Annotated in this window: 44 protein-coding genes, 13 tRNA genes, 5 rRNA genes, 2 pseudogenes and 1 CRISPR repeat array (2 of these 65 running past the window's edge); of the genes and pseudogenes, 56 read left to right on the top strand and 8 right to left on the bottom strand. The window is 41.4% G+C overall.

Annotated features, from left to right (window positions below):
- From comGB to gap, 22 genes and pseudogenes are all read left to right on the top strand, one after another.
- Nucleotides 1–865, top strand: partial view of a competence type IV pilus assembly protein ComGB gene (gene comGB, locus D7D53_RS08340; protein WP_120770673.1) — the 3' portion only. Its footprint begins 152 nt before the window's first position; the window shows 865 of its 1017 coding nt (coding positions 153–1017); the start codon falls outside the window, past its left edge; the stop codon is at nt 863–865.
- 1 nt (nt 866) lies between these two features.
- A complete protein-coding gene (gene comGC, locus D7D53_RS08335) occupies nt 867–1193 on the top strand; it encodes a competence type IV pilus major pilin ComGC (protein ID WP_045606658.1) in 327 nt (108 codons plus the stop codon).
- Nucleotides 1186–1590 carry a competence type IV pilus minor pilin ComGD gene (gene comGD / locus D7D53_RS08330; protein WP_245941793.1) on the top strand — a complete coding sequence of 135 codons (405 nt, stop codon included), beginning with the start codon at nt 1186–1188 and terminating at the stop codon, nt 1588–1590. The genes comGC and comGD overlap by 8 nt, the downstream gene beginning before the upstream one ends.
- Nucleotides 1553–1855 carry a competence type IV pilus minor pilin ComGE gene (gene comGE / locus D7D53_RS08325; RefSeq protein ID WP_281268606.1) on the top strand — a complete coding sequence of 101 codons (303 nt, stop codon included), beginning with the start codon at nt 1553–1555 and terminating at the stop codon, nt 1853–1855. Before comGD ends, comGE begins: the two co-directional genes overlap by 38 nt.
- Entirely contained in the window at nt 1818–2279 is a 462-nt protein-coding gene (comGF, locus tag D7D53_RS08320) for a competence type IV pilus minor pilin ComGF (protein ID WP_000250521.1), read from the top strand. The genes comGE and comGF overlap by 38 nt, the downstream gene beginning before the upstream one ends.
- On the top strand, nt 2257–2658 hold the full coding sequence (gene comGG, locus D7D53_RS08315; RefSeq protein ID WP_120770671.1) for a competence type IV pilus minor pilin ComGG: 402 nt from the start codon (nt 2257–2259) through the stop codon (nt 2656–2658). The genes comGF and comGG overlap by 23 nt, the downstream gene beginning before the upstream one ends.
- Before the next feature lie 32 nt (nt 2659–2690).
- Nucleotides 2691–3278, top strand: a complete 588-nt coding sequence (locus D7D53_RS08310; RefSeq protein WP_162927893.1) for a class I SAM-dependent methyltransferase — start codon at nt 2691–2693, stop codon at nt 3276–3278.
- Between the two features lie 60 nt (nt 3279–3338).
- Complete coding sequence (locus D7D53_RS08305) at nt 3339–4292, top strand: class I SAM-dependent methyltransferase (protein ID WP_120770670.1); 954 nt, start codon at nt 3339–3341, stop codon at nt 4290–4292.
- Nucleotides 4293–4342: 50 nt separating this feature from the next.
- A complete protein-coding gene (locus D7D53_RS08300; RefSeq protein ID WP_120770669.1) occupies nt 4343–5533 on the top strand; it encodes an acetate kinase in 1191 nt (396 codons plus the stop codon).
- Nucleotides 5534–5681: 148 nt separating this feature from the next.
- Nucleotides 5682–6053, top strand: a complete 372-nt coding sequence (rnpA, locus tag D7D53_RS08295) for a ribonuclease P protein component (protein ID WP_000739243.1) — start codon at nt 5682–5684, stop codon at nt 6051–6053.
- Nucleotides 6028–6852, top strand: a complete 825-nt coding sequence (locus tag D7D53_RS08290) for a membrane protein insertase YidC (RefSeq protein WP_218961675.1) — start codon at nt 6028–6030, stop codon at nt 6850–6852. Before rnpA ends, D7D53_RS08290 begins: the two co-directional genes overlap by 26 nt.
- Before the next feature lie 17 nt (nt 6853–6869).
- Nucleotides 6870–7859, top strand: coding sequence for an RNA-binding cell elongation regulator Jag/EloR (gene jag, locus D7D53_RS08285; protein WP_049492474.1), 990 nt, complete (start codon nt 6870–6872; stop codon nt 7857–7859).
- 50 nt (nt 7860–7909) lie between these two features.
- Nucleotides 7910–8533, top strand: a pseudogene (locus tag D7D53_RS08280) (HI_0552 family protein).
- A gap of 116 nt (nt 8534–8649) precedes the next feature.
- Entirely contained in the window at nt 8650–10626 is a 1977-nt protein-coding gene (tkt, locus tag D7D53_RS08275; protein WP_120770667.1) for a transketolase, read from the top strand.
- Nucleotides 10627–10742: 116 nt separating this feature from the next.
- Nucleotides 10743–11042: a preprotein translocase subunit YajC gene (yajC, locus tag D7D53_RS08270; RefSeq protein WP_004257425.1), complete on the top strand. Its 300-nt coding sequence runs from the start codon at nt 10743–10745 to the stop codon at nt 11040–11042.
- 46 nt (nt 11043–11088) lie between these two features.
- Nucleotides 11089–11532 (top strand): low molecular weight protein-tyrosine-phosphatase, encoded by a 444-nt coding sequence (locus D7D53_RS08265; RefSeq protein WP_120770666.1) that lies wholly within the window; start codon nt 11089–11091, stop codon nt 11530–11532.
- Nucleotides 11519–11929 carry an MORN repeat-containing protein gene (locus D7D53_RS08260; protein WP_120770665.1) on the top strand — a complete coding sequence of 137 codons (411 nt, stop codon included), beginning with the start codon at nt 11519–11521 and terminating at the stop codon, nt 11927–11929. Before D7D53_RS08265 ends, D7D53_RS08260 begins: the two co-directional genes overlap by 14 nt.
- Before the next feature lie 300 nt (nt 11930–12229).
- Nucleotides 12230–14881: a bifunctional acetaldehyde-CoA/alcohol dehydrogenase gene (gene adhE / locus D7D53_RS08255; RefSeq protein ID WP_049486627.1), complete on the top strand. Its 2652-nt coding sequence runs from the start codon at nt 12230–12232 to the stop codon at nt 14879–14881.
- Between the two features lie 130 nt (nt 14882–15011).
- Nucleotides 15012–15923 carry a helix-turn-helix domain-containing protein gene (locus D7D53_RS08250; protein ID WP_120770664.1) on the top strand — a complete coding sequence of 304 codons (912 nt, stop codon included), beginning with the start codon at nt 15012–15014 and terminating at the stop codon, nt 15921–15923.
- 210 nt (nt 15924–16133) lie between these two features.
- Nucleotides 16134–16817: an ABC transporter ATP-binding protein gene (locus tag D7D53_RS08245; protein ID WP_120770663.1), complete on the top strand. Its 684-nt coding sequence runs from the start codon at nt 16134–16136 to the stop codon at nt 16815–16817.
- A complete protein-coding gene (locus tag D7D53_RS08240; RefSeq protein WP_245941792.1) occupies nt 16786–18087 on the top strand; it encodes an ABC transporter permease in 1302 nt (433 codons plus the stop codon). The genes D7D53_RS08245 and D7D53_RS08240 overlap by 32 nt, the downstream gene beginning before the upstream one ends.
- A gap of 176 nt (nt 18088–18263) precedes the next feature.
- Nucleotides 18264–19271 (top strand): type I glyceraldehyde-3-phosphate dehydrogenase, encoded by a 1008-nt coding sequence (gap, locus tag D7D53_RS08235; protein WP_000260685.1) that lies wholly within the window; start codon nt 18264–18266, stop codon nt 19269–19271.
- Nucleotides 19272–19342: 71 nt separating this feature from the next.
- On the opposite strand, the gene D7D53_RS08230 is transcribed toward gap, so the two are convergent.
- Nucleotides 19343–20218 carry an RluA family pseudouridine synthase gene (locus D7D53_RS08230; protein ID WP_120770662.1) on the bottom strand — a complete coding sequence of 292 codons (876 nt, stop codon included), beginning with the start codon at nt 20216–20218 and terminating at the stop codon, nt 19343–19345.
- A gap of 86 nt (nt 20219–20304) precedes the next feature.
- Here D7D53_RS08230 and pbp2a point away from each other — a divergent pair, with 86 nt between their 5' ends.
- The 19 genes from pbp2a (at nt 20305) to D7D53_RS08135 (ending at nt 30165) form a co-directional block, all read left to right on the top strand.
- Nucleotides 20305–22500: a penicillin-binding protein PBP2A gene (gene pbp2a, locus D7D53_RS08225; protein ID WP_120770661.1), complete on the top strand. Its 2196-nt coding sequence runs from the start codon at nt 20305–20307 to the stop codon at nt 22498–22500.
- 52 nt (nt 22501–22552) lie between these two features.
- Complete coding sequence (gene rpmG, locus D7D53_RS08220; protein ID WP_001809375.1) at nt 22553–22705, top strand: 50S ribosomal protein L33; 153 nt, start codon at nt 22553–22555, stop codon at nt 22703–22705.
- Nucleotides 22706–22714: 9 nt separating this feature from the next.
- Nucleotides 22715–22891, top strand: a complete 177-nt coding sequence (gene secE, locus D7D53_RS08215; RefSeq protein WP_001210990.1) for a preprotein translocase subunit SecE — start codon at nt 22715–22717, stop codon at nt 22889–22891.
- Between the two features lie 53 nt (nt 22892–22944).
- Nucleotides 22945–23481, top strand: coding sequence for a transcription termination/antitermination protein NusG (nusG, locus tag D7D53_RS08210; RefSeq protein WP_000376740.1), 537 nt, complete (start codon nt 22945–22947; stop codon nt 23479–23481).
- 120 nt (nt 23482–23601) lie between these two features.
- The gene (locus tag D7D53_RS08205; protein WP_120770660.1) at nt 23602–24081 is read left to right on the top strand and encodes a sigma-70 family RNA polymerase sigma factor; all 480 of its coding nucleotides are present in this window, start codon (nt 23602–23604) and stop codon (nt 24079–24081) included.
- A 93-nt stretch (nt 24082–24174) separates the two neighbouring features.
- Nucleotides 24175–24246, top strand: a tRNA-Glu gene (locus D7D53_RS08200).
- A gap of 241 nt (nt 24247–24487) precedes the next feature.
- Nucleotides 24488–26033, top strand: a 16S ribosomal RNA gene (locus D7D53_RS08195).
- A 51-nt stretch (nt 26034–26084) separates the two neighbouring features.
- A tRNA-Ala gene (locus D7D53_RS08190) sits at nt 26085–26157 on the top strand.
- 126 nt (nt 26158–26283) lie between these two features.
- Nucleotides 26284–29185: ribosomal RNA gene (locus D7D53_RS08185) — 23S ribosomal RNA — on the top strand.
- 76 nt (nt 29186–29261) lie between these two features.
- Nucleotides 29262–29377, top strand: a 5S ribosomal RNA gene (gene rrf / locus D7D53_RS08180).
- The 16S, 23S and 5S rRNA genes sit together here with 11 tRNA genes alongside, the layout of an rRNA operon.
- A gap of 4 nt (nt 29378–29381) precedes the next feature.
- Nucleotides 29382–29454: transfer RNA gene (locus tag D7D53_RS08175), tRNA-Val, on the top strand.
- Between the two features lie 2 nt (nt 29455–29456).
- Nucleotides 29457–29529, top strand: a tRNA-Asp gene (locus D7D53_RS08170).
- Between the two features lie 24 nt (nt 29530–29553).
- Nucleotides 29554–29626, top strand: a tRNA-Lys gene (locus D7D53_RS08165).
- 5 nt (nt 29627–29631) lie between these two features.
- Nucleotides 29632–29713: transfer RNA gene (locus D7D53_RS08160), tRNA-Leu, on the top strand.
- Nucleotides 29714–29731: 18 nt separating this feature from the next.
- Nucleotides 29732–29804 (top strand) — tRNA-Thr (locus D7D53_RS08155).
- A gap of 22 nt (nt 29805–29826) precedes the next feature.
- Nucleotides 29827–29898: transfer RNA gene (locus tag D7D53_RS08150), tRNA-Gly, on the top strand.
- A 7-nt stretch (nt 29899–29905) separates the two neighbouring features.
- Nucleotides 29906–29991: transfer RNA gene (locus tag D7D53_RS08145), tRNA-Leu, on the top strand.
- Nucleotides 29992–30002: 11 nt separating this feature from the next.
- A tRNA-Arg gene (locus D7D53_RS08140) sits at nt 30003–30076 on the top strand.
- Between the two features lie 15 nt (nt 30077–30091).
- Nucleotides 30092–30165 (top strand) — tRNA-Pro (locus D7D53_RS08135).
- A gap of 127 nt (nt 30166–30292) precedes the next feature.
- Here D7D53_RS08135 and D7D53_RS08130 read toward each other — a convergent pair.
- Nucleotides 30293–31615, bottom strand: a pseudogene (locus D7D53_RS08130) (ISL3 family transposase).
- A 103-nt stretch (nt 31616–31718) separates the two neighbouring features.
- Between D7D53_RS08130 and D7D53_RS08125 the strand changes: the two are divergent.
- The 5 genes from D7D53_RS08125 to D7D53_RS08105 all read left to right on the top strand — a co-directional run bounded on the left by D7D53_RS08125 (nt 31719) and on the right by D7D53_RS08105 (nt 35967).
- Complete coding sequence (locus D7D53_RS08125) at nt 31719–32630, top strand: DMT family transporter (RefSeq protein ID WP_120770659.1); 912 nt, start codon at nt 31719–31721, stop codon at nt 32628–32630.
- 228 nt (nt 32631–32858) lie between these two features.
- Nucleotides 32859–33557 (top strand): 2,3,4,5-tetrahydropyridine-2,6-dicarboxylate N-acetyltransferase, encoded by a 699-nt coding sequence (dapD, locus tag D7D53_RS08120; protein ID WP_000127460.1) that lies wholly within the window; start codon nt 32859–32861, stop codon nt 33555–33557.
- Nucleotides 33558–33624: 67 nt separating this feature from the next.
- Entirely contained in the window at nt 33625–34755 is a 1131-nt protein-coding gene (locus D7D53_RS08115; RefSeq protein ID WP_049552475.1) for an N-acetyldiaminopimelate deacetylase, read from the top strand.
- An 11-nt stretch (nt 34756–34766) separates the two neighbouring features.
- A complete protein-coding gene (locus D7D53_RS08110; RefSeq protein WP_120770658.1) occupies nt 34767–35306 on the top strand; it encodes a 5-formyltetrahydrofolate cyclo-ligase in 540 nt (179 codons plus the stop codon).
- Entirely contained in the window at nt 35290–35967 is a 678-nt protein-coding gene (locus D7D53_RS08105; protein WP_120770657.1) for a rhomboid family intramembrane serine protease, read from the top strand. The genes D7D53_RS08110 and D7D53_RS08105 overlap by 17 nt, the downstream gene beginning before the upstream one ends.
- A 212-nt stretch (nt 35968–36179) precedes the next feature.
- A CRISPR array of direct repeats spans nt 36180–38262; the repeat unit is 36 nt; unit sequence GTTTTGGAACCATTCGAAATAACACAGCTCTAAAAC.
- Nucleotides 38263–38352: 90 nt separating this feature from the next.
- On the opposite strand, the gene csn2 is transcribed toward D7D53_RS08105, so the two are convergent.
- The 6 genes from csn2 to D7D53_RS08075 form a co-directional block, all read right to left on the bottom strand.
- Nucleotides 38353–39015, bottom strand: a complete 663-nt coding sequence (csn2, locus tag D7D53_RS08100) for a type II-A CRISPR-associated protein Csn2 (protein ID WP_120770656.1) — start codon at nt 39013–39015, stop codon at nt 38353–38355.
- Entirely contained in the window at nt 39005–39349 is a 345-nt protein-coding gene (gene cas2, locus D7D53_RS08095; RefSeq protein WP_120770655.1) for a CRISPR-associated endonuclease Cas2, read from the bottom strand. Before cas2 ends, csn2 begins: the two co-directional genes overlap by 11 nt.
- Nucleotides 39346–40215 carry a type II CRISPR-associated endonuclease Cas1 gene (gene cas1 / locus D7D53_RS08090; RefSeq protein ID WP_174705276.1) on the bottom strand — a complete coding sequence of 290 codons (870 nt, stop codon included), beginning with the start codon at nt 40213–40215 and terminating at the stop codon, nt 39346–39348. The genes cas2 and cas1 overlap by 4 nt, the downstream gene beginning before the upstream one ends.
- Nucleotides 40212–44339 (bottom strand): type II CRISPR RNA-guided endonuclease Cas9, encoded by a 4128-nt coding sequence (cas9, locus tag D7D53_RS08085; protein ID WP_120770653.1) that lies wholly within the window; start codon nt 44337–44339, stop codon nt 40212–40214. Before cas9 ends, cas1 begins: the two co-directional genes overlap by 4 nt.
- Before the next feature lie 422 nt (nt 44340–44761).
- Nucleotides 44762–45661 carry a UTP--glucose-1-phosphate uridylyltransferase GalU gene (gene galU / locus D7D53_RS08080; RefSeq protein ID WP_120770652.1) on the bottom strand — a complete coding sequence of 300 codons (900 nt, stop codon included), beginning with the start codon at nt 45659–45661 and terminating at the stop codon, nt 44762–44764.
- Nucleotides 45662–45682: 21 nt separating this feature from the next.
- The gene (locus D7D53_RS08075) at nt 45683–46699 is read right to left on the bottom strand and encodes an NAD(P)H-dependent glycerol-3-phosphate dehydrogenase (RefSeq protein WP_120770651.1); all 1017 of its coding nucleotides are present in this window, start codon (nt 46697–46699) and stop codon (nt 45683–45685) included.
- 203 nt (nt 46700–46902) lie between these two features.
- On the opposite strand from D7D53_RS08075, the gene patA reads away from it, so the two are divergent.
- From patA to D7D53_RS08015, 10 genes are all read left to right on the top strand, one after another.
- Nucleotides 46903–48609 (top strand): multidrug efflux ABC transporter subunit PatA, encoded by a 1707-nt coding sequence (patA, locus tag D7D53_RS08070; protein ID WP_120770650.1) that lies wholly within the window; start codon nt 46903–46905, stop codon nt 48607–48609.
- A gap of 1 nt (nt 48610) precedes the next feature.
- Nucleotides 48611–50377: a multidrug efflux ABC transporter subunit PatB gene (gene patB / locus D7D53_RS08065; RefSeq protein ID WP_120770649.1), complete on the top strand. Its 1767-nt coding sequence runs from the start codon at nt 48611–48613 to the stop codon at nt 50375–50377.
- A 244-nt stretch (nt 50378–50621) separates the two neighbouring features.
- The gene (locus D7D53_RS08055) at nt 50622–51311 is read left to right on the top strand and encodes a gamma-glutamyl-gamma-aminobutyrate hydrolase family protein (RefSeq protein ID WP_000124770.1); all 690 of its coding nucleotides are present in this window, start codon (nt 50622–50624) and stop codon (nt 51309–51311) included.
- A 170-nt stretch (nt 51312–51481) separates the two neighbouring features.
- The gene (locus D7D53_RS08045) at nt 51482–52831 is read left to right on the top strand and encodes a glucose-6-phosphate isomerase (RefSeq protein ID WP_049551029.1); all 1350 of its coding nucleotides are present in this window, start codon (nt 51482–51484) and stop codon (nt 52829–52831) included.
- A gap of 127 nt (nt 52832–52958) precedes the next feature.
- Entirely contained in the window at nt 52959–54419 is a 1461-nt protein-coding gene (gene gltX, locus D7D53_RS08040) for a glutamate--tRNA ligase (protein ID WP_120770648.1), read from the top strand.
- A gap of 13 nt (nt 54420–54432) precedes the next feature.
- A complete protein-coding gene (locus tag D7D53_RS08035) occupies nt 54433–54864 on the top strand; it encodes a cytidine deaminase family protein (protein WP_120770647.1) in 432 nt (143 codons plus the stop codon).
- 110 nt (nt 54865–54974) lie between these two features.
- A tRNA-Glu gene (locus D7D53_RS08030) sits at nt 54975–55046 on the top strand.
- A 241-nt stretch (nt 55047–55287) separates the two neighbouring features.
- A 16S ribosomal RNA gene (locus tag D7D53_RS08025) occupies nt 55288–56833 on the top strand.
- A 51-nt stretch (nt 56834–56884) separates the two neighbouring features.
- Nucleotides 56885–56957 (top strand) — tRNA-Ala (locus D7D53_RS08020).
- A 126-nt stretch (nt 56958–57083) separates the two neighbouring features.
- Nucleotides 57084–57671 (top strand): 23S ribosomal RNA (locus D7D53_RS08015) (it continues 2313 nt past the right edge of the window).

Here is a 57671-nt window from a genome sequence, read left to right as displayed (position 1 = left end):
GCAGTGCGTGGCCAAGATGCGCACGGGCTTGTCTCAGGGGAAATCATTCTCAGAAATGATGGAAGGTTTGGGATTTTCAAGTGCCATTGTCACTCAGTTATCCCTAGCGGAAGTCCATGGAAATCTCCACCTGAGTTTGGGAAAGATAGAAGAATATCTAGACAATCTGGCCAAAGTCAAGAAAAAATTAATTGAAGTAGCGACCTATCCCTTGATTTTGCTGGGTTTTCTTCTCTTAATTATGCTGGGGCTACGTAATTACCTACTACCACAACTGGATAGTAGCAATATTGCCACTCAAATTATCGGTAATCTGCCACAAATCTTTCTGGGTATGGTAGGGTTTGTTTCCGTGCTTGCCCTTTTAGCATTAACTTTCTATAAAAGAAGTTCTAAGATGCGCGTCTTTTCTATCTTAGCACGCCTTCCCTTTCTTGGAATTTTTGTGCAGACCTATTTGACAGCCTATTATGCGCGTGAATGGGGGAATATGATTTCGCAGGGAATGGAATTGACGCAGATTTTTCAAATCATGCAAGAACAAGGTTCCCAGCTCTTTAAAGAAATCGGTCAAGACTTAGCTCAATCCCTACAAAATGGTCAGGAATTTTCTCAAACGATAGGAACCTATCCTTTCTTTAAAAAGGAGTTGAGTCTCATTATCGAGTATGGGGAAGTTAAGTCCAAGCTGGGGAGTGAGTTGGAAATCTATGCTGAAAAAACTTGGGAAGCCTTTTTTACCCGAGTTAACCGCACCATGAATTTGGTGCAGCCACTGGTTTTTATCTTTGTGGCACTGATTATCGTTTTACTTTATGCGGCAATGCTCATGCCCATGTATCAAAATATGGAGGTAAATTTTTAACATGAAAAAAATGATGACATTCTTGAAAAAAGCTAAGGTTAAAGCTTTTACACTTGTGGAGATGTTGGTGGTCTTGCTCATCATCAGCGTGCTTCTATTACTTTTTGTACCTAATCTGACCAAGCAAAAAGAAGCAGTTAATGACAAAGGAAAAGCTGCTGTTGTTAAGGTGGTGGAAAGCCAGGCAGAACTTTATAGCTTGGATAAAAATGAAGATGCTAGCCTAAGCAAGTTACAAGCAGACGGGCGTATTACTCCTGAACAGGCTAAAGCCTATAATGAATACTATACTAAAAACGGAGGAGCAAATCGTAAAGTCAATGATTAAGGCCTTTACCATGTTTGAAAGTCTCTTGGTTTTGGGACTTGTGAGTATCCTTGCCTTAGGCTTGTCCGGTTCTGTCCAGTCCACTTTTGCGGCGGTAGAGGAGCAGATTTTCTTTATGGAGTTTGAAGAACTTTATCGGGAAACTCAAAAACGCAGTGTAGCTAGTCAGCAAAAGACAAGTTTGAGCATAGACGGACAGACCATTAGTAATGGCAGTCAAAAGTTGACAGTTCCTAAAGGAATTCAGGCACCATCGGGCCAAAGTATTACATTTGACCGAGTTGGAGGCAATTCGTCCCTGGCTAAGGTTGAATTTCAGACCAGTAAAGGAGCGATTCGTTATCAATTATATCTAGGAAATGGAAAAATTAAACGCATTAAGGAAACAAAAAATTAGGGCAGTGATTTTACTGGAAGCAGTGGTTGCTTTAGCTATCTTTGCTAGTATTACGACCCTACTTTTGGGACAAATTCAGAAAAATAGGCAAGAAGAAGCAAAAATCTTGCAAAAGGAAGAAGTCTTGAGGGTAGCTAAGATGGCCTTGCAGACAGGTCAAAATCAGGTAAAGATAAACGGAGCTGAGATTCAGGTGTTTTCTAGTGAAAAGGGATTGGAGGTCTACCATGGTTCAGAACAGTTGTTGGCAATCAAAGAGCCATAAGGTTAAGGCTTTCACCTTGTTGGAATCTCTGATTGCTCTCATTGTCATCAGTGGGAGTTTACTTCTCTTTCAAGCCATGAGTCAGCTCCTTATTTCAGAAGTTCGCTACCAGCAGCAAAGCGAGCAAAAGGAGTGGCTCTTGTTTGTGGACCAGCTGGAGGCAGAATTAGATCGTTCGCAGTTCGAAAAAGTGGAGGGCAATCGCCTCTATATGAAGCAGGATGGCAAGGATATCGCTATAGGTAAGTCTAAATCGGATGATTTTCGGAAAACCGATGCCAGTGGACGGGGTTATCAGCCTATGGTTTATGGACTCAAATCTGCGCAGATTACAGAGGACAATCAACTGGTTCGTTTTCGTTTCCAGTTCCAAAAAGGCTTAGAAAGGGAGTTCATCTATCGTGTGGAAAAAGAAAAAAGTTAAGGCTGGTGTTCTCCTCTATGCAGTCACCATGGCAGCTATCTTTAGTCTTTTGTTACAATTTTACTTGAACCGACAAGTCGCCCACCATCGAGACTATGCTTTAAATAAAGAAAAATTGGTCGCTTTTGCTATGGCTAAGCGAACCAAAGATAAGGTTGAGCAAGAAAGTGGGGAACAGGCCTTTAATCTGGGTCAGGTGAGCTATCAAAATAAGAAAACAAGCTTAGTGACGACGGTTCGTTCGTCTAAGAGTCAATATGAATTCATCTTTCCTTCCGTCAAAATAAAAGAAGAGAAAAGAGATAAAAAGGAAGAGGTAGCGACCGATTCAAGCGAAAAAGTGGAGAAGAAAAAATCAGAAAAGAAAGAGAACTCCTAGCCAACCAAGCTACTTTGTGCTAAACTAAAAATATGAAACATGATTTTAACCACAAAGCAGAAACTTTTGATTCCCCTAAAAATATCTTCCTTGCAAACTTGGTTTGTCAAGCAGTCGAGAAACAGATTGATCTTCTATCAGACAAAGAAATTTTGGATTTCGGTGGAGGGACGGTTCTATTAGCCTTGCCCCTAGCCAAGCAGGCTAAATCAGTCACTCTTATAGACATTTCTGAGAAAATGCTGGAGCAAGCTCGCTTGAAAGCGGAGCAGCAAGAAATTAAGAATATCCAGTTTTTGGAGCAAGATTTACTGGCAAATCCCTTGGAGCAAGAATTTGAACTCATTGTTGTTTGTCGGGTTCTTCACCATATGCCTGATTTGGATGCGGCTCTCTCACTGTTTCATCAACATTTGAAGGAAGATGGACAACTCCTACTTGCTGATTTTACCAAGACAGAGGCTAACCATCATGGATTTGAATTGGTTGAACTGGAAAACAAGCTAATTCAGCACGGTTTTTCATCTGTGCATAGTCAGATTCTCTATAGCGCTGAAGACCTGTTTCAAGGAAATTACTCAGAGCTCTTTTTAACAGTATCCCAAAAATCATTCGCCTAGTCAGGGAGTGATTTTTCTATAAGGATGGAAAAAAGAAGGGAATTTTGATAAGATAGGAATATGGATTTTGAAAAAATTGAACAAGCTTATACGTATTTACTAGAGAATGTCCAAGTCATCCAAAGTGATTTGGCGACCAACTTTTATGACGCCCTGGTGGAGCAAAACAGCATTTATCTGGATGGTGAAACTGAGTTAGAGCAGGTCAAGGAGAACAATCAGGCCCTTAAACGTTTAGCGCTTCGCAAAGAAGAATGGCTCAAGACCTACCAGTTTCTCTTGATGAAGGCTGGGCAGACAGAGCCCCTACAGGCCAATCACCAGTTTACGCCAGATGCCATTGCTTTACTTTTGGTGTTTATTGTGGAAGAGTTGTTTAAAGAGGAGGAAATTACTATCCTCGAAATGGGTTCCGGGATGGGGATTCTGGGCGCTACTTTCTTGACCTCGCTTGATAAAAAGGTGGATTATTTGGGAATGGAAGTGGATGATTTGCTGATTGATTTGGCAGCAAGCATGGCAGATGTGATTGGTTTGCAGGCTGGCTTTGTCCAAGGAGATGCCGTTCGTCCACAAATGCTCAAAGAAAGCGATGTGGTCATCAGCGACTTGCCTGTCGGCTATTATCCTGATGATGACGTTGCGTCGCGCCATCAAGTTGCTTCTAGTCAAGAACATACTTACGCCCATCACTTGCTCATAGAACAAGGACTTAAGTACCTCAAGTCAGATGGATACGCTATTTTTCTCGCTCCGAGTGATTTGTTGACCAGTCCTCAGAGTGATTTGTTGAAAGGGTGGTTGAAAGAGGAAGCGAGTCTGGTTACCATGATCAGTCTGCCTGAAAATCTCTTTGCTAATGCTAAACAATCTAAGACTATTTTTATCCTACAGAAGAAAAATGAGATAGCAGTAGAACCTTTTGTTTATCCACTTGCTAGCTTGCAAGATGCAAGTGTTTTAATGAAATTTAAAGAAAATTTTCAAAAATGGACTCAAGGTACTGAAATATAAAATAGATTTTGTTATAATAGATGAAAACGCTTAAAAAGGGGTATCATGTTATGACAAAAACAATTGCAATCAATGCGGGAAGTTCAAGTTTGAAATGGCAATTATACTTAATGCCAGAAGAAAAAGTATTAGCGAAAGGTTTGATTGAACGTATCGGTTTGAAAGATTCAATTTCAACTGTAAAATTTGATGGCCGTTCTGAACAACAAATTTTGGATATCGAAAATCATACACAAGCTGTTAAAATTTTATTGGATGACTTGATTCGTTTCGATATTATCAAGGCTTATGACGAGATTACAGGTGTTGGACACCGTGTTGTCGCCGGTGGAGAATATTTCAAAGAATCAACAGTCGTTGAGGGAGATGTTTTAGAAAAAGTTGAAGAATTGAGATTGTTGGCTCCTCTCCACAATCCAGCCAATGCAGCCGGTGTTCGTGCCTTCAAGGAATTGTTGCCAGACATTACGAGTGTAGTTGTTTTTGATACTTCATTCCACACAAGTATGCCAGAGAAAGCTTATCGTTACCCTCTACCAACAAAATATTACACAGAAAACAAGGTTCGTAAATATGGTGCCCACGGTACAAGTCACCAGTTTGTAGCAGGAGAAGCTGCAAAACTCTTGGGACGTCCATTAGAAGACTTGAAATTGATTACTTGCCATATCGGTAATGGTGCTTCTATTACAGCAGTTAAGGGCGGTCAATCTGTTGATACTTCAATGGGATTCACTCCACTTGGTGGTGTGATGATGGGAACACGTACAGGAGATATTGACCCAGCTATCATTCCTTACTTAATGCAATATACAGAGGACTTTAATACTCCTGAAGACATTAGTCACGTTCTTAATCGTGAATCAGGACTAATGGGGGTTTCAGGTAAATCTAGTGATATGCGTGATGTGATTGCTGCTATGGAAGAAGGGGATCACGATGCCACTTTAGCCTATGAGATGTATGTTGATCGCATTCAAAAACATATCGGTCAATACCTTGCAGTCTTAAATGGAGCAGATGCTATTATCTTTACTGCAGGTATCGGTGAAAATGCTGCAAACGTACGTGAAGATGTTATTTCAGGTATCTCTTGGTTTGGCTGTGATGTTGACCCAGAGAAGAATGTCTTTGGTGTGACAGGAGATATCTCAACAGAGGCAGCGAAAATCCGTGTTTTGGTTATTCCAACTGATGAAGAATTAGTCATTGCCCGTGACGTTGAACGCTTGAAAAAATAAGTAAAACTAGAAAAATATTCAGTACAAGGAGTTGGGAAAGAGATTTTTCCAGCTTCTTTTTCTGATGGAAATGTCCAAAACCTTGCTATGATTGGCTTTTTTGAAAAATATGGTATAATAGTAGTAATTTAATAGATGGAGTTGAGTTTTGAAGAAAAACTTTCGTGTAAAAAGAGAGAAAGATTTTAAGGCGATTTTCAAGGAGGGGACAAGTTTTGCCAATCGCAAATTTGTTGTCTACCAACTAGAAAACCAGAAAAACCATTTTCGAGTAGGTCTATCAGTTAGCAAAAAACTGGGGAATGCCGTCACTAGAAATCAAATTAAGCGACGGATTCGGCATATTATCCAGAATGCAAAAGGGAGTCTGGTAGAAGATGTCGACTTTGTTGTCATTGCTCGAAAAGGAGTCGAAACCTTGGAATACGCAGAGATGGAGAAAAATCTACTCCACGTATTAAAATTATCAAAGATTTATCAGGAAGGAAATGGGAGTGAAAAAGAAACTACAGTTGACTAGTTTGCTAGGACTGTCTCTATTGATCATGACAGCTTGTGCGACAAATGGGACAACTAGCGATATTACAGCCGAATCGGCTGATTTTTGGAGTAAATTTGTTTACTTCTTTGCGGAAATCATTCGCTTTTTATCGTTTGATATCAGTATCGGAGTAGGGATTATTCTCTTTACGATCTTGATTCGTACAGTCCTCTTGCCAGTTTTCCAAGTGCAAATGGTGGCATCCAGAAAAATGCAGGAAGCTCAACCTCGCATTAAGGCGCTTCGAGAACAATATCCAGGTCGAGATATGGAAAGCAGAACCAAGCTAGAGCAAGAAATGCGTAAAGTCTTTAAAGAAATGGGTGTCAGACAGTCAGATTCTCTTTGGCCGATTTTGATTCAGATGCCGGTTATCTTGGCTTTGTTCCAAGCTCTATCAAGAGTTGACTTTTTAAAGACAGGTCATTTCTTATGGATTAACCTTGGTGGTGTGGATACAACCCTTGTTCTTCCTGTTTTAGCAGCTGTATTCACCTTTTTAAGTACTTGGCTGTCTAATAAAGCCTTGTCTGAGCGTAATGGCGCTACGACTGCGATGATGTATGGTATTCCGGTCTTGATCTTTATCTTTGCAGTTTATGCGCCAGGTGGAGTCGCCCTCTACTGGACAGTGTCCAATGCTTATCAAGTCTTGCAAACCTATTTCTTGAACAATCCATTCAAGATTATTGCAGAGCGCGAGGCGGTAGCTCAGGCACAGAAAGATTTGGAAAATAGAAAAAGAAAAGCCAAGAAAAAGGCTCAGAAAACGAAATAATAAGGAGGAATCTGGTAATGGGAGTATTTACAGGTTCAACTGTTGAAGAAGCAATCCAGAAAGGATTGAAAGAATTAGATATTCCAAGAATGAAGGCTCATATCAAAGTCATTTCTCGCGAGAAAAAAGGATTTCTTGGTTTATTTGGTAAAAAACCAGCTCAAGTTGACATTGAAGCTATTAGTGAGACAACTGTCATTAAAGCAAATCAACAAGCTATTAAGGGTGTTCCTAAAGAAATCAATGAACAAAATGAACCGGTCAAAACGGTCAGTGAAGCAACCGTTGATTTGGGTCATGTTGTAGAAGCAATTAAAAAGATTGAAGAAGAAGGCCAAGGGGTTTCTGATGAAGTCAAGGCTGAAATCTTGAAAAATGAAAAACATGCTAGCACCATCTTAGAAGAAACTGGGCACATTGAGATTTTAAATGAATTACAGCTTGAAGAAGCTGGTTTCGGAGAAGAAGTAGAAACTCCTATTGTCGAGACTCAAGCTGAACGAACTGAAAGTCAAGAATTAGAAGATTTGGGCTTAAAGGTGGAACCGAGCTTTGATATTGAACAAGTAGCTACGGAAGTAACGACTTATGTTCAAACTATTATTGATGATATGGACGTTGAGGCGACGATTTCGAATGATTATAATCGTCGTAGCATCAATCTGCAAATTGATACCAACGAACCAGGTCGTATTATCGGTTACCATGGCAAAGTTTTAAAGGCCTTGCAACTATTGGCTCAAAATTATCTTTATAACCGCTATTCAAGAACCTTCTATATCACAATCAATGTTAATGATTATGTTGAACACCGTGCAGAAGTCTTGCAGACCTATGCGCAAAAATTGGCGGCTCGTGTTTTAGAAGAAGGCCGTAGTCATCAGACAGATCCCATGTCAAATAGTGAACGCAAGATTATCCATCGTATTATTTCACGCATGGATGGCGTGACTAGTTACTCTGAGGGTGATGAGCCAAATCGCTATGTCGTTGTAGATACAGAATAAACAAAATCAGGGTTATCCTGATTTTTTGCTAGCTGGAGGAGATTAAATTAATGTTGAATAAGATAAGAGACTATCTAGACTTTGCTGGTTTGCAGTACCGTAATCCTGATAAAGCGGGAGTAGAGCGAGAGAAAATGTTGGCATTTCGCCACAAAGGTCAAGAGGCCAGAAAGGCTTTTACAGAACTGGCTAAAGCCTTTCAAGCGAGCCATCCAGAATGGTAACTTCAACAGACTAGCCAGTGGATGAACCAAGCGCAGCGCTTGCGACCGCACTTCTGGGCTTATCTACAGCGTGAGGGGAGAGTGACAGAACCTATGTTGGCTCTTCGTTTGTATGGAGTACCCTCTGATTTTGGTGTTTCCTTAGAAGTCAGTTTCATCGAGCGCAAGAAAGATGAGCAAACTCTAGGCAAGCAGGCCAAAGTTTTAGAAATTCCAACCGTTGAAGGGATTTATTATCTAGCCTACTCTGATGGCCAAAGTCAACGGTGGGAGGCGAACGAAGAAAATCGTCAAGTCTTAGTCGAGAAGGTAGGCAGTCAAGAAATCCGAAAAGTGTTAGTTAAATCAGATGTTTCTATCATAGAAAATCAATCATTAGAAGTGATTTTAGAAAAATTAGAAGATGCTTATGAACGCTTACTTCCCTACTATCAGGCGACAAGAGAGTAGAAAATAGGAGACTTATCTAGCGTCGAATTGTTTAATTGCTATTCTATGTATTTTTTCATATAATAGTAAAATAGAATGTGTGATTCAGTAATCACCTCAAATAGAAAGGAAATTCTATGTCAAATCTATCTGTTAATGCAATTCGTTTCCTAGGTATTGACGCCATTAATAAAGCCAACTCAGGTCACCCAGGTGTGGTTATGGGAGCGGCTCCAATGGCTTACAGCCTCTTTACAAAACAACTTCGTATCAATCCAGCTCAACCAAACTGGATTAACCGCGACCGCTTTATTCTTTCAGCTGGTCATGGTTCAATGCTTCTTTATGCCCTTCTTCACCTTTCTGGTTTTGAAGATGTCAGCATGGATGAAATCAAGAACTTCCGTCAATGGGGTTCAAAAACACCAGGTCACCCAGAATTTGGCCATACAGCAGGGATTGATGCTACGACAGGTCCTCTAGGACAAGGAATCTCAACTGCCACTGGTTTTGCCCAAGCAGAGCGTTTCTTGGCAGCCAAATATAATCGTGAAGGCTACAATATCTTTGACCACTATACTTACGTTATCTGTGGAGACGGAGACTTGATGGAAGGTGTCTCAAGTGAGGCGGCTTCATACGCAGGTTTGCAAAAACTAGATAAGTTGGTTGTCCTTTATGATTCAAATGACATCAACTTGGATGGTGAGACAAAGGATTCCTTTACAGAAAGTGTTCGTGACCGTTACAATGCTTACGGTTGGCATACAGCCTTGGTTGAAGATGGAACAGACTTGGAAGCTATCCATGCTGCTATCGAAACAGCTAAAGCTTCAGGTAAACCATCTTTGATTGAAGTGAAGACTGTCATTGGATATGGTTCTCCAAACAAACAAGGAACTAATGCTGTACACGGTGCCCCTCTTGGAGCAGATGAAACTGCAGCAACTCGTCAGGCTCTTGGTTGGGACTATGAACCATTTGAAATTCCAGAACAAGTTTACGCTGATTTCAAAGAAAATGTTGCAGACCGTGGTGCATCAGCTTATCAAGCTTGGGCAAAATTAGTTGCTGATTATAAAGAAGCTCACCCAGAACTAGCTGCAGAAGTAGAGGCCATCATCGATGGACGTGATCCAGTTGAAGTGACTCCAGCAGACTTCCCAGCTTTAGAAAATGGTTTCTCTCAAGCAACTCGTAATTCAAGCCAAGATGCCTTGAATGTTGTGGCGGCTAAGTTACCAACCTTCCTAGGTGGATCAGCTGACCTTGCTCACTCAAACATGACTTATATCAAGACTGACGGACTTCAAGACGATTCCAACCGCTTGAACCGCAACATTCAGTTTGGTGTTCGTGAATTTGCCATGGGAACAATCTTGAACGGGATGGCCCTTCACGGTGGACTTCGAGTATACGGTGGAACTTTCTTCGTCTTCTCTGACTATGTGAAGGCGGCTGTCCGCTTGTCAGCTTTGCAAGGTCTTCCTGTGACTTATGTTTTTACCCACGATTCAATCGCGGTTGGGGAAGACGGTCCAACGCACGAACCAGTTGAGCATTTAGCAGGTCTTCGTGCTATGCCAAATCTAAATGTTTTCCGTCCAGCAGATGCGCGTGAAACGCAAGCAGCTTGGTACCTTGCAGTGACAAGTGAGAAAACACCAACTGCCCTTGTCTTGACCCGTCAAAACTTGACTGTCGAAGAGGGAACAGACTTCGACAAGGTTGCAAAAGGTGCCTATGTTGTCTATGAAAATGCAGCAGACTTTGATACCATCTTGATTGCGACAGGTTCAGAGGTCAATCTTGCTGTCTCAGCTGCTAAAGAATTGGCTAGTCAAGGTGCAAAAGTCCGCGTAGTCAGCATGCCATCTACAGATGTCTTTGATAAACAAGATGCAGCTTACAAGGAAGAAATCCTTCCAAATGCAGTTCGCCGTCGTGTTGCAGTCGAAATGGGTGCAAGTCAAAACTGGTACAAATATGTTGGACTAGATGGTGCTGTTCTTGGTATTGATACCTTCGGAGCCTCTGCCCCAGCACCAAAAGTATTGGCAGAATATGGCTTTACTGTAGAAAATCTAGTAAAAGTCGTTCAAAACTTGAAATAATCCTAAAAATCAGGGCGCAAGCTCTGATTTTTCTTACTAGAAAAGCAAGGTACAATCTTGTAAAAGTAGCTGAAATTTGATATAGTAGTCCTATGTAAAAGACAAAGGAGAATACAATGAATCCAAATTATACATTTTTAATTATGCTTGTAGCGATGTTTGCCTTGATGTTCTTTATGCAACGCTCTCAAAAGAAACAAGCACAAAAACGTATGGAAAGCTTAAATAAACTGCAAAAAGGCTATGAAGTGATTACAATCGGTGGACTTTACGGAACAGTCGATGAAGTAGATACTGAGAAGAGAACGATTGTTCTTGATGTAGATGGAGTTTACTTGACTTTTGAACTAGCTGCTATCAAGACCGTATTACCGCTGAAAGAAACAGCTTCACTAGAAGGCGCAATTGAAAAATAAGACGGGATTACTAACTCCCGTTTTTCTATAAAAGAAAGGAAATGGGATGAAAAAACTAGTCTTTGTCTGTTTGGGGAATATTTGTCGCAGCCCTATGGCCGAGTTTGTTATGAAATCAATGACAGATAATTATGAAATCCAAAGTCGAGCGACTTCCTCTTGGGAACATGGTAATCCGATTCATAAGGGAACTCAAGGGATTTTTCAACAGTATGAGATTCCTTATGAAAAAGGCAAGACATCGCTTCAGATTAGTAAGGAAGATTTTGAAGCCTTTGATTATATTATCGGTATGGATGCTTCAAATGTTTCTGACTTACGTCAGATGTGTCCAGCAGACTGTAAAGATAAGATTTACTCATTCGCATCTGAAAGTGTTCCAGATCCTTGGTATACAGGAGATTTTGAGGAAACCTATCGACGTGTTCAAGAGGGTTGCAGGGCTTGGTTAGAATGTTTAGAAAAGGAGAGTGAAGATGGAAAATCTTGAGAATTTTTACGAGAAGTATCGTGTCTATCTGACTCGTCCACGTTTAGAGCTTTTAGCAGTAGTTGCCATTGTTTTTTGTGCTGTACTCGTCTTTTTTCTAAATATTCCCGGAAAAGGAGTTCTAAAGCTTGATAATGGAACGATTATTTACGACGGCAGTCTTGTCCGTGGTAAAATGAATGGGCAAGGTACCATTACCTTCCAAAACGGGGACCATTATACAGGTGGTTTCAGCAATGGAGCCTTCAATGGAAAAGGTACCTTTCAATCTAAAGAAGGCTGGACCTACGAAGGTGATTTTGTAAATGGTCAGGCTGAAGGAAAAGGGAAACTAACAACAGAACAAGAAGTCGTTTATGAAGGAACTTTTAAACAAGGCGTTTTTCAACAAAAATAGGGCCTCCTTATCAAAGGAGGTATTGTTAGTACCTAAAAGTAAGCGCTTACTAGAAAATCTATCTCTTTCCAAGCTCCTCTTCCAATCAAGCTTGTGAAATAAAAAAATATTTAAAATTAATTTCACAAACTCTAAAGAAAAAACTCGATAAGTAAAGAAAATGGGAAAAAATTCACAAACAATAAAAAATTCTTTGTGAAATGTTTATGAAACTGTTTACAAAGTTGAAATAATGCGTTATAATAAACTTGTGAAAAAATTAACAAAGGATATCGATCCTTGAAAGCTATGGAGGAAAATATGGCTGATAAAAAAACTGTGACACCAGAAGAAAAGAAACTCGCTGCTGAAAAGCATGTCGACGGCTTGGTGCAAAAAGCTTTAGTTGCTCTTGAGGAAATGCGTAAACTCGACCAAGAACAGGTCGACTACATCGTAGCTAAAGCGTCAGTGGCAGCTTTGGATGCCCACGGAGAATTGGCTCTACATGCCTATGAAGAAACAGGACGTGGTGTATTTGAAGACAAAGCAACTAAGAACTTGTTTGCTTGTGAACACGTAGTAAACAACATGCGCCACACTAAAACAGTTGGTGTTATCGAAGAAGACGATGTAACAGGTTTGACTCTTATCGCTGAACCAGTTGGCGTTGTTTGTGGTATCACTCCTACAACAAACCCAACATCAACAGCAATCTTTAAGGCATTGATTTCATTGAAGACACGTAATCCAATTGTCTTTGCCTTCCATCCATCCGCTCAAGAATCATCAGCTCACGCAGCTCAAATAGTTCGTGATGCTGCGATTAAAGCAGGAGCTCCTGAAAACTGTGTACAGTGGATCACTGAACCATCTATGGAAGCAACTAGTGCCCTTATGAACCACGAAGGTGTTGCCACAATCCTTGCAACAGGTGGTAATGCCATGGTTAAAGCGGCATACTCATGTGGTAAACCAGCTCTTGGGGTAGGTGCCGGAAACGTTCCAGCTTATGTTGAAAAATCAGCTAACATCCGCCAAGCTGCACACGATATCGTTATGTCTAAATCATTTGATAATGGTATGGTCTGTGCATCTGAACAAGCGGTTATCATTGATAAAGAAATTTACGATGAATTTGTAGCAGAGTTCAAATCTTACCACACTTACTTTGTAAACAAAAAAGAAAAAGCTCTTCTTGAAGAATTCTGCTTCGGCGTGAAAGCAAACAGCAAAAACTGTGCTGGTGCAAAATTGAACGCTGATATCGTTGGTAAACCAGCAACTTGGATTGCAGAGCAAGCAGGATTTACAGTTCCAGAAGGAACAAACATTCTTGCAGCAGAATGTAAAGAAGTTGGTGAAAACGAGCCATTGACTCGTGAAAAATTGTCACCAGTTATCGCAGTTTTAAAATCTGAAAGCCGTGAAGATGGTATTACTAAGGCTCGTCAAATGGTTGAATTTAACGGTCTTGGGCACTCAGCAGCTATCCACACAGCTGACGAAGAATTAACTAAAGAATTTGGTAAAGCTGTTAAAGCTATTCGTGTTATCTGTAACTCACCTTCTACTTTCGGTGGCATCGGGGATGTTTATAATGCCTTCTTGCCATCATTGACACTTGGATGTGGTTCTTACGGACGCAACTCAGTTGGGGATAACGTTAGTGCCATTAACCTCTTGAATATCAAAAAAGTCGGAAGACGGAGAAATAACATGCAATGGATGAAACTTCCTTCAAAAACATACTTTGAACGTGATTCAATTCAATACCTTCAAAAATGTCGTGACGTTGAACGTGTCATGATCGTTACTGACCATGCCATGGTAGAGCTTGGTTTCCTTGATCGTATCATCGAACAACTTGACCTTCGTCGCAATAAGGTTGTTTACCAAATCTTTGCTGATGTAGAACCAGATCCAGATATCACTACAGTTGAACGTGGTACTGAGATTATGCGTGCCTTCAAACCAGATACAATCATCGCTCTCGGTGGTGGATCTCCAATGGATGCCGCTAAAGTAATGTGGCTCTTCTATGAGCAACCAGAAGTGGACTTCCGTGACCTTGTCCAAAAATTCATGGATATCCGTAAACGTGCCTTCAAATTCCCATTGCTTGGTAAGAAGACTAAATTCATCGCGATTCCAACTACATCTGGTACAGGATCTGAAGTAACACCATTTGCCGTTATCTCTGATAAAGCAAATAACCGTAAATACCCAATCGCTGACTACTCATTGACACCAACCGTGGCAATCGTAGACCCTGCTTTGGTATTGACAGTTCCTGGATTTGTTGCTGCGGACACTGGTATGGACGTATTGACTCACGCGACTGAAGCTTACGTATCACAAATGGCTAGCGACTACACTGACGGTCTTGCACTTCAAGCAATTAAACTTGTATTCGAAAACCTTGAAAGCTCAGTTAAGAATGCAGACTTCCACTCACGTGAGAAAATGCATAACGCTTCAACAATCGCTGGTATGGCCTTTGCCAATGCCTTCCTAGGTATTTCTCACTCAATGGCCCATAAGATTGGTGCGCAATTCCACACAATCCACGGTCGTACTAATGCTATCTTGCTTCCATACGTCATCCGCTACAACGGTACACGTCCAGCTAAGACAGCAACATGGCCTAAGTACAACTACTACCGTGCAGATGAAAAATACCAAGATATCGCACGCATGCTTGGACTTCCAGCTTCTACTCCAGAAGAAGGGGTGGAATCTTACGCAAAAGCTGTCTACGAACTTGGTGAGCGCGTAGGTATCCAAATGAACTTCAAAGCACAAGGAATCGATGAAAAAGAATGGAAAGAACATTCACGCGAATTGGCCTTCCTTGCTTACGAAGATCAATGTTCACCAGCTAACCCACGCCTTCCAATGGTTGACCACATGCAAGAAATCATCGAAGATTCTTACTATGGCTACAAAGAAAGACCAGGACGCCGTAAATAATTGTTATCAGCCTAGAGGCAGGAATTTCCTGTCTCTTTTTTGTAATTCTATTTGAAAAATGGTATAATCATCGCATATATTTATTTGAAAATCAAATCTTTTATAATCGTGCGAGGGAGAAATGTAAGAGATGAAAGAGCTAGGGGAAAAGGTAAGGATTTTTAGAGAGGTGAAAGGACTTAGTCGTCCAATTTTTTGCGGGGATGAGTCTAAATTATCAGTCCGTCAGCTGGTGCGGATCGAAAAAGGAGAATTTCGCCCGACGATAAAAACACTAGAGTATATTGCAGATCGATTAGAAATTCCGTCCTATGTCTTGATGCCAGACTATAAGGAATTACCCAAGCGTTACCAAGAATTAAAGTACTTTCTTTTACATCACCCTGACTATGGAAACAAGGAGTTGCAGGAGCAGAAGGAAGAATATTTTGATGAGATTTTTGAATGTTTTTATGATGATTTGCCAGGTGATGAGAAGATGATAGTGGATTGTCTTCAAGCCATAGATGAGGTGAGGGCGACTAGTAATTCCTTATACGGAAGCGGTGTGATTGAGGACGGTCTTCAAGACTTACTATCCAGAGATGTATATAAAGCCGAGGACTTGTTGAAATTGAGATTGTATTTCAACTGTCAGTTAATGGATGGTTTAAATGTGGGTGAGATAAAAGAATCTGAGCATAAAACCATTCTTTGTTTTCATGACAAATTAAGTTCTCAGGTTGATAAGATAGAGTTCGATTGTTTGAACTTGCTTAGAGATTCCTTGTTAGCTTCTTTAACTTGTATAGAAATTATGGGGCTGTTTCATTATTTTAAGAGAGCGGTTGAGACCTTAAATAAAATAGGGCAGAAAACACGAGATTTCCAAAAGCAACCGATTGTCTTGATGGTGGAGTGGAAATATTATATTCATACCGACTATGATACAGCAAAACAAAAGTATGAAGAAGCAAAAATGATGGCGAGGATGTTTGGTAATGAGAAGTTAATCGTTAGTTTAGATAATGAATGGGCCGAGGATCTAGAAAGATATCATTAAAGAGTTTATAGGAGTGACATTTCTGTCATTGGAGAAATGTCGCTTTTTTGTTAAAATGAATTTTACTTGATATACATCCAGAAGCAAACTAGGCAATAGAGAGAATATTCTAAGTAATAGGCCCATAGGGTAAATCAGTGCTGATGTAGCTTAAAGGATTTTCTATAAGTGTGATGTATGATGATAACAGTTTCAAACAAGGAGGAAAGAATGTCCATTTTATCAATTAAAAATATTTCAAAGTTTTACGCCTTGGACGGTAAACATCAAGAGCAGGCTTTAAAGAATATTAACCTGCAGATTGCAAAAGGAAAAATTACAGCGATTTACGGGCCGTCAGGCTGTGGCAAAACTAGTTTGCTAAACATTATCAGTGGTCTAGATAGACAATATGAAGGAGTTTTAGAATTTAAAGGGGAATCCCTCCGTGACTTATCAGATATTGAACTAACTCAATTTCGTAAAGATAAGATTGGATTTGTGTTTCAAAACTTTAATCTCATTCCTCATCAATCTGTCTTGGACAATGTCAAGCTACCTCTCTATGTCAAAGATTTATCTGATAGGGAGATGACAATGATTGCAAAGGAGCAATTAAGTAACTTGGGCATGGAGCCTTTTATTGCTAAAAATGTTAAACAGCTTTCTGGTGGGCAAAAGCAACGCGTAGCAATCGCGCGTGCACTGGTAAATCAGCCAGATATGATTGTAGCAGATGAGCCAACGGGTTCGCTGGATTCTCAATCCCAAGAAATGGTATTGGAAGTATTTAAAAATTTAGCCCAAACAGGGAAAACAGTACTGATTGTAACCCATAATCCAGAGGTTGCCGAATATGCAGATGTGATTATCAAAATGAAGGATGGTGAAGTCGTTGAAGAAGTCACAAAATAAAGGATTATCATTGAAAAATAAATTCAAACTTTCTTTAAATAACTTTATGGAAAGAAAGTGGCGTAACCTATTGATTGCGCTAGCAACCTCAATCGGTTTTGTAGGAGTCTTAATTTCTTTCGGCTTGGGAAATGCATTGATTTCGATGATTGATGAAAATACGAATGGAGGTCAAATCCCTTCTCAAGTTCAGATTGCTTTAAACACAAAAAATGTTGGACGAGGCTTTTTGAACCAAGATGATAAGAACTATATCACGGATACAGTTGGGAAAGAAGCTATTAAATATTTGGAGAGTCCTTTTGGGATGACCATGTCAAATATTACTATAGATGGGCAAGAAATGGATCTGAGTCAAACGATGCCTTCTTATGCTCAAGTAGTGAGTCTCTATGAGGATACAAGTATCTCTGTTAGTAGTAATGAGACGGACAAAGTGTTGGCTGGATCCCTCTATACTGATACAAATGAACAGGGATTAACGATTCCAATCAGCTTACTAAAAAATTGGAATGAACAGACAGGAAACAATCTGACAGCTACTGATCTTATTGGCAAACCAGTCTCAGCCAGCATTGTTGAAAATGCTGCCGAAGCTAGCAAAACTGCTCAATTTCAAACGAAGATTGTACGTGTAATCAATGATGAAGATGATATGGAGGACAGCAACAGTTTCATGCCGTCTAATCAAATGGAAACGATTTTGAAAGAAGCTGGATTTACAAAAGCTGTATCTTATTTTATCTTGGAACTAAAAGATCCGTCACAGACAAAAGTGGTAACAGAAGAACTACAGAAAAATAAGAAGTATACTGTGCTTTCTCAACAGAAGGTTCTTGATATTGTGATTACCTTTATTCGTGTCATTCAGGGATTATTGATTGTACTTTCATCACAAGCTATTGTGGTAGCGGCGGTCATGATTGGTATTATTATTTACATCAATATTATGCAACGTTCTAAGGAAATAGGTGTCATGAAGGCAGTTGGTTATCAGAATCGTGATGTCAAAGGGATTTTTATTTACGAGGCTATCTGGATTGTAGGAATCGCCTTGCTACTAGCCTTTTTGGTAGCACAAGGGGTGGGAAGTTTGGCGAATGCGATTGTAAGTCACTTTTACCCATCCATCACTAAGGTTTTTGAATTAAATTTGTTATCTGTTTTAGGAACTCTAGTTTTCGCTCTGTTACTTGGTTATGTCTCAGCCTACTTTCCAGCGCGTAAAATTAGTAAAATGGACCCTGTAGAATCGCTACGATATGAATAGTAAGGGAGTTCTTGATTTACAGACTTAAAAAGAAACTAACAGAGAAAAACAATGCCCATACTTGCAATTCAACTCAAATAGTTATATAATAGGTTTGTTGAAAGGTGATTTGTAGTGATTCAAGTTACTCTTTTCACAATAAAAATTTCATGATTTTCATAAGGAGGAAATCACTAATGGTAGTTAAAGTTGGTATTAACGGTTTCGGACGTATCGGTCGTCTTGCTTTCCGTCGTATCCAAAACGTAGAAGGTGTTGAAGTTACACGCATCAACGACCTTACAGATCCAGTTATGCTTGCACACTTGTTGAAATACGACACAACTCAAGGTCGTTTCGACGGTACTGTTGAAGTTAAAGAAGGCGGATTCGAAGTTAACGGTAAATTCGTTAAAGTTTCTGCTGAACGTGATCCAGAGCAAATCGACTGGGCTACTGACGGTGTAGAAATCGTTCTTGAAGCTACTGGTTTCTTTGCTAAGAAAGAAGCAGCTGAAAAACACCTTAAAGGTGGAGCTAAAAAAGTTGTTATCACTGCTCCTGGTGGAAACGACGTTAAAACAGTTGTATTCAACACTAACCACGACGTTCTTGACGGTACTGAAACTGTTATCTCAGGTGCTTCATGTACTACAAACTGCTTGGCTCCTATGGCTAAAGCTCTTCAAGACAACTTTGGTGTTGTTGAAGGATTGATGACTACTATCCACGCTTACACTGGTGACCAAATGATCCTTGACGGACCACACCGTGGTGGTGACCTTCGCCGTGCTCGCGCTGGTGCTGCAAACATCGTTCCTAACTCAACTGGTGCTGCTAAAGCTATCGGTCTTGTAATCCCAGAATTGAACGGTAAACTTGACGGATCTGCACAACGCGTTCCAACTCCAACTGGATCAGTTACTGAATTGGTAGCAGTTCTTGAAAAGAACGTTACTGTTGATGAAGTGAACGCAGCTATGAAAGCAGCTTCAAACGAATCATACGGTTACACAGAAGATCCAATCGTATCTTCAGATATCGTAGGTATGTCTTACGGTTCATTGTTTGACGCAACTCAAACTAAAGTTCTTGACGTTGACGGTAAACAATTGGTTAAAGTTGTATCATGGTACGACAACGAAATGTCATACACTGCACAACTTGTTCGTACTCTTGAATACTTCGCAAAAATCGCTAAATAATTCATGAGTCGATAAAAAGCAAGGCCTCTTGGTCTTGCTTTTCTTATATGGAAAAATGGATGACACAACAATCATCCATTCTTTTTTAATTCTTTTTCAAAAGTATCTGAAAGGGCAGTGAAGCTTAAATTCTCTAAAGTAAGTGGATGGGTAAAGGACAGACGAAAGGCGTGGAGCATAAGGCGACTTGTCTTTGATTTGCTATTATAGAGAGGGTCGCCCAAAATAGGGAAGTTATGATGCGAAAGGTGCACACGAATCTGATGAGTTCGGCCTGTCTTTAGTTTACAACGAACCAAGGAAGTCTTGTTTGAGAATTGCTTTAATCTGCTTACATGAGTTTCGGCGTATTGACCGTTTTTTGTATCAACTATTCTTTTTCTACGGTCATGACGATCACGTCCGATTTTGTCTTTGAAAACAAGCTCTTTGTCGTTGATATTTCCATCAACTAGTGCCCAATATTCCCTAGAAATCTCTTTTTTCTCTAGTAGGCGATTGAGAATGGGCAGGATAAAAGGATTTTTGGCAAAGAGAACTAGACCACTGGTTTCCATGTCTAGACGATGAACGACATAGCAGGTTTGGCCAACATAGGCACTGACATGGTTAAGAAGGGCGATTTCGTTTGGCTGGTTACCGTGGGTTTTCATACCCTCAGGTTTGTTTACAATAACTAAGTGCTGATCTTGATAAACTTCCTGAACGAGGTTTGGGTTACCCCAAGGGATTTCTTTTTCAGGATAATCTTCCTTGTCAAAAGTTAACTGGCAAATATCTCCAGGATTCACCATCTCGTTCCAGCGAACTTCTCGCTGATTAATTAAAATATGTTTCTTGATTCTCAAAAAATGCCGGATTTTTCTAGGGATGAGGAGTTGTTCCTCTAGTAATTGCTTTACCGTCATTTGAGGTAGAGAGTCTGGTAATGTAAATGTGAATTTCATACAGATATTGTAACAAAAAAAGCCCTATTTGGATAGGAAATAGCTAAATTCTTGTCTTCCTATGATGAAGATGATAAAATAAACGCATGAAATTAGATAAATTGTTTGAGAAATTTCTTTCTCTTTTTAAAAAAGAAACAAGTGAATCGGAGGATTCTGATTCTACTAGCTTACGTCGCTCTCGTAGTGATAGAAAAAAATTGGCCCAAGTAGGTCCGATTCGAAAATTCTGGCGTCGCTATCATCTAACAAAGATTGTCCTTATACTAGGTTTGAGTGCAGGCTTGCTAGTTGGAACCTATTTGTTTGCGGTTGCCAAATCAACCAATGTCAATGATTTGCAAAATGCCTTGAAAACTCGAACACTCATTTTTGACCGTGAAGAAAAAGAGGCTGGTGCCTTATCTGGTCAAAAAGGAACCTATGTTGAACTGACTGATATCAGTAAAAATTTGCAGAATGCCGTTATTGCGACAGAAGACCGTTCTTTCTATAAAAATGACGGGATTAACTATGGTCGTTTCTTCTTGGCTATTGTGACTGCTGGCCGTTCAGGTGGTGGTTCTACTATTACCCAACAGCTGGCTAAAAATGCCTATCTGTCGCAGGATCAAACTGTTGAGAGAAAAGCGAAAGAATTTTTCCTTGCCCTAGAATTAACCAAAAAATATAGTAAGGATCAAATTCTAACCATGTACCTTAACAACGCCTATTTTGGAAATGGTGTGTGGGGTGTAGAAGATGCGAGTAAAAAATACTTTGGAGTTTCTGCATCAGAAGTGAGCCTGGATCAAGCTGCGACTCTGGCAGGAATGCTAAAGGGGCCGGAACTGTATAATCCTTTGAATTCTGTAGAAGATTCTACCAATCGTCGCGATACTGTCTTGCAAAATATGGTTGCAGCGGGGTATATTGATAAAAATCAAGAAACCGAAGCTGCAGGAATTGATATGACTTCGCAATTACACGATAAGTATGAAGGAAAAATCTCAGATTACCGCTATCCTTCTTATTTTGATGCGGTGGTTAATGAAGCTGTTTCCAAGTATAATCTAACAGAGGAAGAGATTGTCAACAATGGCTACCGCATTTACACAGAGCTGGACCAAAACTATCAAGCAAATATGCAGGTTGTTTATGAAAATACCTCACTATTTCCGAGGGCAGAGGATGGAACGTTTGCTCAATCAGGAAGTGTAGCTCTCGAACCGAAAACAGGGGGAGTTCGTGGAGTTGTTGGTCAAGTTGCAGATAATGATAAAACTGGATTCCGGAATTTCAACTATGCAACTCAATCAAAACGTAGCCCTGGCTCGACAATTAAACCTTTAGTTGTTTATACGCCAGCAGTTGAAGCAGGCTGGGCTTTGAATAAGCAGTTGGATAACCATACAATACAGTACAACAGCTATAAGGTTGATAACTATGCAGGAATCAAAACGAGTCGAGAAGTTCCTATGTATCAAGCCTTGGCAGAATCGCTTAATCTACCTGCTGTTGCCACTGTTAATGATTTGGGTGTCGACAAAGCTTTTGAGGCGGGCGAAAAATTCGGACTCAACATGGAAAAGGTCGATCGTGTTCTTGGTGTCGCATTGGGAAGTGGTGTCGAAACCAACCCTCTTCAAATGGCTCAAGCATATGCTGCCTTTGCAAATGAGGGTTTAATGCCTGAAGCACATTTTATTAGTAGAATTGAAAATGCTAGTGGTCAGGTTATTGCGAGTCATAAAAATTCACAAAAACGGGTGATTGATAAGTCTGTAGCTGACAAGATGACCAGTATGATGTTGGGGACATTCACCAACGGTACCGGTGTTAGTTCATCGCCTGCAGACTATGTCATGGCAGGAAAAACTGGAACAACTGAAGCTGTTTTCAATCCTGAATACACAAGTGACCAGTGGGTAATTGGTTATACTCCGGATGTAGTGATTAGTCACTGGCTTGGTTTCCCTACCACTGATGAAAGCCACTATCTAGCTGGCTCTACTTCAAACGGTGCAGCCCATGTCTTTAGAAACATTGCCAATACCATTTTACCTTATACTCCAGGAAGTACCTTTACAGTTGAAAATGCTTATAAGCAAAATGGAATTGCACCAGCCAATACAAGAAATCAAGTACAGAGTAATGAAGAAAATCAGGCGGATAATAGCCTTTCTGATATTAGAAGTCGTGCACAAAATCTGGTAGATGAGGCTAGCCGTGCTATCTCGGATGCTAAAATTAAGGAAAAGGCCCAAACGATATGGGATTCGGTAGTCAATCTATTTCGTTAAGATGCTTGTCAAAGCCTAGCTTTCTTGTTATAATAGATAAGATGGAGGCGTTATGGCACTAAAAAAAGCAAGCCTAGCTTGTGCGGTTTGTGGTTCGAGAAACTATTCAATCAAGATCAGCGGAAACCCCAAGCCAACACGACTAGAAGTAAATAAATTTTGTAAACATTGTGGTAAGTACACTACACACAGAGAAACGAGATAGGAGAGAGCGATGCGTTTTATTGGAGATATTTTTAGACTTCTTAAAGACACAACATGGCCAACTCGCAAGGAAAGCTGGAGAGATTTTCGGTCTATCATGGAATACACTGCTTTCTTTGTTGTGATTATTTATATTTTTGACAAGTTGATTGTTTCAGGTTTGATTCGATTTATTAATATTTTTTAGAAGACCTGTGGAGTTATTCACGCTAGAAATCTTCTATTATGAAAGGAAGTATCATGGATAGTTTTGATAAAGGATGGTTTGTCTTACAAACCTATTCTGGTTATGAAAATAAGGTAAAAGAAAATCTATTGCAACGTGCACAAACCTACAATATGTTGGATAATATTTTACGTGTTGAAATTCCAACACAAACAGTGCAAGTTGAAAAAAATGGAAAGAGAAAAGAAGTAGAAGAGAATCGCTTTCCAGGTTATGTTCTTGTAGAAATGGTGATGACGGATGAAGCTTGGTTTGTTGTTCGAAACACACCAAACGTTACAGGGTTCGTCGGATCTCATGGAAATAGATCAAAACCAACTCCATTATTGGAACAAGAAATCCGTGATATCTTGGTTTCTATGGGACAAACTGTACAAGAGTTTGATATCGATGTTGAAGTTGGTCAAACTGTACGTATCATTGATGGTGCTTTTGCAGACTATACTGGTAAGATTACAGAGATTGATAACAATAAAGTGAAGATGATTATCTCTATGTTTGGTAATGACACAGTTGCAGAAGTAAACCTAAACCAAATTGCAGAATTATAACCCTGAGAGAGGCCTGTCCTCTCTTTTTTGTGCAGTTTAGACGGTGTAGGGAACAGAATGGGGAAAATGGGACAAAAGTGTTTCTGAATCTGTTAAACTGTATCTAGAAAGGGGAACGTTATGTTTAAAGAATTGTATAAAGAAGTCCAGGGAATTGTATATAAAAGTAGAAATGAATATTACCTTCATTTATGGGAGCTATCGGATTGGGACCAAGAGGGAATGATTTGCTTGCATGAATTGATCAGTAGAGAAGAAGAGCTAGTAGAAGATATTCCTCGTTTAAGGAAATATTTTAAGACTAAGTTCCAGAATCGAATTCTAGACTATATCCGTAAGCAAGAAAGTCAAAAACGAAGATATGATAAAGAACCTTATGAAGAAGTAGGTGAGCTCAGTCATCGTATCAGTGAGGGCGGTCTGTGGCTAGATGACTATTATCTCTTTCATGAGACACTAAGAGATTATAGAAACAAACAAAGTAAAGATAAACAAGAAGAGTTAGAACGTGTCTTAAGAAACGAACGCTTCCGAGGTCGTCAAAGAGTATTAAGAGACTTACGTATTGTGTTTAAAGAGTTTGACATCCGTACTCATTAGGAAGTCATGCAAAAAAATAGAAAAAAGATAAAAAAAGTAGTTGACAAAGTTTAAAAAGTGGGTATAATAGTAAGAGTTGAAAATAACAACTCAGGTCCGTTGGTCAAGGGGTTAAGACACCGCCTTTTCACGGCGGTAACACGGGTTCGAATCCCGTACGGACTATGGTATGTTGCAGATGAAACACTTGATGAAAAAAGTTTAAAAAAGTTTCAAAAAAGTGTTGACAAGCGAAAGCGACTGTGATATACTAATATAGTTGTCACTTGAGAGAAGCAAATGACAAAGACCTTTGAAAACTGAACAAGACGAACCAATGTGCAGGGCACTACAACTAATGTTGTAGTACTGAACAATGAAAAAACAATAAATCTGTCAGTGACAGAAATGAGTGAGAACTCAAACTTTTAATGAGAGTTTGATCCTGGCTCAGGACGAACGCTGGCGGCGTGCCTAATACATGCAAGTAGAACGCTGAAGGAGGAGCTTGCTTCTCCGGATGAGTTGCGAACGGGTGAGTAACGCGTAGGTAACCTGCCTGGTAGCGGGGGATAACTATTGGAAACGATAGCTAATACCGCATAATAGTAGATGTTGCATGACATTTGCTTAAAAGGTGCAATTGCATCACTACCAGATGGACCTGCGTTGTATTAGCTAGTTGGTGGGGTAACGGCTCACCAAGGCGACGATACATAGCCGACCTGAGAGGGTGATCGGCCACACTGGGACTGAGACACGGCCCAGACTCCTACGGGAGGCAGCAGTAGGGAATCTTCGGCAATGGACGGAAGTCTGACCGAGCAACGCCGCGTGAGTGAAGAAGGTTTTCGGATCGTAAAGCTCTGTTGTAAGAGAAGAACGAGTGTGAGAGTGGAAAGTTCACACTGTGACGGTATCTTACCAGAAAGGGACGGCTAACTACGTGCCAGCAGCCGCGGTAATACGTAGGTCCCGAGCGTTGTCCGGATTTATTGGGCGTAAAGCGAGCGCAGGCGGTTAGATAAGTCTGAAGTTAAAGGCTGTGGCTTAACCATAGTACGCTTTGGAAACTGTTTAACTTGAGTGCAAGAGGGGAGAGTGGAATTCCATGTGTAGCGGTGAAATGCGTAGATATATGGAGGAACACCGGTGGCGAAAGCGGCTCTCTGGCTTGTAACTGACGCTGAGGCTCGAAAGCGTGGGGAGCAAACAGGATTAGATACCCTGGTAGTCCACGCCGTAAACGATGAGTGCTAGGTGTTAGACCCTTTCCGGGGTTTAGTGCCGCAGCTAACGCATTAAGCACTCCGCCTGGGGAGTACGACCGCAAGGTTGAAACTCAAAGGAATTGACGGGGGCCCGCACAAGCGGTGGAGCATGTGGTTTAATTCGAAGCAACGCGAAGAACCTTACCAGGTCTTGACATCCCTCTGACCGCTCTAGAGATAGAGCTTTCCTTCGGGACAGAGGTGACAGGTGGTGCATGGTTGTCGTCAGCTCGTGTCGTGAGATGTTGGGTTAAGTCCCGCAACGAGCGCAACCCCTATTGTTAGTTGCCATCATTCAGTTGGGCACTCTAGCGAGACTGCCGGTAATAAACCGGAGGAAGGTGGGGATGACGTCAAATCATCATGCCCCTTATGACCTGGGCTACACACGTGCTACAATGGCTGGTACAACGAGTCGCAAGCCGGTGACGGCAAGCTAATCTCTTAAAGCCAGTCTCAGTTCGGATTGTAGGCTGCAACTCGCCTACATGAAGTCGGAATCGCTAGTAATCGCGGATCAGCACGCCGCGGTGAATACGTTCCCGGGCCTTGTACACACCGCCCGTCACACCACGAGAGTTTGTAACACCCGAAGTCGGTGAGGTAACCGTAAGGAGCCAGCCGCCTAAGGTGGGATAGATGATTGGGGTGAAGTCGTAACAAGGTAGCCGTATCGGAAGGTGCGGCTGGATCACCTCCTTTCTAAGGATAAGGAACTGCGCATTGGTCTTGTTTAGTCTTGAGAGGTCTTGTGGGGCCTTAGCTCAGCTGGGAGAGCGCCTGCTTTGCACGCAGGAGGTCAGCGGTTCGATCCCGCTAGGCTCCATTGGTGAGAGATCACCAAGTAATGCACATTGAAAATTGAATATCTATATCAAATAGTAACAAGAAAATAAACCGAAAACGCTGTAGTATTAATAAGAGTTTATGACTGAAAGGTCAGAAAAAATAAGGTTAAGTTAATAAGGGCGCACGGTGGATGCCTTGGCACTAGGAGCCGAAGAAGGACGTGACAAACGACGATATGCCTTGGGTAGCTGTAAGTAAGCGATGATCCAGGGATTTCCGAATGGGGGAACCCAACAGGTACTACCTGTTACCCACATCTGTTAAGGATGTGAGGAGGAAGACGCAGTGAACTGAAACATCTAAGTAGCTGCAGGAAGAGAAAGCAAAAGCGATTGCCTTAGTAGCGGCGAGCGAAACGGCAGGAGGGCAAACCGAAGAGTTTACTCTTCGGGGTTGTAGGACTGCAATGTGGACTCAAAGATTATAGAAGAATGATTTGGGAAGATCAGCCAAAGAGAGTAATAGCCTCGTATTTAAAATAGTCTTTGTACCTAGCAGTATCCTGAGTACGGCGGGACACGTGAAATCCCGTCGGAATCTGGGAGGACCATCTCCCAACCCTAAATACTCCCTAGTGACCGATAGTGAACCAGTACCGTGAGGGAAAGGTGAAAAGCACCCCGGGAGGGGAGTGAAATAGAACCTGAAACCGTGTGCCTACAACAAGTTCGAGCCCGTTAATGGGTGAGAGCGTGCCTTTTGTAGAATGAACCGGCGAGTTACGTTATGATGCGAGGTTAAGTTGAAGAGACGGAGCCGTAGGGAAACCGAGTCTGAATAGGGCGCCTTAGTATCATGACGTAGACCCGAAACCATGTGACCTACCCATGAGCAGGTTGAAGGTGCGGTAAGACGCACTGGAGGACCGAACCAGGGCACGTTGAAAAGTGCTTGGATGACTTGTGGGTAGCGGAGAAATTCCAAACGAACTTGGAGATAGCTGGTTCTCTCCGAAATAGCTTTAGGGCTAGCGTCGACATTAGAGATTCTTGGAGGTAGAGCACTGTTTGGGTGAGGGGTCCATCCCGGATTACCAATCTCAGATAAACTCCGAATGCCAATGAATTATGGTCGGCAGTCAGACTGCGAGTGCTAAGATCCGTAGTCGAAAGGGAAACAGCCCAGACCACCAGCTAAGGTCCCAAAATAATTGTTAAGTGGAAAAGGATGTGGGGTTGCACAGACAACTAGGATGTTAGCTTAGAAGCAGCTATTCATTCAAAGAGTGCGTAATAGCTCACTAGTCGAGTGACCCTGCGCCGAAAATGTACCGGGGCTAAAACAATTTACCGAAGCTGTGGATACCTTTATAGGTATGGTAGGAGAGCGTTCTATGTGTGATGAAGGTGTACCGTGAGGAGTGCTGGAACGCATAGAAGTGAGAATGCCGGTATGAGTAGCGAAAGACAGGTGAGAATCCTGTCCACCGTAAGACTAAGGTTTCCAGGGGAAGGCTCGTCCGCCCTGGGTTAGTCGGGACCTAAGGAGAGACCGAAAGGTGTATCCGATGGACAACAGGTTGATATTCCTGTACTAGAGTATGTAGTGATGGAGGGACGCAGTAGGCTAACTAAAGCAGACGATTGGAAGTGTCTGTCTAAGCAGTGAGGTGTGAACTGAGTCAAATGCTTAGTTCTATAACATTGAGCTGTGATGGGGAGCGAAGTTTAGTAGCGAAGTTAGTGACGTCACACTGCCAAGAAAAGCTTCTAGCGTTTAAACATACTCTACCCGTACCGCAAACCGACACAGGTAGTCGAGGCGAGTAGCCTCAGGTGAGCGAGAGAACTCTCGTTAAGGAACTCGGCAAAATGACCCCGTAACTTCGGGAGAAGGGGTGCTGACTTTACGTCAGCCGCAGTGAATAGGCCCAAGCAACTGTTTATCAAAAACACAGCTCTCTGCTAAATCGTAAGATGATGTATAGGGGGTGACGCCTGCCCGGTGCTGGAAGGTTAAGAGGAGTGCTTAGCGTAAGCGAAGGTATGAATTGAAGCCCCAGTAAACGGCGGCCGTAACTATAACGGTCCTAAGGTAGCGAAATTCCTTGTCGGGTAAGTTCCGACCCGCACGAAAGGCGTAATGATTTGGGCACTGTCTCAACGAGAGACTCGGTGAAATTTTAGTACCTGTGAAGATGCAGGTTACCCGCGACAGGACGGAAAGACCCCATGGAGCTTTACTGCAGTTTGATATTGAGTGTCTGTACCACATGTACAGGATAGGTAGGAGTCTATGAGATCGGGACGCCAGTTTCGAAGGAGACGTTGTTGGGATACTACCCTTGTGTTATGGCCACTCTAACCCGGATAGGTGATCCCTATCGGAGACAGTGTCTGACGGGCAGTTTGACTGGGGCGGTCGCCTCCTAAAAGGTAACGGAGGCGCCCAAAGGTTCCCTCAGAATGGTTGGAAATCATTCGCAGAGTGTAAAGGTATAAGGGAGCTTGACTGCGAGAGCTACAACTCGAGCAGGGACGAAAGTCGGGCTTAGTGATCCGGTGGTTCCGTATGGAAGGGCCATCGCTCAACGGATAAAAGCTACCCTGGGGATAACAGGCTTATCTCCCCCAAGAGTTCACATCGACGGGGAGGTTTGGCACCTCGATGTCGGCTCGTCGCATCCTGGGGCTGTAGTCGGTCCCAAGGGTTGGGCTGTTCGCCCATTAAAGCGGCACGCGAGCTGGGTTCAGAACGTCGTGAGACAGTTCGGTCCCTATCCGTCGCGGGCGTAGGAAATTTGAGAGGATCTGCTCCTAGTACGAGAGGACCAGAGTGGACTTACCGCTGGTGTACCAGTTGTCTTGCCAAAGGCATCGCTGGGTAGCTATGTAGGGAAGGGATAAACGCTGAAAGCATCTAAGTGTGAAACCCACCTCAAGATGAGATTTCCCATGATTTTATATCAGTAAGAGCCCTGAGAGATGATCAGGTAGATAGGTTAGAAGTGGAAGTGTGGCGACACATGTAGCGGACTAATACTAATAGCTCGAGGACTTATCCAAAGTAACTGAGAATATGAAAGCGAACGGTTTTCTTAGTTTGAATAGATATTCAATTTTGAGTAGGTATTACTCAGAGTTAAGTGACGATAGCCTAGGAGATACACCTGTACCCATGCCGAACACAGAAGTTAAGCCCTAGAACGCCGGAAGTAGTTGGGGGTTGCCCCCTGTGAGATATGGAAGTCGCTTAGCTCTAGGGAGTTTAGCTCAGCTGGGAGAGCATCTGCCTTACAAGCAGAGGGTCAGCGGTTCGATCCCGTTAACTCCCATAGGTCCCGTAGTGTAGCGGTTATCACGTCGCCCTGTCACGGCGAAGATCGCGGGTTCGATTCCCGTCGGGACCGTTTAAGATAACGGAAGTTATTTTAGACTCGTTAGCTCAGTTGGTAGAGCAATTGACTTTTAATCAATGGGTCACTGGTTCGAGCCCAGTACGGGTCATATATGCGGGTTTGGCGGAATTGGCAGACGCACCAGATTTAGGATCTGGCGCTTAACGGCGTGGGGGTTCAAGTCCCTTAACCCGCATTAAGATATAATAAATGAGCCGGCTTAGCTCAGTTGGTAGAGCATCTGATTTGTAATCAGAGGGTCGCGTGTTCAAGTCATGTAGCCGGCATTTTTAGATAGAAGAAAACAGTGCGAACGTAGTTCAGTGGTAGAACACCACCTTGCCAAGGTGGGGGTCGCGGGTTCGAATCCCGTCGTTCGCTTAGAGAGGCCGGGGTGGCGGAACTGGCAGACGCACAGGACTTAAAATCCTGCGATTGGTAACGATCGTACCGGTTCGATTCCGGTCCTCGGCATAATATAATGAGCACCCTTAGCTCAACTGGATAGAGTACCTGACTACGAATCAGGCGGTTAGAGGTTCGACTCCTCTAGGGTGCATTTTTCTATTTAACTCGGGAAGTAGCTCAGCTTGGTAGAGTACTTGGTTTGGGACCAAGGTGTCGCAGGTTCGAATCCTGTCTTCCCGATTCATTACAGAGATACGTAAGCGTATCTTTTTTTGTTTGACTAGATATTATATACATTAAGAGAGAATCAGTTTGCTTCTCTCTTTTTTAATTGGCTCTTTGTCAACTGTAGTGGGTTGATGAAAAGCTAAGCTCGAGAAAGGACAAATTTCGTCCTTTCTTTTTTGATATTCAGAGCGATAAAAATCCGTTTTTTGAAGTTTCCAAAGTTCCGAAAACCAAAGGCATTGCGCTTGATTAGTTTGATGAGATTATTGGTCGATTCTAATTTGGCGTTAGAATAGGGTAGTTGAAGAGCGTTGACAATCTTCTCAATGTTTTAAAGACAGTCTGAAAAAGAGGATGAAGCTGTTTTAGATTGTCTTCAATGAGTCCGGAAAAATTTCTCCAGTTCCTTATTCTGAAAGTGAAAAAGCAAGAGTTGATAGAGATTGTAGTGGTGTTTCAAGTCTTCTGAATAGCTCAAAAGCTTATCTAGAATCTCTTTATTGGTCAAGTGCATACGAAAAGTATGGCTATAAAAATGTTTATCGCTGAGTTTACGACTATCCAGTATCGCTTGATGGCCTTGTATTCATTGAATTTTCTATCGAACTGATTCATGATTTGGACACGCACACAACTCATAGCATGGCTTAGATGTTGAACAATGTGAAAGCAATCAAGTACAATTTTTGCATTCGGAAAAAGCTGTTTAACCAAGTCATAATAAGGACTAAACATATCCATAGTAATAATTTTTACCTGACAGCGAACAGCTCTATGGTAGCGAAGAAAGTTATTTCGGATGACAGTTTGTGTTCTACCCTCAAGAACAGCTATGATACTGAGATTAAAAAATCTTGCGCAATGAAACTCATCTTCATCTACCGATTGAAACAGTCACTCACCTGACTGTTTTAACATCCAAGGGCATAATTTCAGGCAAATGGCTAAAGTTACACTCAAAGTGAAAGTCATTGAGCTTGCGAATGACAGTTGAAGTTGAAATGGCTATCTGATGTGAAATATCGGTCATAGAAGTCTTTTCAATCAGCTTTTGAGTAATCTTTTGGTTGATGATACGAGGGATTTGGTGATTCCTCTTGACGATAGAAGTCTCAGCCACCATCGTTTTTGAACAGTGATAGCACTTGAATTGACGCTTGCTAAGCAGAATTCTAGTAGGCATACCAGTCGTTTCAAGGTAAGGAATCTTAGACAGTTTTTGAAAGTCATATTTCTTCATTTGACTTCCCACAATGAGGACAAGATGGGGCATCGTATTCCAGTTTAGATATGATTTACTTGTGGGTATTCCTATTGATAACAGCTAAATTCCCAAACTAAGTTTCACCTCTAGTAAAAGTGGAAGTTACTATGAGAAGTTACCCTTATTGATAGCATCCATAATTTGGATATTAGGATCTTTAATATCAAGTAGTTTTGTGATAAAGTGTAGTTGTTCCATATGATTCTTTCTAATGAGTTGTTTGGTAACTTTTCATTATAGATCTTATGGGACTTTTCTATTGCCACTTTTTTCTTTTTTCCTTTCGTGTTACAATAAAGGTATGAATCAGTATCAGAAAAAGATTATTAAAGGAACCATTTATTCGCTTCTATCCGGCTTAATATGGGGAATCTGTGGAATTTTAGGAGAATATTTCTTTACTCATTATCAAGTGTCCTCTGGCTGGATTACCTCTATGCGTTTGACACTGGCAGGGAGTCTTGTGCTCATTTGTTCTGCAGTGCAATTAAAATCGCAAGTGCTAGATATTTGGCGAGATAAGAAAAATTACCTGCCCTTTTTAGCCTATGCTATTTTGGGGATTTTTTCAGTCCAGTATTTTTTCTATCTCTGTGTAGAATACTCAAATGCAGCGACAGCGACTATTTTACAGTTTATAAGTCCTGTCTTTATCCTCTTTTACAATCGCTTGGTTTATCAAAAACGAGCGTCAAAAAGCGCTATTTTTTATGTTTTGGTTGCCATGTTGGGTGTTTGCCTGATGGCGACAAAGGGGGATCTCTCTCAATTATCCATGACACCACTAGCCCTTGTGACGGGTTTGTTGAGTGCCATGGGGGTCATGTTTAATGTTATCTTGCCTCAGCCTTTTGCGAAGCACTATGGTTTTGTACCCACGGTTGGGTGGGGGATGATTTTGGCAGGTTTGTTTAGCAATGTCCTTTCGCCGGTTTATCAGCTTTCCTTTACTCTGGATATTTGGAGTATCTTGATTTGCCTTATTATCGCTTTCTTTGGTACAGCTTTTGCTTTTTTTATTTCCATGAAGGCGGTGTCCTTGGTTTCTCCCTTGGTGGTTTCCGTTATCAGTGCCAGTGAACCTCTCTCTTCTGCCCTTTTGAGTGTTTTATTTTTAGGATTGGTAGTGGATTGGTCCCTTCTTCTGGCTATGGCTTTGATTATTTTACCTATGATTTTCCTATCGATAGAAGAAGCGAAAGAAAGTAAATAAAAAGTCTTTTCTAAATTCTAAAAGTGTGCTATACTAGAATAGTCAATAAAACACGGGGAGATAGTTGTGAAGAGTGTTTTTAGGTTGTATCGGTAGGGGCTTGCTTTTACCGACAGCACCTTTTATCTCACATCCCTAAAAATCATACCTAAAAACAAACAAAAAGGCTTCAAATTTGAGGCCTTTTTTGGTAGAATAGGTATCATTAAAATGAACTAGGAGGCGCCTATGACTGCCACAAAAATGAACGCACAAGAAATTATCCAATTTATCGCCAATGCTGAAAAGAAAACTAGTGTTAAAGTAACCTTTGAAGGACAACTTGCAACTGCTGTACCAAGCTCTGTTGTCAAACTAGGGAATGTCCTATTTGGAGACTGGAAGGACGTTGCTCCGCTTCTCGATGGTTTGGTAGAAAATCAAGACTATGTTGTTGAGCAAGATGCTCGTAATTCAGCAGTTCCTTTACTAGATAAACGTGCTATCAATGCTCGTATCGAGCCAGGTGCTATTATCCGTGACCAGGTTGAAATTGGTGACAATGCTGTTATCATGATGGGAGCGGTTATCAATATCGGTGCTGAAATTGGTGCAGGAACTATGATTGACATGGGTGCTATCCTTGGTGGCCGTGCTATCGTTGGGAAAAACAGTCACGTTGGTGCAGGTGCGGTTCTTGCAGGTGTGATTGAGCCAGCGAGCGCAGAACCAGTCCGTGTTGGAGATAATGTTCTTATCGGCGCCAATGCAGTGGTTATCGAAGGGGTCCAAATCGGTAGTGGTTCAGTTGTCGCAGCAGGAGCTATTGTTACCCAAGATGTCCCAGAAAACGTGGTGGTGGCAGGTGTTCCAGCTCGCATTATTAAAGAGATTGATGCCCAAACCCAACAAAAAACAGCGCTAGAGGATGCGCTTCGTACCTTATAATTGTAAAAGTAATAAAGAGGCGGAACCCTTCTTCCAGCCTCTTTCTGCTATATCGGAGGATAGATAGATGTTAGATTTGATTCAGACTAGACGAGATTTGCACCAGATTCCAGAGATTGGCTTGGAGGAGTTCAAGACTCAGGCTTATCTGCTGGATGTGATTGAGAAATTGACTGCGGGCAAGAATTTTGTTCAAGTTCGTACTTGGCGGACAGGTATTTTGGTTTACTTGCAGGGAAGTCAGCCAGAGCGTACCATTGGTTGGCGAACAGACATTGATGGTCTGCCTATCGTCGAACAAACAGGACTACCTTTTTCTTCCCAACACCAAGGTCGCATGCATGCTTGTGGACATGATTTCCACATGACTATTGCTTTGGGCTGTCTTGAGCGAGCCCTTGAGGAGCAACCAAAGAACAATCTGCTCTTTCTGTTTCAACCTGCTGAAGAAAATGAAGCTGGTGGCATGCTCATGTATGAGGATGGCGCTTTTGGAGACTGGTTGCCAGACCAGTTTTATGGGCTTCATGTTCGGCCAGATTTGAAGGTTGGTCAGATTGCGACCAATACTCATACACTCTTTGCAGGGACTTGCGAGGTGAAGATTCGTTTCAAAGGCAAAGGTGGCCACGCAGCCTTTCCACATGAAGCTAATGACGCCTTGGTGGCTGCTAGTTACTTTGTGACCCAAGTACAGTCAGTGGTTAGCCGCAATGTTAATCCAATCGAGGGAGCGGTGGTGACCTTTGGCGTTTTTCAAGCTGGAACAACCAACAATGTCATCACAGACACAGCCTTTTTGCATGGAACTATTCGGGCCTTGACTCAAGATATGAGTCTCTTGGTGCAAAAGCGGGTCAAAACAGTTGCAGAAGGAGTTGCAGCTGCCTTCGATATGGAAGTCGAAGTGGAACTCAAGCAAGGTGGTTACCTGCCTGTTGAGAACAATCCAGCCTTGGCGCGTGAACTAATGGACTTTTTTGAAGAGAAAGACGGAATTGAGTTGATTGATATCGAGCCTGCTATGACAGGTGAAGACTTTGGTTATCTCCTTTCAAAAGTTGATGGCGTTATGTTCTGGCTAGGTATTGATAGTCCCTACGCCCTTCATCACCCTCAGATGAGTCCTAAGGAGGGATCCTTAGCTATTGGGGTGGACGCGGTCTCTAGTTTCCTGAAAAAGAAGGCAGCAGAGTAGAGGGGGTGTCTATGAAATCGGAATTACGTAAGCAAGTCATGCAAGAAATGAAGGCTTTACCTCGAGAGCAAAAACAGTTTATAGACCAAGCTTTAACAGAACGACTTTTACAACACCCCTTTTACCAAGAAACCGAGGTCATCGCAACCTATCTTTCTTTTTCTCATGAGTTTCAAACGCAGGAACTGATTGAGCAGGCGCTGAAGGATGGCAAGAAGGTTCTGATACCCAAAACTTATCCCAAGGGGCGCATGGACTTTGTAGTCTATAATCCGCAACAACTAGCCAAAACTTCCTTTGGCTTACTGGAACCACAGGGAGATTTGGAAGTAGTGGATGCATTTCAGATTGATTTGATTCATGTTCCTGGTCTGGCTTTTACAGTGGAAGGATATCGGATTGGATACGGTGGAGGTTATTATGACCGCTATCTGGAACATTTTTCTGGTAATACTTTGAGTACGATATATCCTTGTCAAATTCAGGACTTTATCCCTGAAAACCATGATATTCCTGTTCAGGAGGTATTAATTGATGAAGGAAATCTTTGATAGACGTTACCCTGTGACGAGTTTTTTCCTCTTAGTGACTGCCTTGGTATTTTTACTAATGTTGGTCACTGCAGGCGGAAACTTTGACAGGGCAGATACACTATTTCGATTTGGAGCCATGTATGGGCCAGCTATTCGCCTCTTTCCTGAGCAGGCTTGGCGACTCTTTTCTGCCATTTTTGTTCATATTGGGTGGGAACATTTCATTGTCAATATGCTTTCGCTTTATTATCTTGGTAGGCAAGTAGAGGAAATTTTCGGATCCAAGAAGTTTTTCTTTCTCTATCTTTTATCAGGAATTATGGGCAATCTCTTTGTTTTTGTATTTAGTCCCAAATCCTTAGCAGCAGGAGCTTCTACTTCTCTCTATGGACTATTTGCTGCGATTATTGCTCTTCGCTATGCAACGCGTAATCCTTATATCCAGCAGTTGGGGCAATCCTATCTGACACTTTTTGTGGTTAACATTATTGGCAGTGTTCTGATTCCAGGAATCAGCCTAGCAGGCCATCTCGGGGGAGCAGTTGGTGGAGCATTTCTAGCAATTATCTTTCCAGTTCGAGGAGAAAGACAGATGTATAGCGCTAGTCAGAGACTGGTAGCGTTAGTGTTGTTCGTAGGACTCGCAGTCTTGCTTCTCTACAGGGGAATGGGGTTGTGACGACTAATACTCAATGAAAATCAAAGAGCAAACTAGGAAACTAGCAGTAGGTTGCTCAAAGCACTGCTTTGAGGTTGTAGATAGAACTGACGAAGTCAGTAACATATATACGGCAAGGTGAAGCTAACGTGGTTTGAAGAGATTTTCGAAGAGTATAATATGTAAACTTGAATAAGAAAAAAGCTACTTAGAAAATGAGTAGCTTTTAATGTGTTTTGGAACCATTCGAAACAACACAGCTCTAAAACGGATGTGAAGGATGAAGCAAGCCTTCGTAAGTTTTGGAACCATTCGAAACAACACAGCTCTAAAACTATTGTTATTATATACAGTACACTTTTTAAGTTTTGGAACCATTCGAAATAACACAGCTCTAAAACTTCTTTTCGAGCCAGTCATGTTCATACTCAGTTTTGGAACCATTCGAAATAACACAGCTCTAAAACATTTGGTCAAAATTGATTGAAGTAGTTAAGGTTTTGGAACCATTCGAAATAACACAGCTCTAAAACTGCTCACCGTGTAAGTCATCAGCCGTTAGGAGTTTTGGAACCATTCGAAATAACACAGCTCTAAAACTAGACGGATTATCTGTGCGTCCTAGAAGATGTTTTGGAACCATTCGAAATAACACAGCTCTAAAACTAACGTCTGTAATGCTACGCCCTGAACCCTGTTTTGGAACCATTCGAAATAACACAGCTCTAAAACTTCGAGTGTTGAATTCTGCAAATAAATTAGGTTTTGGAACCATTCGAAATAACACAGCTCTAAAACGATATGAGCTTACCTGAATATGAATTTGAAGTTTTGGAACCATTCGAAATAACACAGCTCTAAAACTATTGTTATTATATACAGTACACTTTTTAAGTTTTGGAACCATTCGAAATAACACAGCTCTAAAACAATCGCTTCAGTAACGACTTCTTCAGCCACGTTTTGGAACCATTCGAAATAACACAGCTCTAAAACTTCTTTTCGAGCCAGTCATGTTCATACTCAGTTTTGGAACCATTCGAAATAACACAGCTCTAAAACGAGAGAAATTATCTGAAGCATTGAAGATTCGTTTTGGAACCATTCGAAATAACACAGCTCTAAAACATGTGGCTAAAAGACACGGCCGTCCTAACGGTTTTGGAACCATTCGAAATAACACAGCTCTAAAACAGGCGCTGAAAAGAAACTTGTTAAGACTACGTTTTGGAACCATTCGAAATAACACAGCTCTAAAACACCTTGACCGTTACTCATGCCAACTTTAAAGTTTTGGAACCATTCGAAATAACACAGCTCTAAAACACAAGTCGAATTAACAAAAACTGGTATGAAGTTTTGGAACCATTCGAAATAACACAGCTCTAAAACTTAGAGATAAGTCATTCACTTCGGCGCTGAGTTTTGGAACCATTCGAAATAACACAGCTCTAAAACGTTGTTTCTGCTTGTCTGACAGTTTCTCTTGTTTTGGAACCATTCGAAATAACACAGCTCTAAAACATTTTTTTTACCAATTCGATGAATTTTTTTGTTTTGGAACCATTCGAAATAACACAGCTCTAAAACCTCCGATGACTTCCTTAACATTGGATTTCAGTTTTGGAACCATTCGAAATAACACAGCTCTAAAACTGACTCCAGAAGAACAACTTCATCCACTCCGTTTTGGAACCATTCGAAATAACACAGCTCTAAAACAAGCTATTTCCAATAACGGGGTTATTTCAGGTTTTGGAACCATTCGAAATAACACAGCTCTAAAACACTTTTGCCATAGCGGAATCTAGCACCGCTGTTTTGGAACCATTCGAAATAACACAGCTCTAAAACTCCCAGTTGTTCATAAAGTCGCTTGCATTGGTTTTGGAACCATTCGAAATAACACAGCTCTAAAACAAGAGCTAACACAACACCACAACCAGAGACGTTTTGGAACCATTCGAAATAACACAGCTCTAAAACATTATACAAATACTGGCTGACGCTTTTGTTGTTTTGGAACCATTCGAAATAACACAGCTCTAAAACCAATAGTAAGATAACCCTTGAAACGCTCTTGTTTTGGAACCATTCGAAATAACACAGCTCTAAAACTTGCCAACCGTTAGCGTTAACTCCTTCTGTGTTTTGGAACCATTCGAAATAACACAGCTCTAAAACTACCTCCGCAAGCTTTCCAGTTGGCCATATGTTTTGGAACCATTCGAAATAACACAGCTCTAAAACTTAGACTTCGACGGAGACGCTGAAGGATCTGTTTTGGAACCATTCGAAATAACACAGCTCTAAAACCTCGTAGAAAAATTTTTCTCACGAAATTTCGTAATCGCGCCATTCGTCCCAGCCAGACTTCAGCTCGTCAGGTTCCAATTGTTACTCTTATTATACCATATTTTCAGGGTTCAAGAAATAGTCTTGATCCAGCACATACTGGGGAAAATCATAGACTTTTCGAGGTTCGACAAATAAAACACTTAGTTGATTGAGTTGAATATACTCTATCAAATTTACTAACTCATCCTTTGATAGATAGGCGGATGCATTGATGAAAACAAGGAGTTTCTTTTTAGAAAGATATTTAAAAATCTGGACAATTTCTAGCATTTTTTCAAAAGGTGTATCACTCAGGGTTTCGACTTTGACACCAAGTGCATCGATTAACTCTAGAATGGTAATTTCATCATACTCTAGGTCTAACTCGTTTTCCAAACACTCAAATGCCAGCAATTCTGTAATCGTAGCAACCAACTTTTCAATCATGGACTTGACTTCGGGCTTGTCATTGAGTTGATTTTCTAAATCAGTATGTATCAGCTTGAGCATGGCAGGTGAGTTGAGATTGTATCCTAAGACATCCGTTATCACTAGTAACTCAGCTTCTTTCAGAGCTTTTAGATTTCTATCAAACAACTTCAACTCCCCATCATCAGTATATTGGTAGAACTGCTTGACAATGGTTGAAAAGGTAAACTGGTCTTCCAACACTAAAAAAGTTGCATTTTCAATGGTTAATGGTTCATCCAATAGCGGAAAATTAATCTTCATCTCGAGGCTCCTCTCCTAGAAAGACCAAGCGTGCGTCGGAGTTTGCTACGCTGGTATTTCGCTCGCCATTTAAGTAAATCATGCGAGAAAACTGCTTTTCTGTAACGGTTAAGAGAGTAATGTTTCCTTTCTTAGGGTTATGAGTCTTGAGTCGCTCAATCATGGCGTTATTAGCAGAGTTGTTGAGCAAGAGCTTGCTATAGATGGAGAATTGGTGCATGATAAATCCCTCGTCTATGAGGAACTTCCGAAATTTCCGATAGGCCTTACGTTCCTCTGCGGTATCAATGGGCATATCAAACATTAAAATCATACGCATATATCGATAACTCATATCCTAAACTCAGGAACTCCTTTCTCGGGTTGATTGAGAGCTTGGATGACTTTCTTAGTATAGTCGCTGACGATATTGGACAGATACATATCTTTACCATTGTAGTGGAAGGTATCTGAGAAAATGGTAAAAATCTCTCGTTTGATTTTGACAAAAGAACTGCTTCGATTTTCATAGACAATTCTATCAATAATCGGACGGAAAGGCTCCATAATATCGCTAGCTAGATTGAATTGATTGAACTGATTGGCATGTTTTAAACCAAATTGTGTCATACAGCCAGACAAAACAATCTCACGCGCAAACATACTCAAAATCAAGGTGTATCCGTAGTCTAAGGCGGCATTGACATCAGTATCCTGCTCACGACTAAAATCATTCCCAAACAAGGTGTTGAAATAAATACGAGCCGCATGTCCTTCACGGTTGCTCGGATCAAATAGATCTAAACCATGATAAAGATCAATGACGGACTGACTCTTTTCTAAAAAACCACAACTTCCCAGATAAAAAGCCTGATTGAGAATTTTTTGTGCAATAATTGTAGTCCAAACTTGTGCCTTATCCTCCTCTCTCCATGTTATTTGGCGGGAGAGTTGCAAGCTGGAATCGTGTCGACCATAATAGGGCATTAAGTATGCCGTTGGCAAGCGTTTATCATCACAAAAGATGACCAGAATATTTTCATCTACCAAGCGTTTGATTAGCATAGTGGAGAGAACGATATCCGTCGTCTCCAAAAGCAGGATGTCCACCTCGGATAGGTGGATTAACTCTGTCCGAGAGGCATCTTTAAAAATCAAGTGGTTGTTCTTGTAGGAGAGTTTAGAGTGCGTATTGACTATAACGGTTCTCCATCCCATCAGTCTTCTCCCAGTTTGCTTAAGTCAATCCGAGTCTCGTAGAGACCAGTGATGGATTGGTGGATGAGGGTGGCGTTGAGGATTTCAGATACAGTTGTGTACCGTTTTCGATCAATATCTTTTCCAAAAAATTTAAAGGCAGCAGGAGCACCCAAAGTAGTAAAGGTCAACAAATTGATAAACGAATTTGCTAGAATTTCTATATCTGCTTGCTCATTGTCTGCATATAAGTTCTGGATTTTCTCTAGATTTGCATCTGCGAGGATATATTTTTGAGAGAACTCAGATACAAGATTTAACAAATCCTTAAATTCATTTCGGTGTTTCTGAATGTATTCCAAATGTCCTGGTTCATCTAGTTTATGGAGGTTTTTAGAATGGTAGAGCAAGGTTGTTAAATATACTGGAAGCACTATTTCATTGCCTTTTTGAAGTTCTTTCGCACTTGCAAGTAGTCGTCTGCGACCATTTTCCAGTTCAAATAAACTATACTTAGGTAGGCAGAGGATGTTTTCTTTACGGACATTATGATAGCCTTTATTTTCAAGGAAAGTTATTGGATTCTCCTCAAAAGCGGCTTTTTCCATAATCGTGATACCAACTAGAGTTTTGACAGTCTTCAGTTCTTTTGATTTTCCTTTTTCGATATCGGCAATGAGCAAGATCGAATAGGCGATAACAGGACTATCAAATCCCCCATATTTAGTAGTTTCCCAAAGAATATCCTTTGTTTTTCGAGGGATTAGCTTGTCAGAATTTCCTTTAGGAAGAATGGACTCTTTAGAGAAGCCTCCTGTTTGCACCTCTCGCTTCTTCACAATATTCACCTGCGGAAGTGAAAGAACTTTTTTAACTGTTGCGAAATCTTTTTCCTTATTCCAAGCGATTTCTCCAGTGTCTTTGGAGTATTCGATATTTTCTCTTTTTGTGATAGTTCCGTCTGCGTATTGCACCTCTTCTTTAAAGAAGTTTAACAAATTTGAGTAGAAGAAATACTTTTCAGTTGCTTTTTCAATGTCTTTAGGATCTTTGGATCTTGAGATGTATCTCTTAAGATCGTACTTTTGATACTCACCATAGACGAATTCAGGCTCTAGTTTAGGATATTTCTTAAGGATAGCCTTAGCTACTACTGCATTTAAGTAGGCATCATGCGCGTGGTGGTAGTCATTGATTTCCCGCACCTTGTATAACCCAAATTCTTTACGGAAGTTGGAAACTAGGTTGGATTTCAAAGTGATGATTTTGACATTACGGTTCTTCTTATCCTTCTCAGTCACTTCTTTATTGAACCGAGTATCCAAGATCTGAGCAACATGTTTTGTGATCTGTCGTGTTTCAACTAACTGACGTTTGATAAAGCCAACTTTATCAAGCTCATTTAGCCCGCCTCGCTCTCGCTCTGCTTTGGTTAGATTATTAAATTTACGTTCTGAAATCAATTTAGAATCCAATAACTGTTGCCAAAAAGCTTTCATCTTTTCAACTACTTCAAGACTAGGAACATTATCGGATTTCCCACGATTATCCTTTGAACTAGTCAAGACACGGTTATCAAGAGAATCATCCTTGATAAAGGCCTGTGGGATGATGTGGTCGATGTCATAGTTACTTAGTTGGTTGATTTCAATAGGTTTCCCAGTATACATATCCCTTCCATTTTGTAGATAGTAGAGGAAGAGACGGTCGTTTTGAAGTTGAACATTATCTGTTGGATTTTCTTTTAGTATGTTTGAATCAAGTCCAGAAGCTAAATTTTTTAATGAATCTTCAATGCGCTTATATCTCTGTTGGGAATTCTTTTTCCCTCTGGCAGTAGTCTGATTTTCTCGTGCCATTTCAATCACAATGGACTCGGGAGCATGGCCCATAACCTTGACAAGTTCATCAACGATCTTGATACTTTGCAAAATTCCCTTTTTAATGGCAGGGCTACCTGGGAGTTCATGGACAACTTGCTTCACATCATTTGTCTTCCCAAACACTTGTGCTTTTTGGATAATTTCTTTGAAAGAAAGCCCGTCATCATGGATTAACTGCATAAAGTTACGATTAATCTCACCGTCATCAATCAGGTAGTCAAGAATCGTTTTGCCGCTTTTTTTATCACGGATACCGTTAATCAGCTTGGCAGAGAGTTTTCCCCAACCAGTATAGTGTCGACGAGTTAGTGCTTTGATTACTTTTTCATCAAAGAGAGAATTATACTGAGCAAGGCGTTGATTAATCATCTCACGATCTTCGAAGATTGTCAGAGTGTGAACGATATTTTCAAGAATTGCTTCATTTTTATCATCATCCATAAATTTCTTATCCTTGATAATTTTGAGTAAATCATGATAAGTAGATAGACTGGCGTTAAATTGTTTTTCAATTCCTTTTAGTTCGATTCCATCGTAGCCATCAACAGTGTGTAGATAATGGATGATGTCTTTTTCAGTTACTTTTCTTTTATCCTCGGCTTTAAAAAATGTATAAAAAATATCTTTCTTTTGCTTTTTGTCTAAAAACTGATACCTTGTTAAACCTTCTGCAATAAATTTTACTTTTGTCAATTCATTATAGACAGCAAATGTTTCATACAAGAGACTGTGCTTAGGCAAAACTTTTTCCTCTGGGAGATACAAGTCATAGTTAGTCATCTTATTGATGAAGTCTTCCGCAGAGCTTGCCTTATCAACAATTTCTTCAAAGTTCCAAGGTCTTATTGCTTCATCAGAATTTCGAGTAAGCCATGCAAAATCACGGTTGCCACGAGCCAATGGGCCGACGTAGTAAGGAATACGGAAGGTCAAGATTTTCTCAATTTTTTCTCTGTTTTCCTTCAAAAATGGATAATGTTCTCCTTGCCGACGGATAATGGCATTCATTTCTTGAAGATGAATTTGATGAGGGATAGAACCGTTATCAAAGGTGCGTTGTTTTCTCAAGAAATCTTCACGTTCAATTTTATCAAGGAAATAATCTGCCCCTTCGAATTTAGAGAGAAGATTTTTGATATGTTTGTAAAATGCTTCTTGAGTAGTCTTACCATCGATATATCCAGCATACCCATCTTTAAATTGGTCAGAAAAAATTTCATCATATTTTTCTGGAAGATTGTTTTTGATGAATTGTTTTAAAGCTGCCAAGTCTTTTTGGTGGCTTTCATAGCGCTCAATCATAGATGCTGATAGTGGGGCCTTGGTTGAAGGATCTGTAACAGTTAAGATTCCTGATAAAAGAATGGCATCATAGAGTTTTTTAGCAGCTAGGAAAAGGTCTGCAACACCATCTCCAATTTGTCCGAGTAAGTTTTCTAAATCCTCATCATAGGTATCCTTAGAGAATTGTAGTGGGGCTTTTTCTTCCAAGTCAAAATGTTTTTTAAAATCAGCCTGATTTCCTAAAATTAACTTGAGAAATTCTGAAAAGAGACCAGTGGATTTTTGATCAGGAAAGAGTTTTAGAACGCGTTCTCTCTTAGCAGATTTACTAATTTTATTAGTAAAAATTGCTTCTACTTGTGCGTTTTGTCCGATAAGTGAACTTTCTTCAAAGGTGTTGTCGTAAATGCTTATAAACTCGCTAAAGATTTTTTGGATATCATTGTTTTTAATATCGAAAGATTCTTCATATAAAAAATGTCCGCGGTATTTAATCATATGCGCTAAAGCTAGATAGATCAAGCGCAAGTCAGTTTTTTCTTTTGAGTCCGCTAGCTGTTTCCTCAAATGATAGATAGTTGGGAAATTCTTATGATATTCTTTTTCTTCTGCTAAGGTAGCAAAAATAGGATATTTACTTCCTCTTTTATCCTCAGGAACTAAGAAGGAGTCATCTAATCGATGGAAGAAACTACTATCCACCTTGCTCATTTCTTCAGAAAAGATTTCTTGAAGATAGCGAAGACGATTTTTTCGACGAGTATAGCGACGGCGTGCTGTTCGTTTTAGACGTCTATCTTCAGCAGTAGTCCCTTCATCAAATAATAGAGCTCCAATTAGATTTTTCTTGATAAAGTGTTTATCAGTATTGCCTAGAACTTTCATCTTTTTCGATGGCACCTTATAGTCATCCGTAATGACGGCCCATCCGACGCTGTTAGTTCCGATATCGAGTCCGATAGAGTAGGATTTGTTGCTCATTTAGTGTTCTCCTTTTATTAAGTTTTTTGTTAGTAAATGATAATATAATACTTTCAGATGAATTTCTAATATAAAATATTATTCCATTTTATTTACATTTCTCTTGCTAATTTTAAAAGAATAATATACAATACAAGTGTTGGAATTATTCGAAACAACACAGCAAAGTTAAAATAAGGCTTTGTCCGTACACAACTTGAAAAAGTGTGCACCGATTCGGTGCTTTTTTGTTTTACTATACTAATTTATTCTACTCTTATTTTAATGAAAAAACAAATACAAGTATAGCGTTTTCATTAGTTTTTATGAAATAGGTAGATTCAAGTAGAGAATTTACTTAATTTATATGTAGCTAATTTTGATATATAAAGAAGAACTAGGATAATTAAGCATCCTAGTTCTTCTTTATATAAATGACTTTGTTATTCCTTCTCAGCTAATTCTTTTCCAAGTTGGATGAGGTAATCTTTCAAGTCATCTTTGACTTGTGGGTGTTTGAGGGCATAGTCAATAGATGTTTTCATAAAGCCAAACTTATCCCCAACGTCGTAACGAGCTCCTGTAAATTCGCGAGCGAAAACACGTTGTGTTTTATTAAGTGTATCGATAGCGTCGGTAAGCTGGATTTCATTTCCAGCACCGGGAGCTTGGTTTTCGAGGATTTCAAAAATTTCTGGTGTGAGCAGATAGCGTCCGATGATTGCCAAATCACTTGGAGCATCTTCTGGAGCTGGTTTTTCAACGAAAGTTTCGACACTGTAGAGACCATTAATCCCTTCACCCTGAGGAGCTATAACTCCATATGCTGAAACTTCTTCATGAGGGACAGGCATAACAGCAATTGTTGATGCGTGAGTCGACTCGTAATCATTCATCAATTGTTTTGTCAAAGGTATAGCGTTGTCATCTGTGATATCCATTAGGTCGTCACCAAGCATGACAACGAAGGGTTCATTCGCCACAAAAGCTTTTGCTTGTAAGACAGCATCTCCAAGACCACGAGGATGGCTTTGACGGATAAAGTGAAGGCGAATGCCAGTTGTTTCGTCTACTAATTTTAGCAAGTCGTGTTTGCCTTTTTCTTTGAGGTTGTATTCAAGCTCAAAGTTTGAGTCAAAGTGGTCTTCAATAGAACGTTTTGATTTACCAGTGACAACCAGAATATCTTCAATACCTGATTTGAGAGCTTCTTCTACGATAAATTGGATAGTTGGTTTGTCTACAATTGGCAACATTTCTTTAGCAAGTGCTTTGGTTGCTGGTAAAAATCGAGTCCCGAGTCCGGCGGCAGGAATGACTGCCTTTCTAACTTTTGATGTCATAAGAATCCTTTCTCTAGAGGGTTAAGACCACTCATTTTCTGCTTTAAATTCATTGTTCATGATGTCATAAATGGCATCTTTAATATTGGTTCCGTGGTAAATAACTTGGTAAATGGCTTGTGTAATTGGCATATAGACTCCAAGTTCTTGCGCTAGTTCATAAGCTGCTCGAGTCGTTGAAATTCCTTCAATCACCATGCCCATATTGGCTTCGATATCAGCTAGAGATTCTCCACGGCCAAGAGCATCTCCGGCTCTCCAGTTACGAGAGTGGATAGAGGTTCCCGTTACGATCAAGTCTCCTACACCGGATAAGCCACTATAGGTCAATGGACTGGCCCCAAGTGCTACTCCTAGGCGGGTAATTTCTGCCAAGCCTCGAGCGATGATGGCTGCCTTAGCGTTGTCACCAAATCCTAAACCATGTAAGGCTCCAGCGCCGACAGCGATAATGTTTTTAAGAGCACCAGCAGTTTCAACCCCGATAACATCCGTATTGGTATAAAGTCGGAAGTAGTGATTACTAAAGAGCTCCTGAACGTATTGAGCTGTTTGCAAATTCTTAGAAGCAGCAGTAATTAAAGTCAGGTCACGTACAATGGTTTCTTCTGCATGACTAGGGCCTGAAACAACGACAATATCACTGCGGAGATGTTCAGGAATTTCTTCTTCAAGAATGGTTGATAATCGTTTATGGCTATCAGGTTCTAATCCCTTTGATGCGTGCATGATGATAGCCTTATGGTCTAAGGTTTTTGCAACTTGTTTGGCAACAAGTCGTGTCACTTTTGTTGGGACAACAAATAAAATCGCATCTACATCTTTCAGTGCCTCTGATAAGTCGGTGTAGGCAATGATATTTTCATCTAGAACGACATTTTTAAAGTAGTGTTTGTTAGTATGATTGGTATTAATTTCATTGATTTGTTCGGGAAGATTTCCCCAAATACGTACCTCGTGTCCATTGTCATTTAATACTTGTGAAAGGGCAGTTCCCCAAGAACCAGGCCCCAAGACGGCGATGGTTTGTTTTTCCATATTCCCCTCCTTTATAACCTTCTTTTTACTATTTTACCATAAAAACCTTTATCATGCATTACTGTAGATGAAAGCGCACTAATTTGTATCAAGGAGACTCTTTGACAAGTTCTCACTTTTTTGCTAGAATAACATCACACAAACAGAATGAGAAGGAGCTGACACATTGTCGCTCCCTTTTGTCTATTTTTTAAGGAGAAAGTATGCTGATTCAGAAAATAAAAACCTACAAGTGGCAGGCCTTGGCTTCGCTCCTGATGACAGGCTTGATGGTTGCTAGTTCACTTTTGCAACCGCGTTATCTGCAGGAAGTTTTAGACGCCCTCCTTGCTGGAAAATATGAAGCTATTTATAGTATAGGGGCTTGGTTGATTGGTGTGGCCGTGGTTGGTCTAGTTGCTGGTGGGCTCAATGTTGTCCTTGCAGCCTATATTGCCCAAGGAGTTTCATCTGACCTTCGAGAGGATGCCTTCCGTAAAATCCAAACCTTTTCTTATGCTAATATTGAACAATTTAATGCGGGAAATCTAGTCGTTCGAATGACAAATGATATCAACCAGATTCAGAACGTCGTCATGATGACCTTTCAAATTCTTTTCAGACTTCCCCTCTTGTTCATCGGTTCGTTTATCCTGGCGGTTCAAACCTTACCTTCTCTGTGGTGGGTGATTGTTCTCATGGTGATCTTAATTTTTGGTTTGACTGCTGTCATGATGGGGATGATGGGTCCTCGTTTTGCCAAGTTTCAAACCCTTCTTGAACGCATCAATGCCATTGCCAAGGAAAATCTGCGTGGCGTTCGTGTGGTCAAGTCCTTTGTCCAAGAAAAAGAGCAGTTTGCTAAGTTTACGGAGGTTTCAGACGAGCTACTCGGTCAAAACCTTTACATTGGTTATGCCTTTTCAGTAGTGGAACCTTTCATGATGTTGGTCGGCTACGGGGCGGTTTTCCTCTCTATTTGGCTGGTTGCTGGGATGGTTCAGTCGGATCCGTCAGTTGTTGGTTCCATTGCTTCCTTTGTCAATTACCTGAGCCAGATTATCTTTACCATTGTCATGGTTGGATTTTTGGGAAATTCTGTCAGTCGTGCTATGATTTCTATGCGTCGTATTCGAGAAATTCTTGCCGCAGAGCCAGCCATGACCTTCAAGGATGTCCCAGATGAAGAGTTGGTCGGCAGTCTTAGCTTTGAAAATGTGACCTTTACCTATCCAATGGACAAGGAACCGATGCTGAAAGATGTGAGCTTTACTATTGAACCTGGTCAAATGGTTGGTGTAGTTGGAGCGACTGGTGCAGGAAAGTCAACCTTAGCTCAATTGATTCCACGTCTCTTTGACCCACAGGAAGGGGCTATCAAAATCGGAGGCAAGGATATTCGAGAAGTGAGTGAAGGAACCCTGCGTAAAACAGTTTCCATCGTTCTCCAACGTGCGATTCTCTTTAGTGGAACGATTGCAGATAATCTAAGACAGGGTAAGGGAGATGCTACTTTATTTGAAATGGAGCGCGCAGCCAATATTGCCCAAGCCAGTGAATTCATTCATCGTATGGAGAAAACCTTTGAAAGTCCGGTTGAGGAACGGGGAACTAATTTCTCAGGTGGGCAAAAGCAAAGGATGTCGATTGCGCGCGGGATTGTCAGCAATCCACGTATTCTGATTTTTGACGATTCGACCTCGGCCTTGGATGCTAAGTCAGAGCGCCTGGTTCAAGAAGCCTTGAATAAGGACTTGAAGGGAACAACAACCATTATCATCGCGCAAAAGATTAGCTCGGTTGTCCATGCAGACAAGATCTTGGTTCTAGATCAAGGACGATTGATTGGTCAAGGTACGCATGCAGACTTGGTTGCCAACAATACCGTTTACCGTGAAATCTATGAAACACAGAAAGGGAAGGAGGAGTAAAATGAAGACAGTTCAATTTTTTTGGAATTATTTTAAAGTCTATAAGCTATCATTTGTAGTTGTTATCCTGATGATTGTTCTGGCAACTCTTGCCCAAGCCCTCTTTCCGGTCTTTTCTGGACAAGCAGTGACGCAGCTAGCTAATTTAGTTCAAGCTTATCAAGATGGCAATCCAGAACTTGTTTGGCAAAGCCTATCAGGAATCATGGTCAATCTTGGTCTGCTGGTTTTGGTTCTATTTATCTCCAGTATCATATACATGTGTCTCATGACGCGCGTGATTGCAGAGTCGACAAACGATATGCGCAAAGGCCTCTTCGGTAAGCTTGCTCGCTTGACGGTTTCTTTCTTTGACCGCCGACAAGATGGCGATATCTTGTCTCGTTTTACCAGTGATTTGGATAATATCCTCCAAGCCTTTAACGAAAGTTTGATTCAGGTCATGAGCAATATTGTTTTATATATCGGTCTGATTCTTGTCATGTTTTCGAGAAATGTGACGCTGGCCCTCATCACCATAGCAAGCACACCACTGGCCTTCCTCATGCTGATTTTCATCGTAAAAATGGCACGCAAATACACCAACCTCCAGCAGAAAGAGGTAGGGAAGCTCAACGCCTATATGGATGAGAGTATCTCAGGCCAAAAAGCCGTGATTGTGCAAGGAATTCAAGAGGATATGATGGCAGGATTTCTTGAACAAAATGAGCGCGTACGCAGGGCAACCTTTAAAGGAAGAATGTTCTCAGGAATTCTTTTCCCTGTTATGAATGGGATGAGCTTGGTTAACACAGCCATCGTCATCTTTGCTGGTTCAGCTGTACTTTTGAATGATAAGTCTATTGAAACAAGTACAGCCCTAGGTCTGATTGTTATGTTTGCCCAATTTTCACAGCAGTACTACCAGCCTATTATCCAAGTTGCAGCTAGTTGGGGAAGTCTTCAGTTAGCCTTTACAGGTGTTGAACGGATTCAGGAAATGTTTGACGCAGAGGAAGAAATTCGACCTGAGAAGGCGCCGATCTTTACTAAGTTGCAAGAAGGTGTTGAAATCAGTCATATTGATTTTTCATACTTGCCTGATAAACCTATTTTGAAAGATGTCAGCATTTCCGCTCCGAAAGGCCAGATGACAGCGGTTGTTGGTCCGACAGGTTCAGGGAAAACGACTATTATGAACCTCATCAATCGCTTTTATGATGTTGATGCTGGTGGTATTTATTTTGATGGTAAAGACATCCGTGACTACGACTTGGATAGCCTCAGAAGCAAGGTAGGAATTGTTTTGCAGGATTCGGTCTTATTTAGTGGAACGATTCGAGACAATATCCGTTTCGGTGTGCCAGATGCTAGTCAAGAAATGGTTGAGGCAGCAGCCAAGGCAACCCACGTTCACGACTATATCGAAAGTTTGCCTGATAAATACGATACTCTTATCGATGATGACCAGAGTATCTTCTCAACTGGGCAAAAGCAATTGATTTCTATCGCTCGAACCTTGATGACAGATCCAGAAGTTCTCATTCTAGATGAAGCAACTTCAAACGTAGATACGGTGACAGAAAGTAAGATTCAGCATGCCATGGAGGCAGTTGTAGCAGGTAGAACCAGTTTTGTCATTGCCCATCGTTTGAAGACCATCCTCAATGCAGACCAGATTATTGTGCTTAAAGATGGAGAAGTCATTGAACGCGGTAACCACCATGAACTCTTGAAACTAGGTGGATTCTATTCAGAACTTTATCACAATCAATTTGTCTTTGAATAAGAAAGAAGTTGTCCTATGTGGGCAGCTTTTTCTTGTCCATAAAAAATATTTATCACAGCCTTAAAAAAAACATATTAGACGAAAGTCATTTTGAGTGATATGATAGGACTATCGTTATACTCAATGAAAATCAAAGAGCAAACTAGGAAGCTAGTCGCAAGCTGTACTTGAGTACGGTAAGGCGACGCTGATGTGGTTTGAATTTGATTTTCGAAGAGTATTAACATTCGAAAGGAGAGGCATCATGGCTAGAACGGTTGTAGGAGTTGCTGCAAATCTATGTCCCGTAGACGCGGAAGGCAAAAACATTCATTCATCTGTATCTTGTAGATTCGCAGAGAGCATTCGTCAAGTCGGTGGTCTCCCTTTAGTCATTCCTGTTGGTGATGAGTCAGTTGTACGCGATTATGTAGAAATGATTGACAAACTTATCTTGACAGGCGGTCAAAATGTTCACCCTCAGTTTTATGGAGAGAAAAAGACCATCGAGAGCGATGATTACAATCTAGTGCGCGATGAGTTTGAATTGGCACTCTTGAAAGAAGCGCTTCGTCAGAATAAACCAATTATGGCAATCTGTCGCGGTGTTCAACTTGTCAATGTTGCCTTTGGGGGAACCCTCAATCAAGAAATCGAAGGTCACTGGCAAGGTCTGCCTTTCGGAACATCTCATTCTATTGAGACAGTAGAAGGAAGCGTGGTGGCTAAGCTATTTGGAAAAGAAAGTCAAGTCAACTCCGTCCATCGTCAAAGCATTAAAGATTTGGCACCTAATTTCCGTGTAACTGCTATTGATCCAAGAGACCAGACCATCGAAGCGATTGAGTCTATCGATGAGCACCGCATTATCGGTTTGCAGTGGCATCCAGAGTTTCTGGTTAATGAAGAAGATGGCAATTTAGAACTATTTGAGTATTTATTGAATGAACTGTGACGACTGGGACATCTGGTCGTTCTTTATTTTATTTTTTCAAAATTTTTGGAATGTGGCATTTTTACGCAAACGTTTGAATTCTGATAAAAATTGGAGAAATTCGACAAAAAAACTTGAAAAAAACGAAGGTAAGCGTTATGATAGAAAGGAAGAAATATTGGAGGAATAACATGTCACATATTAAATTTGATTATTCAAAAGTTTTAGACAAATTTGTTGCACCACATGAAGTGGAATACATGCAAGCACAAGTAACAGCAGCAGATGAATTGATCCGTAAAGGAACTGGTGCTGGTAGCGACTTCTTGGGATGGTTGGACCTTCCTGAAAACTACGACCGCGAAGAATTTGACCGCATCTTGAAAGCTGCTGAGCAAATCAAGTCAGACAGCGATGTTTTGGTTGTAATCGGTATCGGTGGATCTTACCTTGGTGCTAAAGCAGCAATCGATTTCTTGAATCACCACTTTGCAAACTTGCAAACAAAAGAAGAACGTAAAGCTCCACAGATCCTTTACGCAGGAAACTCAATCTCATCTACTTACCTTGCTGACTTGGTAGAGTACGTAGCTGACAAAGACTTCTCAGTAAACGTGATTTCTAAATCAGGTACAACAACTGAACCAGCTATCGCTTTCCGTGTCTTCAAAGAACTCTTGGTTAAGAAATACGGACAAGAAGAAGCTAACAAACGTATCTATGCAACAACTGACCGCCAAAAAGGTGCTGTTAAGGTTGAAGCAGACGCTAACGGTTGGGAAACATTTGTTGTTCCAGATGACATCGGTGGACGCTTCTCAGTATTGACAGCTGTTGGTTTGCTTCCAATCGCAGCATCAGGAGCTGACATCAAAGCCCTTATGGAAGGTGCGAATGCAGCTCGCAAAGACTACACTTCAGATAAAATCTCTGAAAACGAAGCTTACCAATACGCAGCAGTTCGTAACATCCTTTACCGTAAAGGTTATGCAACTGAGATCTTGGTAAACTACGAGCCATCACTTCAATACTTCTCAGAGTGGTGGAAACAATTGGCTGGTGAATCAGAAGGAAAAGATCAAAAAGGTATCTACCCAACTTCAGCCAACTTCTCAACTGACTTGCACTCACTTGGTCAATTTATCCAAGAAGGAACTCGTATCATGTTTGAAACAGTTGTCCGTGTTGACAAACCTCGTAAAAACGTGATTATCCCTAGCTTGGAAGAAGACCTTGATGGACTTGGTTACCTTCAAGGAAAAGACGTTGACTTTGTAAACAAAAAAGCGACTGATGGTGTTCTTCTTGCCCACACAGATGGTGATGTACCAAACATGTACGTGACTCTTCCAGAGCAAGATGCCTTCACTCTTGGTTACACTATCTACTTCTTCGAATTGGCTATCGCCCTTTCTGGTTACTTGAATGCCATCAACCCATTTGATCAACCAGGTGTTGAAGCTTACAAACGTAACATGTTTGCCCTTCTTGGAAAACCAGGATTTGAAGAATTGAGCAAAGAACTTAACGCACGTCTATAATAGAAGAAAAGAGTGGTTTATCCACTCTTTTTACTCTCTTTATCCATAGAAATTGGACTCAGCCAAGACTTGTGATATAATATAGAGAGCAAAAAGGCAGACGCCTAGAGACTTTATAGGAGAAACTATGTCAAAAGATATCCGCGTACGTTACGCACCAAGTCCAACAGGACTACTACACATCGGGAATGCCCGTACAGCATTGTTCAACTACTTGTATGCACGTCATCATGGTGGAACTTTTATCATTCGTATCGAAGATACTGACCGTAAACGTCATGTCGAGGATGGTGAACGTTCACAGCTTGAAAACCTTCGTTGGTTAGGTATGGATTGGGATGAAAGTCCAGAAACACATGAAAACTACCGCCAGTCTGAGCGTTTGGACTTGTATCAAAAATACATCGACCAACTGTTAGCTGAAGGAAAAGCCTACAAATCTTACGTTACAGAAGAAGAGTTGGCAACTGAACGCGAACGCCAAGAAGCAGCTGGTGAAACACCTCGCTACATTAACGAATACCTTGGTATGAGTGAAGAGGAAAAAGCAGCTTACATCGCAGAACGTGAAGCAGCTGGTATCATTCCAACAGTTCGTTTGGCGGTCAATGAGTCAGGTATCTACAAGTGGCATGATATGGTTAAAGGTGATATCGAATTTGAAGGTGGCAATATTGGTGGTGACTGGGTTATCCAAAAGAAAGACGGTTACCCAACTTACAACTTTGCCGTTGTCATCGATGACCATGATATGCAAATTTCTCACGTAATCCGTGGAGATGACCACATTGCTAATACACCAAAACAGCTTATGGTCTATGAAGCACTTGGTTGGGAAGCTCCAGAGTTCGGTCATATGACCTTGATTATCAACTCTGAGACTGGTAAGAAGTTATCTAAACGTGATACTAATACCCTTCAGTTTATCGAAGACTACCGTAAAAAAGGTTATTTACCAGAAGCAGTCTTTAACTTTATTGCTCTTCTTGGTTGGAACCCAGGTGGCGAAGATGAAATCTTCTCTCGTGAAGAACTCATTAAACTTTTCGATGAAAACCGCCTCAGCAAGTCTCCAGCAGCCTTTGACCAGAAAAAACTCGACTGGATGAGCAATGATTATATCAAGAATGCAGACCTTGAAACCATCTTTGAAATGGCAAAACCATTCCTAGAAGAAGCAGGTCGATTGACTGATAAGGCTGAAAAATTAGTTGAGCTCTATAAACCACAAATGAAATCAGTAGATGAGATTATCCCATTGACAGATCTCTTCTTCTCAGATTTCCCAGAATTGACCGAAGCAGAGCGCGAAGTCATGGCTGGTGAAACAGTTCCAACAGTTCTTGAAGCTTTCAAAGCAAAACTTGAAGCGATGACAGATGATGAATTTGTAACAGAAAATATCTTCCCACAAATCAAAGCAGTCCAAAAAGAAACAGGTATCAAAGGGAAAAATCTCTTCATGCCAATTCGTATTGCTGTTTCAGGTGAAATGCATGGGCCAGAATTGCCAGATACGATCTTCTTGTTAGGTCGTGAAAAATCAATCCAACATATCAAAAACATGCTAAAAGAAATCTCTAAATAAAAAGGATGCAACAATGAACATCTGGGAAAAGATGTACGAAGAAGCACAGAAACTATACAATCCACATGAAGTATCTGATTTTGTTTATGCTAATCATGTCGTTGCCGCAGTAGAAGCAGAAGATGGACAAATATTTACAGGATTCTGTATGGAGGGAACCTGTGGTGTTTTCCATCTCTGCGCAGAGCGGGCAGCACTCTTCAATATGTACCAATTCTCGGGACAAACTAAGGTTAAAAAAGTCTTAGCCTTTCGAGATACACCTTATGGTGGAAGTTCAGCCATGCCTTGCGGTGCCTGTAGAGAATTCCTTTTAGAGCTTAATGCTGAAAATAAAGATGCAGAATTTATGATGGACTATAATATAAGAAAAATAGTTAAAGTCGCAGAACTAATCCCCTATTGGTGGGGAGAAGAACGTGCTTCTAAGTTTAATAATCAATAGAAGAGTCAGTATAATTCTGGCTCTTTTTACTTAACTTAAAAAAGTTTGAAAAAGTAGTTGACAAAGTTTAAAAAGTGGGTATAATAGTAAGAGTTGAAAATAACAACTCAGGTCCGTTGGTCAAGGGGTTAAGACACCGCCTTTTCACGGCGGTAACACGGGTTCGAATCCCGTACGGACTATGGTATGTTGCAGATGAAACACTTGATGAAAAAAGTTTAAAAAAGTTTCAAAAAAGTGTTGACAAGCGAAAGCGACTGTGATATACTAATATAGTTGTCACTTGAGAGAAGCAAATGACAAAGACCTTTGAAAACTGAACAAGACGAACCAATGTGCAGGGCACTACAACTAATGTTGTAGTACTGAACAATGAAAAAACAATAAATCTGTCAGTGACAGAAATGAGTGAGAACTCAAACTTTTAATGAGAGTTTGATCCTGGCTCAGGACGAACGCTGGCGGCGTGCCTAATACATGCAAGTAGAACGCTGAAGGAGGAGCTTGCTTCTCCGGATGAGTTGCGAACGGGTGAGTAACGCGTAGGTAACCTGCCTGGTAGCGGGGGATAACTATTGGAAACGATAGCTAATACCGCATAATAGTAGATGTTGCATGACATTTGCTTAAAAGGTGCAATTGCATCACTACCAGATGGACCTGCGTTGTATTAGCTAGTTGGTGGGGTAACGGCTCACCAAGGCGACGATACATAGCCGACCTGAGAGGGTGATCGGCCACACTGGGACTGAGACACGGCCCAGACTCCTACGGGAGGCAGCAGTAGGGAATCTTCGGCAATGGACGGAAGTCTGACCGAGCAACGCCGCGTGAGTGAAGAAGGTTTTCGGATCGTAAAGCTCTGTTGTAAGAGAAGAACGAGTGTGAGAGTGGAAAGTTCACACTGTGACGGTATCTTACCAGAAAGGGACGGCTAACTACGTGCCAGCAGCCGCGGTAATACGTAGGTCCCGAGCGTTGTCCGGATTTATTGGGCGTAAAGCGAGCGCAGGCGGTTAGATAAGTCTGAAGTTAAAGGCTGTGGCTTAACCATAGTACGCTTTGGAAACTGTTTAACTTGAGTGCAAGAGGGGAGAGTGGAATTCCATGTGTAGCGGTGAAATGCGTAGATATATGGAGGAACACCGGTGGCGAAAGCGGCTCTCTGGCTTGTAACTGACGCTGAGGCTCGAAAGCGTGGGGAGCAAACAGGATTAGATACCCTGGTAGTCCACGCCGTAAACGATGAGTGCTAGGTGTTAGACCCTTTCCGGGGTTTAGTGCCGCAGCTAACGCATTAAGCACTCCGCCTGGGGAGTACGACCGCAAGGTTGAAACTCAAAGGAATTGACGGGGGCCCGCACAAGCGGTGGAGCATGTGGTTTAATTCGAAGCAACGCGAAGAACCTTACCAGGTCTTGACATCCCTCTGACCGCTCTAGAGATAGAGCTTTCCTTCGGGACAGAGGTGACAGGTGGTGCATGGTTGTCGTCAGCTCGTGTCGTGAGATGTTGGGTTAAGTCCCGCAACGAGCGCAACCCCTATTGTTAGTTGCCATCATTCAGTTGGGCACTCTAGCGAGACTGCCGGTAATAAACCGGAGGAAGGTGGGGATGACGTCAAATCATCATGCCCCTTATGACCTGGGCTACACACGTGCTACAATGGCTGGTACAACGAGTCGCAAGCCGGTGACGGCAAGCTAATCTCTTAAAGCCAGTCTCAGTTCGGATTGTAGGCTGCAACTCGCCTACATGAAGTCGGAATCGCTAGTAATCGCGGATCAGCACGCCGCGGTGAATACGTTCCCGGGCCTTGTACACACCGCCCGTCACACCACGAGAGTTTGTAACACCCGAAGTCGGTGAGGTAACCGTAAGGAGCCAGCCGCCTAAGGTGGGATAGATGATTGGGGTGAAGTCGTAACAAGGTAGCCGTATCGGAAGGTGCGGCTGGATCACCTCCTTTCTAAGGATAAGGAACTGCGCATTGGTCTTGTTTAGTCTTGAGAGGTCTTGTGGGGCCTTAGCTCAGCTGGGAGAGCGCCTGCTTTGCACGCAGGAGGTCAGCGGTTCGATCCCGCTAGGCTCCATTGGTGAGAGATCACCAAGTAATGCACATTGAAAATTGAATATCTATATCAAATAGTAACAAGAAAATAAACCGAAAACGCTGTAGTATTAATAAGAGTTTATGACTGAAAGGTCAGAAAAAATAAGGTTAAGTTAATAAGGGCGCACGGTGGATGCCTTGGCACTAGGAGCCGAAGAAGGACGTGACAAACGACGATATGCCTTGGGTAGCTGTAAGTAAGCGATGATCCAGGGATTTCCGAATGGGGGAACCCAACAGGTACTACCTGTTACCCACATCTGTTAAGGATGTGAGGAGGAAGACGCAGTGAACTGAAACATCTAAGTAGCTGCAGGAAGAGAAAGCAAAAGCGATTGCCTTAGTAGCGGCGAGCGAAACGGCAGGAGGGCAAACCGAAGAGTTTACTCTTCGGGGTTGTAGGACTGCAATGTGGACTCAAAGATTATAGAAGAATGATTTGGGAAGATCAGCCAAAGAGAGTAATAGCCTCGTATTTAAAATAGTCTTTGTACCTAGCAGTATCCTGAGTACGGCGGGACACGTGAAATCCCGTCGGAATCTGGGAGGACCATCTCCCAACCCTAAATACTCCCTAGTGACCGATAGTGAACCAGTACCGTGAGGGAAAGGTGAAAAGCACCCCGGGAGGGGAGTGAAATAGAACCTGAAACCGTGTGCCTACAACAAGTTCGAGCCCGTTAATGGGTGAGAG

It is taken from the genome of Streptococcus gwangjuense (genome assembly GCF_003627155.1).
In the GTDB taxonomy this organism is placed as follows: domain Bacteria; phylum Bacillota; class Bacilli; order Lactobacillales; family Streptococcaceae; genus Streptococcus; species Streptococcus gwangjuensis.
Note: the sequence above shows the minus strand (reverse complement) of the source record. Positions and strands in the feature narration are given on the sequence as shown.

What these genes read in the sequence shown, in the direction of transcription:
- comGC (WP_045606658.1), top strand. Translation starts at nt 867, where the DNA reads ATGAAAAAAATGATGACATTCTTGAAAAAAGCTAAGGTTAAAGCTTTT.
- comGD (WP_245941793.1), top strand. Translation starts at nt 1,186, where the DNA reads ATGATTAAGGCCTTTACCATGTTTGAAAGTCTCTTGGTTTTGGGACTT.
- comGE (WP_281268606.1), top strand. Translation starts at nt 1,553, where the DNA reads ATGGAAAAATTAAACGCATTAAGGAAACAAAAAATTAGGGCAGTGATT.
- comGF (WP_000250521.1), top strand. Translation starts at nt 1,818, where the DNA reads ATGGTTCAGAACAGTTGTTGGCAATCAAAGAGCCATAAGGTTAAGGCT.
- D7D53_RS08310 (WP_162927893.1), top strand. Translation starts at nt 2,691, where the DNA reads ATGAAACATGATTTTAACCACAAAGCAGAAACTTTTGATTCCCCTAAA.
- D7D53_RS08305 (WP_120770670.1), top strand. Translation starts at nt 3,339, where the DNA reads ATGGATTTTGAAAAAATTGAACAAGCTTATACGTATTTACTAGAGAAT.
- D7D53_RS08300 (WP_120770669.1), top strand. Translation starts at nt 4,343, where the DNA reads ATGACAAAAACAATTGCAATCAATGCGGGAAGTTCAAGTTTGAAATGG.
- jag (WP_049492474.1), top strand. Translation starts at nt 6,870, where the DNA reads ATGGGAGTATTTACAGGTTCAACTGTTGAAGAAGCAATCCAGAAAGGA.
- tkt (WP_120770667.1), top strand. Translation starts at nt 8,650, where the DNA reads ATGTCAAATCTATCTGTTAATGCAATTCGTTTCCTAGGTATTGACGCC.
- yajC (WP_004257425.1), top strand. Translation starts at nt 10,743, where the DNA reads ATGAATCCAAATTATACATTTTTAATTATGCTTGTAGCGATGTTTGCC.
- D7D53_RS08265 (WP_120770666.1), top strand. Translation starts at nt 11,089, where the DNA reads ATGAAAAAACTAGTCTTTGTCTGTTTGGGGAATATTTGTCGCAGCCCT.
- D7D53_RS08260 (WP_120770665.1), top strand. Translation starts at nt 11,519, where the DNA reads ATGGAAAATCTTGAGAATTTTTACGAGAAGTATCGTGTCTATCTGACT.
- adhE (WP_049486627.1), top strand. Translation starts at nt 12,230, where the DNA reads ATGGCTGATAAAAAAACTGTGACACCAGAAGAAAAGAAACTCGCTGCT.
- D7D53_RS08250 (WP_120770664.1), top strand. Translation starts at nt 15,012, where the DNA reads ATGAAAGAGCTAGGGGAAAAGGTAAGGATTTTTAGAGAGGTGAAAGGA.
- D7D53_RS08245 (WP_120770663.1), top strand. Translation starts at nt 16,134, where the DNA reads ATGTCCATTTTATCAATTAAAAATATTTCAAAGTTTTACGCCTTGGAC.
- D7D53_RS08240 (WP_245941792.1), top strand. Translation starts at nt 16,786, where the DNA reads ATGGTGAAGTCGTTGAAGAAGTCACAAAATAAAGGATTATCATTGAAA.
- gap (WP_000260685.1), top strand. Translation starts at nt 18,264, where the DNA reads ATGGTAGTTAAAGTTGGTATTAACGGTTTCGGACGTATCGGTCGTCTT.
- D7D53_RS08230 (WP_120770662.1), bottom strand. Translation starts at nt 20,218, where the DNA reads ATGAAATTCACATTTACATTACCAGACTCTCTACCTCAAATGACGGTA.
- pbp2a (WP_120770661.1), top strand. Translation starts at nt 20,305, where the DNA reads ATGAAATTAGATAAATTGTTTGAGAAATTTCTTTCTCTTTTTAAAAAA.
- rpmG (WP_001809375.1), top strand. Translation starts at nt 22,553, where the DNA reads ATGGCACTAAAAAAAGCAAGCCTAGCTTGTGCGGTTTGTGGTTCGAGA.
- secE (WP_001210990.1), top strand. Translation starts at nt 22,715, where the DNA reads ATGCGTTTTATTGGAGATATTTTTAGACTTCTTAAAGACACAACATGG.
- nusG (WP_000376740.1), top strand. Translation starts at nt 22,945, where the DNA reads ATGGATAGTTTTGATAAAGGATGGTTTGTCTTACAAACCTATTCTGGT.
- D7D53_RS08205 (WP_120770660.1), top strand. Translation starts at nt 23,602, where the DNA reads ATGTTTAAAGAATTGTATAAAGAAGTCCAGGGAATTGTATATAAAAGT.
- D7D53_RS08125 (WP_120770659.1), top strand. Translation starts at nt 31,719, where the DNA reads ATGAATCAGTATCAGAAAAAGATTATTAAAGGAACCATTTATTCGCTT.
- dapD (WP_000127460.1), top strand. Translation starts at nt 32,859, where the DNA reads ATGACTGCCACAAAAATGAACGCACAAGAAATTATCCAATTTATCGCC.
- D7D53_RS08115 (WP_049552475.1), top strand. Translation starts at nt 33,625, where the DNA reads ATGTTAGATTTGATTCAGACTAGACGAGATTTGCACCAGATTCCAGAG.
- D7D53_RS08110 (WP_120770658.1), top strand. Translation starts at nt 34,767, where the DNA reads ATGAAATCGGAATTACGTAAGCAAGTCATGCAAGAAATGAAGGCTTTA.
- D7D53_RS08105 (WP_120770657.1), top strand. Translation starts at nt 35,290, where the DNA reads ATGAAGGAAATCTTTGATAGACGTTACCCTGTGACGAGTTTTTTCCTC.
- csn2 (WP_120770656.1), bottom strand. Translation starts at nt 39,015, where the DNA reads ATGAAGATTAATTTTCCGCTATTGGATGAACCATTAACCATTGAAAAT.
- cas2 (WP_120770655.1), bottom strand. Translation starts at nt 39,349, where the DNA reads ATGAGTTATCGATATATGCGTATGATTTTAATGTTTGATATGCCCATT.
- cas9 (WP_120770653.1), bottom strand. Translation starts at nt 44,339, where the DNA reads ATGAGCAACAAATCCTACTCTATCGGACTCGATATCGGAACTAACAGC.
- galU (WP_120770652.1), bottom strand. Translation starts at nt 45,661, where the DNA reads ATGACATCAAAAGTTAGAAAGGCAGTCATTCCTGCCGCCGGACTCGGG.
- D7D53_RS08075 (WP_120770651.1), bottom strand. Translation starts at nt 46,699, where the DNA reads ATGGAAAAACAAACCATCGCCGTCTTGGGGCCTGGTTCTTGGGGAACT.
- patA (WP_120770650.1), top strand. Translation starts at nt 46,903, where the DNA reads ATGCTGATTCAGAAAATAAAAACCTACAAGTGGCAGGCCTTGGCTTCG.
- patB (WP_120770649.1), top strand. Translation starts at nt 48,611, where the DNA reads ATGAAGACAGTTCAATTTTTTTGGAATTATTTTAAAGTCTATAAGCTA.
- D7D53_RS08055 (WP_000124770.1), top strand. Translation starts at nt 50,622, where the DNA reads ATGGCTAGAACGGTTGTAGGAGTTGCTGCAAATCTATGTCCCGTAGAC.
- D7D53_RS08045 (WP_049551029.1), top strand. Translation starts at nt 51,482, where the DNA reads ATGTCACATATTAAATTTGATTATTCAAAAGTTTTAGACAAATTTGTT.
- gltX (WP_120770648.1), top strand. Translation starts at nt 52,959, where the DNA reads ATGTCAAAAGATATCCGCGTACGTTACGCACCAAGTCCAACAGGACTA.
- D7D53_RS08035 (WP_120770647.1), top strand. Translation starts at nt 54,433, where the DNA reads ATGAACATCTGGGAAAAGATGTACGAAGAAGCACAGAAACTATACAAT.